This window comes from Pseudotabrizicola sp. L79 (assembly GCF_036553525.1).
Taxonomy (GTDB): domain Bacteria; phylum Pseudomonadota; class Alphaproteobacteria; order Rhodobacterales; family Rhodobacteraceae; genus Pseudotabrizicola.
This window is the reverse complement of record NZ_JAZHDA010000040.1, coordinates 230,687-279,469: the sequence shown is the minus strand read 5'-3', so window position 1 is coordinate 279,469 and position 48,783 is coordinate 230,687. Positions and strand designations below refer to the sequence as shown.

Here is a 48,783-nt window from a genome sequence, read left to right as displayed (position 1 = left end):
GATCCAACCAATCCCGCCGCCGCCTCACCGTCCAGTCCAACTTCCGTCAGCCCGTCCGCTTCGGTGAGGCGGTGTTTACGTCCCACCACAAAAACCCGCAAGAGAAAAAAACACCTCACGTCGCATTTTTTTCATAAAGCCCGAAAATCGATCAATTTCCGGGGCTTGGCGCAAGATTGGGCATGGTCCGCCCCGCATTGCGGCAACAATCTTACGCCGACTGGCGGCCGGTTTTGCCCGTCGCGCCGCGCCGCCCTGTGCCAATCGCCCGCATCAGCAAAAGTGACCCTACGGCAGCAAGGTAGAGCAGGGGCTCGGGCGGCCATCCCTTGACCAGAATCACGAAATGCAACGCCCCCGCCACGGCCGCCACATAGGTCAGGCGGTGCAATTTGCGCCATTTTGCGCCCCCCATCCGCCGAATGGCGGAATCGGTCGAGGTGACGGCAAGGGGAATCATCGCCAACAGCCCGATCATCCCCAGAATGATATAGGGGCGCTTGGCCAGATCGGCCCAGGTCTCGCTCCAGCGCAGGTCCATATCCAGCCAAAGCCAGGTCAGGAAATGCAGAGCTATATAAAGGAAGGCCGTCACCCCCAGCGCGCGGCGGAACTTGATCAGGTTCAGCCCCAGGCGCCGCAGGGGGCTGATGCACAGCGACGCGATCAGGAATTGCAGCCCCCACAGGCCCAGCGCATGTTCAATCGCCTTGACCGGATCAGCCCCCAGCCGGGCCGTGACAGCCGACCAGATCAGCCAGACCAGCGGCACCAGCCCCGCGGCCCAGACGATGCCCGTGGGCAGCCGCCGCGCAAAAGCGTTGATCGCCTGCATCAAAAGTCTTTCGCCAGATCTTGCCCGGCATAAAGCTGGACCACCTGATCGGCATAGCCATTGAACATCTGCGTATCCACGCGCCCGGCAAACAGCCCGCCGCCCACGCGGCGCTCGCTGGCCTGGCTCCAGCGCGGGTGATCGACGGTCGGGTTCACATTGCTATAGAACCCGTATTCCCGCGCGTTCTGCATGTTCCATGTGGTTTGCGGCTGCTCGGCCGTCAGGCTGATACGCACGATCGACTTGATCGACTTGAACCCGTATTTCCACGGCACCACCAACCGGATCGGTGCGCCGTTCTGGTTGGGCATCGCCTCGCCATACAGCCCCGTCGCCAGAATCGTCAGCGGATGCATCGCCTCATCCAGCCGCAGCCCCTCACGATAGGGCCAGTCAAGGATCGCTGACCGTTGCCCCGGCATTTCTTCGGGGCGCACCAGCGTTTCAAAGGCCACATAGCGCGCCCCCGATTGCACCCCGACACGGGCCAGCAGATGCGACAGCTCAAAACCGATCCAAGGGATCACCATCGACCAGGCCTCGACACAGCGAAAGCGGTAGATCCGCTCTTCCAGCGGCGCCCCGGCCAGCAGATCGGCCAGATCATAACTGCCGGGCTTGTCCACCAGCCCGTCAATCTGCACCGACCACGGGTCTGTCGTCAGTTGCCCGGCATTGCGGGCCGGATCAGCCTTATCCAGACCGAACTCGTAAAAGTTGTTATAGCTGGTGATGTCTTCCAAACTGTTCGGCGCCTCATCGGTGGATAGCGCGCTTTTGGCGGCCTGAATGCTGGCCAGCGCCGGGCCACCCAAGGTCGGGGCCGCGATCAGCGCGCCTGCCCCCGCCAACAGTTTGCGCCGGCTCATCCACTGCGCCTTTGGCGTAACGTCTGACCAGGTCAGGTCGGTCTTGAACGGCATGGGCTGTGTCCTTCTCTGTCGCTTTACCCGGAAAGATGCGGGAAACCGCGCAAAAGGCAAAGCAATCTGCCTCACGTCTGCGGCAAAACCCTGAAACATCGCCGCCGCGACGAAAACACATCTATGAATCGGAATGTTCCGGGGCCATCCTGACCGGCAGGAGGATATCATGACCCACACCAACCTGCTTTCCCGCGCCCTTTCCGGCTGCACCCTGTTGGCCTGCCTTGCCGCAGCCCCCGGCTTTGCCGAAACCCCGCCCGTCACCTATACGGTCGAAGACAGTTTCGACAATGTCGCCTTTGCCATCGAAAGCGCCATCGTCGGGGCCGGTCTGGTGATCGACCATGTCAGCCATACGGGCGAAATGCTGGAACGCACCCGCGCCGATGTCGGCTCGGACAAGGTGCTGTTTGGTCAGGCCGATGTGTTCAGCTTTTGCTCGGCCTCGGTCAGCCGTCAGGTGATGGAGGCCGATCTGGCGAATATCCAGCATTGCCCCTATGGCATCTTTGTCTATGACACACCCGACGCCCCCGGCACGGTCACCGTCGGCCACCGCCAGTATGACGGAACCATGGGCCCGGTGAACGACCTGCTGACCAGCATCGTCAAAGACGCTTTGGGCACCGAATAGCCCCACATATCATCACATCCGCTGACAAGGATGTGATTGGAAATGCCCGCGCGCGCCGGCTTAGGGCGCGTGCGGCCCACGACAACCCCCAATCACAGAAAGGTTGCGTTGATCCAAACGCTGCTCTGGTCGCTATACCCTTTCGCCAATTCTGGCAGAGATCTGACTTGGGAGTTTCACCAATGATCCGCAGAACCTTTATCGCCCTGACCGCAACCGCCGCCATGGCGTTCTCGGCCCCCGCCTTTGCTGGCGGCCACGCGAAAGACATCGTTGACACCGCCGTTGGCGCAGGCAGCTTCAACACGCTCGTCGCCGCCGTCACCGCAGCCGGTCTGGTTGACACGCTGAAAGGCGAAGGCCCGTTCACCGTCTTCGCCCCCACTGACGAAGCCTTTGCCAAACTGCCGGCCGGCACCGTGGAAGAGCTGCTCAAGCCCGAGAACAAAGACCAGCTGACCGCGATCCTGACCTACCACGTCGTTCCCGGCAAGGTCATGTCAACCGACCTGACCGAAGGCATGATGGCCGCCACCGTGCAGGGCGCCGAAGTCACCATCACCCTTGACGGTGGCGCCAAGGTCAACGGCGCTGCCGTAACCACCGCCGACATCGAGGCCACCAACGGCGTGATCCATGTGATCGACACCGTCATCATGCCGCCGATGTAATCCATCCGGCATCAGACGCAAGGGGCGGGCGCAAGCCTGCCCCTTTTGCATTTCGTCCCCACCGCGCGCTCTGGCGCGGCGTGATCCTCAATCGCGAAAACACCGGCCGGGTCATCCGGTTTTACGGCGAAGACGCCAAATTCCTCGGCCTCGTCGATGACATCTGCGACATGGTCGAACTTAGGCTGGGCAGAGGGGCCTAGGCGCGCGCCCCCGCCCGCGTCTCTGCCAGAGACATGAAAAAGGGCGGGGTTTCCCCCGCCCTCTGGCCTCTCTCGCGGCCCCCGGTTCGGGGGCGTCAGTGAACCACCGCAACCTGCGGCTTTTCGCGCCGGCTCGGCACCACCCGGTCCCCGATCCGCAGCCCGTCCGGCCCCGCTGAAACATGGATCACCGCCCCGTCCAGCACCTCGCCCGCCAGCAGCATTTCAGACAGCGGATCTTGCAACTGCCGCTGAATGACCCGCTTCAAAGGCCGCGCCCCGAACACCGGATCATACCCTTCATCGGCCAGCCAGGCCTTCGCCTCCTCCGTCAGCTCCAGCGAGATCTTGCGCGCCGCCAGCCGCTTTTCAAGTCGCCGCAGCTGAATCTCGACGATCCCCGACATATTGGCCCGGCTCAGCCGATCAAAGATCACCTGCTCATCCAGACGGTTCAGGAATTCAGGCCGGAAATGCGCCCGCACCGCCTCCTCAACCTCCCGCTTCGCCGCCGCCACATCTGCCCCGTCGGGCAATTCGGACAGACTGCGCGCGCCAAGGTTCGAGGTCAGGATGATCAGCGTCTGCTTGAAATCAACCACACGCCCCTGCCCATCGGTCAGGCGGCCATCATCCAGCACCTGCAACAGCACGTTGAACACATCCGGATGCGCCTTCTCGACCTCGTCGAACAGCACCACCTGATACGGCCTGCGCCGCACCGCCTCGGTCAATACCCCACCCTCGTCATAGCCGACATAGCCGGGGGGGGCCCCGATCAGCCGCGCCACCGAGTGTTTCTCCATGAATTCCGACATATCGATGCGCACCATCGCATTGTCATCGTCAAACAGATACTCGGCCAAGGCCTTGGTCAGCTCGGTCTTGCCCACACCAGTCGGGCCAAGGAACAGGAACGAGCCAAGCGGGCGGTTTTCATCCGACAGCCCGGCCCGCGACCGCCGCACGGCGCGGCTCACGGCCTCGACCGCCGCCCGCTGACCGACAACGCGCTTGCCCAGCTCGTCTTCCATCTTCAGCAGCTTTTCCTTCTCGCCTTCCAGCATCTTGCTGGTCGGAATTCCGGTCCACCGCTCGACCACCTCGGCAATCTGCTCGGGCCGCACGGCCTCGGACACCAGGGCTTCGCCTTCGCGCGCCTCGGCCTCGGCCAGCTTCTTTTCCAGCGCCGGGATCTGGCCGTATTGCAACTCGCCCGCGCGGCCAAAATTGCCCTCGCGCTTGGCCTGCTCCAACTCGGCGCGGAACTTGTCCAGCTGCTCTTTCAGATCGCGCGCAGCTTCCAGACTGTCCCGCTCGGCCTGCCACTTGGCCGTCATCTCGGCCGAGCGTTGTTGCAGATCAGCCAGTTCCTTCTCGATCTTCTCAAGACGATCCTTGCTGGCGGCATCGTCTTCCTTCTTCAACGCCTCTTGCTCGATCTGCATTTGCAAGATCTGCCGGTCCAGCTGGTCCAGCTCCTCGGGCTTGCTGTCCACTTCCATCCGCAACCGGCTGGCAGCCTCGTCCATCAGGTCAATCGCCTTGTCCGGCAAGAACCGGTCGGTGATATAGCGGTGCGACAGCATCGCCGCCGCCACCAGGGCCGAGTCGGAAATCCGCACCCCGTGGTGCAGTTCATACTTTTCCTTGATGCCGCGCAGAATGCTGATCGTGTCCTCAACCGTCGGCTCTTCCACCATCACCGGCTGGAACCGCCGCGCCAAAGCCGCGTCTTTCTCTACATATTTGCGGTATTCATCCAGCGTGGTTGCCCCCACGCAGTGCAATTCGCCCCGCGCCAAGGCCGGCTTGATCAGATTGGCCGCATCCATCGCGCCATCCGACTTGCCCGCCCCGACCAGGGTATGCATCTCGTCGATGAACAGAATGATCTCGCCCTCGGCCGCCGTCACCTCGGACAGAACCGCTTTCAGACGTTCTTCAAATTCACCGCGATACTTCGCCCCGGCAATCAGCGCCCCCATATCCAGCGCCAAGAGCTTCTTGTCGCGCAACGATTCCGGCACGTCGCCATTTACGATCCGCAGGGCAAGGCCCTCGGCAATCGCGGTTTTACCCACGCCTGGCTCGCCAATCAGCACCGGGTTGTTCTTGGTCCGGCGGCTCAGCACCTGCATGGCGCGGCGAATTTCCTCGTCGCGGCCGATGATCGGGTCAATCTTGCCTTCTTCCGCCGCCTCGGTCAGATCGCGCGCATATTTCTTCAGCGCGTCATAGCCCTGCTCGGCACTGGCCGTATCGGCCGTGCGTCCCTTGCGAATGTCATTGATCGCCGAATTCAGCGCTTGGGGTTTGACTGCACCCGCCTCCAGCGCCTGCTTGGCAGCTCCCGGCACCATAGCCAAGGCCATCAAGATCCGCTCGACCGGCACAAAGCTGTCGCCCGCCTTTTTGGCCAACTTTTCCGCCTCGTCCAGCACCTTGACCAGCGACGGGTCGGTATAGGGCTGGGCATCGCCCGACACCTTGGGCAACTTCTTCAGCGCCAGCTCCACCGCCTCTTGCACCCGGCCCGGCTCGCCCCCGGCGCGGCGGATCAGGTTCGCGGCCATCCCCTGATCGTCATCCATGATGGCCTTCAGCAAATGCTCGGCCGCCAGCTTCTGGTGGCTTTCGCGCATTGCAATCGTCTGCGCGGCCTGAAGGAACCCGCGCGACCGTTCCGTGAATTTCTCCAAATTCATCGGTAATCTCCTTTTTTCCAAGCACCGCCCGCCAACGCCCTTACAAGGCACGCCAGCTCTGGCCTTGTCCTGAATGTGGGGGGTGCGCCGCCCTGATGCAAGATTGCCACAAGGCGATCAGGCTGATTCTTTCGCCCGGCAGGGCTTTTTGTCCGGCAAGCCCTTTTTCCCGGCCTGCCCCCGGCTTGCCCGCGTTACAGACAAATTCTTGCCCATCCGCGATCACCTTCTCGGCAAGTTCGGGCCACATGCCCCGCACATGCCCCGGTTCCGGTTGCACAAGCGCGCCCCACAGGCCAATGGTCAGTGAAAACCGGGCCGCAGAGCAGGCGGACCCAAGTGCCGGAAAGGGCCCCTATGCAAGATTTGCTGCAACCGCTGATTCACAAGGCGGCCGTGCATGACATTGCCGTGCACGTCGCCCGCACCGGCCTGTCGATTGGCGACGAGGCTGAATTGCATCTGCTGCCTGACGGGCGTGTTGGCGTCTTTGCCCTGCTGCACCGCCGCCTGTTTGGCCTGATTCCCCGCCGCGTCAGCCTGCTTTTGGGCAATCTCGGGCCACAGGCGCGCGAATTGCTGGAACGCGCCGTGGAAAGCGATGATCCTTTGCGCGTCCGCATCGTGGGCCTGACCCCGGAACATCTGGTCAGCGAAGGCGGCCAGCCCGAAATTCACATTTCAGTCTGGGGCAACCCCCGCCACATCACCCCCCTGCGCCCCCTGCCCCAGGCGCCGCCACCTGCGTAACCCCTTTCGCCCGGTCAAAAGACCGTCGGGCGGGGCAAAGGCCCGCTGCCGTCAGATCACCCCCTCCGGCAGGTCATAGCGCACAAAGGCAAAGGCGCTGCCATCCGGCGCCCAATTCGGCACATTCATCGTGCCTTGGCCGCCGATCATCTCCAGCAAAACCTCACGGTTCTGCCCATCCGGACCTGCCCGGCCAATCGCCACCGGCACATCGGCCGGGTGGCCTTGGGTGCCGGGCGGATAGGCCAGCCAGATCAAGTGCCGCCCACAGGGCGAGGGATGTGGAAACCAGTTCACCGCCTGATCGGAAAACAGCCGCTGCTGACCACAGCCATCGGCCCCCATCACCCAGATCTGGGCATGGCCCTGCCGGTCGCAATTGTAATAGATCCGCGCCCCATCCGCCGCATAATCAGGCCCGTCATGGTGACACCCGCCCAGGGTCAGCCGCCGTTCCTCGCCCCCTGCCAGCGTCAGCGCGCAAAGATCGACATCCCGACCACCACCGCGCACCGCCGCATAGACCATCGTCTTTCCATCCGGCGACCAGCCATGCCACCAACTGTGCGCAGCGGGCGAGATCAGCCGCGGCACACCCCCCGCCGCAGGCACCAGATAGATCTCGGCCCCAAGCCCGCGATGATGCGACGACACCGCATAGCTTTGGCCATCGGGCGCAATTCCGTGGTCGTTGTTCACGCGCGTCAGCCCCGCCAGATCCACCGGCACCAAGGCGGGCGCGTCCAGCGGCACGCGAAACAGCGCGCCCCCGCCGTTCACCAGCAGATACCGCCCACAGGGCGACCAGTTCGGCGCTTCGATCCGCTGCTCGGCCGTCAGGATCACGCGCGCCGCCCCCCGGCCCATCTCCCACAGGCAAAGCGCCGATTTCACTCCTTTGCCTTGGGCGTCAACAGCCGCTTGGGCCGCAACGCCTCGGCCGCCTTGAACAGGCCAAAGCTTTGGTTGACGTAATTCACCACGCCCGAAACCTTGTCGATATAGCTTGACAGTTCCGGCGTTTTCTCGGCCTCGATCACCTGCACCGGGCGACTGGGGTCGGTGCCCTCGAACTGGCAGTAAAACAGCGGCTCGCCCCGGCGCAGGATCAGGTCTTTCTCCGGCTCGTGCCACTCAAACGCCCACATCAGGGGGCGCGGCCAGACATTCAGCGGAAAGCGCCCGCCAAAGATCGTGCCCGGCATCGGGTCTTTGCGGTAATGCATAAAGGCCGAAAGCTGCGTCACATAGCACAGCTCATCGGCAATGAAACAATAGGGCAACAGCAACTGCACCGTGGGGCGGTCGGGGTAACGCCACTCGGATTCCTGCACCAAGGTGATCACCTCGGACAGCTTGTTCGTCCGCACGGCACTGGCCGTGCCGGCCCGGTTCACCAAGACCGCCTTGCCCTTGTCATCGCGCTGAAACCCCAAATGAATGTCATAGGGGCACTTCACCATGAAAAACCGGCTTTCCAACTGCACCACGGCCGGGCAGCGGCTGGCACTTTTGGCATGGGTCTTGTTGGTCTGGCGAAAGCTGACCCGTTCGGGCGCGTCAAACAGCACGGCCCGCTTGTCTTCCATCAAGAACCAACCCACAGTCAGCGGGCCCGACTCCGGCCCATCCAGCGGGCGGTCAAAGGTGACGTTGAATTCCATATCCTGCCTCGGCGATCTGCTTTGATTTGCGCGCGTTTCTGGCAGGGTCGGCCTTTCGCCCCGCGCCGTCAAGAACCGCTGTCACCCCGACACCAGCTTGCGCAGCGCGCGTATCCTTGCCGCATCGGTCTGCCGCGCTACAGGAGGCGCAAAGCCCAAAGCCACCGCAGGCCCCGCCTGTGCCACAGGGCTGGCGCACGAGGCATGGATCTCGGCATATCCCACCCCTGCCAAGGCCCCCACCGTTTCCGGACCCACCCCCGCACCCGGCATAATCACGATCCGCCCCGCGGCCGCTTTCACCAGTTGCGCCAGCAGCCCTGCCCCCTCGGCAGCCGTCGGCGCAAGGCCCGAGGTCAGAATTCGCTGAAACCCCAGATCAATCGCCATCTCCAGCGCCTCAAACGGATCAGGCACCAGATCAAAGCAGCGGTGCAGGGTCAGCCCCAGGCCGGCCGCCTGCCCCACCAACTGGCCCAGTACCTCCCGGTCCAGCCGCCCGTCGGGCAGGCTGGCCCCCAGCACAACCCCCGCCAGCCCGGCCGCCCGCGCGGCCGCGATATCGTGGCTCATCACCGCCACCTCATCGGATGACCAGCAGAAATCGCCCGCCCTTGGCCGGATCATCGCAAAAACCGGCACAGCCGTCTTGGCCGCAAGGACCATCAGTCCTGCCCCCGGCGTCAACCCACCCAAAGCCAACGCCGCGCACAGCTCAATCCGGTCCGCTCCAGCCGCCACTGCCACAGCCAGTCCGGCGGCGTCATCGACACAGACCTCCAGCCGCACGTTCATCCAAAGGCCTCCAGCCCCGCTTCGGCCGCGCCAATCAGGCCCGGCTCGGGCTGGCACAGCGCAGGCACCACCAGCGGGGCCGCACTGGCGCGCAAGATCATCTGGCGCACCCGCCCGTCCAGCGCCGCCAACAGCGCGTGATCATTGGCAAGGCCCCCACCCGCCGGCAGAACGCTGGCCCCCACCACATTCACCACCACAGCCAAAACCGGCGCGATCAGCGCCAACCAGCGATCAACCGTCGCCACTGCCCCCGGCTCCTTGGCACGCCATCCCGCCAGAATCTCCACCGACCCGGCCTCTGGCTGGCCCAAGGCGCGGTGCAACGCCTCTAACCCACGCGCCCCGCAAACCGCATCGACACAGCCGCGCAAGCCGCAGCCACAGGGAAAATCAAAGGGCGGCGGCAAGATCGGGCCATGCCCCCATTCCCCGGCATAGCCGCCCGCGCCCTGCACCAGACGCCCCGCCATCACCAGCCCGCCGCCGACCCCGGTGCCCAGAATGATGCCGAACACCGTGCCATGCCCACGCCCCGCCCCTTGCCGCGCCTCGGCCAGCGCAAAACAATCGGCATCGTTCAGCACGAGGCACGGCAGGCCCAGCGCCTGCTGCACCTCATGGGCCAGCACCCGGCCATCAGCGCAGGGAATATTGGCCACTTTGATCCGCCCGGTTTCCGGGGCCACCACCCCGGCAATCGAAATCGCCACCCCGCGCAGATCATGCCCCTGTGCAAAGCCGCGCAAGGCCGCGACAAAGGCCCCGAAATCGGCCACCGGCGTCGCCACCTCGCCAAGCGCGCGCAGCCCGGCTGTATCGGCCAACCCTGCCTTGATCCGCGACCCGCCAATGTCAAAACACAAGATCACGTCGATCCCCCACCCCAAGGTCCATCCCTCAAGGCTTGACACCCCGCCCCCCGCACCGCAAGAGGCTGAAACCCACCCGCAAAGGAGTATCCCATGGCCGATGACCGCCTGATCGTAGCCCTTGACGTGCCCAATATCGTCACCGGGCTGGACCTTGCCACCCGCATCGGCGATGCCGTCAGCTTTTACAAGATCGGCCTTGGGATGCTGACAGGCGGCGGCCTTGCCCTTGCCAATGAGTTGAAACAGGAACACGGCAAGCGCATCTTTCTGGATATGAAGCTGTTTGACATCGGGGCCACAGTCGAGGCGGCGGTGCGCGGGCTGGTGCAATATGATCTCGACTTTCTGACCGTGCATGGCGACCCCCAAGTGGTGCGCGCCGCAGCCGAAGGGCGCAAAGGCTCGGGCACCAAGATCCTTGCCGTCACCGTGCTGACCTCGCTTGACCGCGCCGACCTGGACGCCAACCTGATCGTGCCCGGCGATATCCACGACATCACGCTGGAACGCGCCGCCCGCGCGCTTGAGGCCGGGGCCGATGGCGTGATCGCCAGCCCGCAAGAGGCCGCCGTGATCCGCGCCCTGCCACAGGCTGCGGGCAAGCTGATCGTCACCCCCGGCGTCCGCCCGATGGGCGCGGCAACGGGTGATCAGAAACGGATCGCCACCCCGCATCAGGCGATTTCCGACGGTGCCGACCATATCGTCGTGGGCCGCCCGATCTGGCAAGACAAAGACCCCGCCGCCGCCGCCCGCCGCGTTCTGGCCGAACTCCCAACCAAATAGGCGCAGGTCGGGCTTCAGCCCGACTCTGCTTCAATCAATCCGTGCAATGGGTTACCGCTTGGTAAATACCAAACGCTAACCCATTGATTTTACGTCAAGGAAACTAGTTATCGTTGATGTCGCGGTCCCAGACCTTGACCTGGCTGGCCCGGATACCCATCCACCGCCGCAGCCCCAACCACGCCCCCAGCGACGCCAGCGCAAAAACCAGCAGCAACAGCGGCAAACTGCCGCCCAGCAGCCCCACGCCCAGCCCGATGCCCACAATCAGCGCCCCGATGGCAAAGCCCAGAAAGATATAGCCGGGCACGATGACTTCGAGCACGCCCAGCGCAAAGCCTGCAACGATCCAGACCCACCAGACCGCCCACATCAGCCGCGCCCTTTCAGCATCTTGAAGGCATCGGCAAAAGCATCAAGTGCCTGTGCAGGAACAAGGATGGTCTGTTTGCCCGTGCCCGCCGCCACCTTGGACAGCGCATCAACCTGCGCCAGCGCCAGTTGATACTGCGCCGCCTCTAGGCCGGATTCCTTGATTGCCACCGCAATGGCACTGGTTGCATAGGCCTCGGCATCCGCGGTGATTTTCTTGCCTTTGGCCTCTTGCTCGGCGGCATAAAGCGCGGCATCCGCCGCCAGTTCCACCGCGCGCCGCTTGCCCTCGGCCTCGGTCACTTGCGCGCGCCGTGCGCGTTCGGCATTCAGCTGTTGCAGCATCGCGGCCCGGGTCTGTTCATCCAGATTCACATCCAGAATCTCGGCCCGCGTCACCTCTACCCCCCAGTCATCGACCATCGCTGTCACCTGCTCGCGCACCCTCTCGATCAACTGGCTGCGGTTGGACTGCACCTGATCCAGTTCAATCTTGCCGATCTCAGACCGCACGATCCCCGCAACGGTGGTGGCAATCGCCGCATCCACATCGCGGATGCGATAGACCGTCTTTTCCGGTTCGGTGATGCGGTAGAACACGCTGGTTTCAACCTTGACCAGCACGTTATCGGCCGTGATCGCATCCTGGCTGGCGGTGGGAAGCTGACGTTCCAGGATCGAGATTTTATGCGCCACACGATCAAGGAAAGGCACGACAAAGTTGATGCCCGGCCCCAGCACCGACCGCAGCCTGCCAAACCGTTCGACCACATGCTTTTCCGACTGCGGCACGATCCGCACCCCCAGAAAGATGCACAGGATGATGAAAAAGGCGATGGCCAGAAACACCGCATTGCCGCCAATCAACTGGTCGAGGGTCATGCCAAAAAATCCCTTGGGCTAATCCATGTTTTGCCCAAGATGGTCGGTTCTGGGCAACAGCGCAAGGCATCGAACAATCTTGCGCCCAAACTGCGCAAACCAAAGAACCCTGCGCGCGATTCGGGGATACGGGGGAGTTTCTTTCACGATTTGGCGGATTGCGTATGATTTATTGCAAAGCAAATGAAAACCACGGCAGAATTTGCCAAGAAATTCCGGTTTTTCCGATGCATCTATTGCCCCAACCCACTCTGCGCGAAAGGTTCTTCCATGAAGGTTGTCATCCTCGGCTCTGGCGTCATTGGCACCACCACCGCCTATCAACTGGCCAAGCAGGGGCATGAGGTTACGGTGATCGACCGCCAGCCTGCCGCCGCCATGGAAACCAGCTTTGCCAATGCTGGCGAAATCAGCCCCGGCTATTCCGCCCCCTGGGCCGCCCCCGGTATTCCGCTGAAAGCGCTGAAGTGGATGTTCATGGAACATGCGCCCCTGATCATCCAGCCGCGCCCCGACCCGGAAAAAGTCCGCTGGATGGCGCAGATGTTGGGCAATTGCACCACCAAGGCCTATCAGGTGAACAAGGGCCGCATGGTGCGTTTGGCCGAATATTCGCGCGACTGCCTGACCGAGATGCGGCAAGAGGCGGGCATTGCCTTTGACGAGCGTCAACAGGGCACGTTGCAACTGTTCCGCACCCAAAAGCAGGTTGATGGCGCCGCCAAGGATATCGAGGTGCTGCAACAGGGCGGCGTTCCGTTTGAAGTGCTTGATGTGAACGGCTGCCTTGCCGTTGAACCCGGCCTTGCCCATGCCCGCGACAAGATTGCCGGTGGCCTGCGCCTGCCCAAGGACGAAACCGGCGATTGCTTTAAGTTCACCCAAGGGCTGGCGGCCAAGGCCGCTGATCTGGGGGTGGTGTTCCGACATGGCGTGACGATTGACCGGCTGGTTGTCGAGGCTGGGCGCATCACGGGCGTGGCGACCTCGGCCGGTTTGTTCACCGCCGACAGCTTTGTGCTGGCCTTGGGCAGCTATTCGCCGCGGCTTGCAAAATCGCTGGGCATCCGCCTGCCGGTCTATCCGGTCAAGGGGTATTCGATCACCGTGCCGATCGTCGATGCCGACCGCGCCCCGGTGTCAACCATCATGGATGAAACCCACAAGATCGCCATCACCCGGCTGGGCGACCGCATCCGCGTGGGTGGCATGGCCGAAATCGCGGGCTTTGACCTGAGCCTGTCGGAAAAGCGCAAGCGCACGCTGGTGCATTCGGTGGAAGACCTGTTCGGCGGGGCGGGCGACCAGTCGCAGGCCAGCTTCTGGTGCGGTCTGCGCCCGATGACACCCGACGGCACGCCGATCATCGGGCGTTCGCCCATTGCAAACCTGTTCCTGAACACCGGCCACGGCACTTTGGGCTGGACGATGGCGGCCGGATCGGCGCGCGTGCTGGCCGATGTCATGTCGGGCCGCGCGACCGAGATCGAAAGCCGGGATCTGGGCTTTGCCCGCTATCAAAAGCCGGGCCGTCGGGCCAGTGCGGCCCCGGCCGCCGCGCCCGCTGCGGCCTGACCTTGCCGCCGGGGGGTGCAAATCCCCCCGCACCCCGGCTTTGCCAAGCCCGGCTTTCCCAAGGGGGGGTTGGCCTGCTAATCTGGCGCCATCATGCCCAGCCTGTGCCGCGATTGCCTGACCACCTTTGACACAGCCCCGCCGCGCGGGCGCTGCCCGGCCTGTCGCAGCCCGCGTCTGCTGTCGCACCCTGAACTGTTCGATCTGTCGATCGCCCATATGGATTGCGACGCCTTTTACGCCAGTGTCGAAAAGCGCGACGATCCCAGCCTTGCGGCCAAGCCCGTCATCGTGGGCGGCGGGCAGCGCGGCGTTGTGTCAACCTGCTGTTATATCGCACGGATCAAGGGTGTGCGGTCGGCCATGCCGATGTTTCAGGCGCTGAAGCTGTGCCCCGATGCCGTGGTGATCAAGCCGCGGATGCAGGCCTATGTGCAGGTCAGCCGCCAGATCCGCGCGATGATGGAGGAGCTGACCCCCGCCATCGAACCCCTGTCGCTGGACGAGGCCTTTCTGGACCTGACCGGCACCGCCCGGCTGCATGGCGCACCACCCGCAGTGATGCTGGCCCGGCTGACCAAGCGGATGGAGGATGAGTTGGGCCTGTCAGGCTCGGTCGGGTTGTCGCATAACAAGTTTCTGGCCAAGATCGCCTCGGATCTGGATAAGCCGCGCGGTTTTTCGGTGATCGGGCAGGCCGAGACAGCGGCCTTTCTGGCGCAAAAGCCGGTGCGCATCATCTGGGGGGTGGGCACGGCCACCCAAACCGCGTTGGAACAGGCGGGCATCCGCAGCATTGCCGATCTTTTGCGCTGGGATCACAGCGATCTGACGGCGCGCTTTGGCCAGATGGGCGACCGGCTGTGGCACCTTGCGCGCGGGCAGGACAGCCGGCGTGTCACGCGGGATGAAAAGGTAAAGTCGATTTCAAAGGAAACCACCTTTGGCGAGGATACGTCAGACCCTGATCTGTTGCAGGGGCATCTATGGCGGCTGGCCGAACAGGTGGCCGACCGGGCCAAGGCCCGGCATCTGGCCGGGCGCACCGTGACGCTGAAGCTTAAGACCAGCGGCTTTCAGCAGATAACCCGCCGCCATGCCCTGCCTGACCCGACACAAATGGCCGACCGCATCTTTCGCATGGCGCAAGAGTTGTTCACGCAGGCGGGCCATGCCGGGCCGTTCCGCCTGATCGGGGTCGGTATTTCAGACCTGACCCCCGAAGATCAGGCTGACCGCGCACCCGACCTGCTGGACCCCGATGCCGCCAAACGTGCCGCCGCAGAGCGCGCCACCGATGCCATTCGCGCCCGCTTTGGCGACAAGGCCATCATCAAGGGCCGCGCCCTGCGCTAAGCCCGGCTTCCCTGCCCGCCTTACCGGAAACAGGGCAAAGCCAAAGCCTTGCCCTGCTTTCACACCGTCAGCGTGCCAGAATCGCCGCAACCACACGATCGGCCGCATCTTCGGCCGACAGTTCAACCGTGTTGACCACCATTTCAGGACTTTCCGGGGCCTCATAGGGGCTGTCGATGCCGGTAAAGTTTTTCAACTGCCCCGAGCGTGCCTTTTTATACAGGCCCTTCACATCTCGGCTTTCGGCCACTTCCAGCGGCGTATCCACATAGACCTCAAGGAACTCACCCTCGGCCATCAATTCGCGCACCATCCGGCGTTCCGACCGGAAGGGCGAGATAAAGGCCGTCAGCACGATCAGACCCGCGTCAGTCATCAGCCTGGCCACTTCGCCCACGCGACGGATGTTTTCCACCCGGTCGGCATCGGTAAAGCCAAGATCGCGGTTCAGCCCGTGGCGCACGTTGTCGCCATCCAGCAAGAACGTGTGCTTGCCCATGGCATGCAGCTTTTTCTCGACCAGATTGGCGATGGTCGATTTGCCCGACCCAGACAGGCCGGTGAACCAGACCACCGCAGGCTTTTGGGTTTTCAGCGCGGCATGGGCCTCGCGGTTCACATCAACGGCCTGCCAATGGATGTTCTGGCTGCGCCGCAGGGCAAAGTGAATCATCCCCGCCGCCACCGTGGCATTGGTCATCCGGTCAATCAGGATGAACCCGCCCAGATCAGGGTTTACCGAATAGGACTCAAACGGAATCGGTCGGTCGGTCGAGATATTGACCACCCCGATCGCATTCAGCGCCAGCGTGCGCGAGGCCGTATGTTCCAGCGTGTTGACGTTCACCTCGTATTTCGGCTCGGTCACCGTGGCCGTCACCGTTTGCGTTCCGATCTTCAAAAGATAGGGCCGCCCCGGCAGCATCTCGGCCTCGGCCATCCAGACCAGCGTCGCCTCGAACTGATCCGCGACTTCGCACGGCTCATCTGCTGCCACGATCACATCGCCGCGCGAACAATCCACCTCGTCGGCAAAGGTCAGCGTGATCGACTGGCCGGCAACCGCCACGTCCAGATCGCCGTTATAGGTGACGATCGACTTGACCGTGGTTGTCCGCCCCGAGGGCAGCACCCGGATCGCATCGCCAGGCCGCACCACACCCGACCCGATCTGCCCGGCAAAGCCCCGGAAATCAAGGTTAGGCCGGTTGACCCATTGCACCGGCATGCGGAACGCCCCGTCCTGCATCCGCGAGGTGTTGATCTCGGCCTCTTCCAGATGCGCCAACAGCGACGGCCCCTGATACCAGGGCATTGCGGCACTGCGCGTCACGATATTGTCGCCCTTCAGCCCCGAAATCGGAATCGGCAAAAAGCTGTCCATCCCGATCTGCTTGGCAAAGTGGCTGTAGTCCTTGACGATCTCATAGAACCGCTCGGCGGAATAGCCGACCAGATCCATCTTGTTCACCGCCAGCACGATGTTGCGGATGCCCAGCAGGTTGACCAGATAGCTGTGGCGCCGTGTCTGCGTCAGCACGCCTTGGCGCGCATCAATCAGAATCACCGCCAGATCGGCGGTCGAGGCGCCTGTCACCATGTTGCGGGTGTATTGTTCATGCCCCGGCGTATCGGCGACAATGAACTTACGCTTGTCGGTGGCGAAAAAGCGATAGGCCACGTCGATGGTGATGCCTTGCTCACGCTCGGCGGCCAGTCCATCGACCAGCAGCGCAAAGTCGATCTCGCCGCCCTGGGTGCCAACCGATTTCGAGTCTTTTTCAAGGCTAGCAAGCTGATCTTCGAAGATCATCTTCGAATCATACAGCAGGCGGCCAATCAGCGTCGATTTGCCGTCATCCACCGACCCGCAGGTGATAAAGCGCAGCATCGTCTTGTGCTGGTGCTTGTGCAGATAGGCCTCGATATCTTCGGCGATCAGTTGGTCGGCAATGTAAACGGGGTCTTTGTCTTGGGCGGTCATCAGAAATACCCCTCTTGCTTTTTCTTCTCCATGCTGGCGGCCTGATCGTGGTCGATCGCGCGGCCCTGACGTTCCGATGTGGTCGTCAGCAGCATTTCCTGAATCACTTCCGGCAGGGTCTTGGCCTCTGATTCCACGGCCCCCGACAACGGATAACAGCCCAAGGTGCGGAAACGCACCGACCGCATCACCGGCACTTCGCCATCTGCCAGCGGGAAACGTTCATCATCGACCATCAGGATCAGGCCATTACGCTCGACCGTCGGGCGCGGCGCACTGAAATACAGCGGCACGATGTCGATGTTTTCCAGATGGATATATTGCCAGATGTCCAGCTCGGTCCAGTTCGACAACGGGAAAACCCGAATGCTCTCGGTCTTGGACTTGCGGGTGTTATACAGCTTCCACAGCTCGGGGCGCTGGTTCTTTGGGTCCCAGCGATAATTGGCCGAGCGGAAAGAAAAAACACGCTCTTTCGCGCGGCTTTTCTCTTCATCCCGACGCGCGCCACCAAAGGCCACGTCAAAATTATGGGCGGTCAGCGCCTGTTTCAGACCTTCGGTTTTCCACATATCGGTATGCAGGCTGCCGTGGTCAAACGGGTTGATGCCCTGGGCCTTGGCCTCGGGGTTCTGATGCACGATCAGCTTCATGCCGGCCTCATCGGCGGCGCGCTGGCGCATTTCATACATCGCCTTGAACTTCCACGTCGTATCAACATGCAACAGCGGAAAGGGCGGCGGCGCAGGGTAAAACGCCTTTTTGGCCAAGTGCAGCATGCAGGCCGAATCTTTGCCAATGGAATACAACATCACCGGGTTTTCGGCATTGGCCACCACTTCGCGCATGATGTGGATGCTCTCTGCCTCAAGCCGCTGAAGATGGGTCAAATCAATTTGAGGGGTCATCTGTTCTGTTCTGGTCATTTTTTCGATGCTCTTTGTCGGTGAACCGATCCCTACGCGAAATTGCAGATTTTGCACAGCGATCCAATGGCAGAAGGCCAATCCGGGCAAAAGAAGGTGCTTTTTCCACCCGGATCGCGTTAAAAAAAGCACCCTTCTGCGCGCAATTCAGCCGTCAGAAAGGTTTTCAGCCAGACAGTGCCACGGCGGGAAAGCCGTCCTTTGCCCGCGCGGCCCAGGGTTGGGTTGCCCGGCTATTCCGCCGCCAGGGCCTGCCCGGGGCGGCCCACAGCGCAGATATCGCCGATCACATCGGCCAGGATTGCCTGAAAGGTGGCAAAACCGGGCAGTTTTTCGATCGTCGCTTCGTTCATATACAGGCTGCGGTCGATCTCGACCTGAACGGCATGAAACCCGCGCGACGGGCGGCCATAGGTCTGGGTGATAAAGGCCCCGGCAAAGGGCGTGTTGCGGCTGACCCGCAACCCGGCCCGCACAAAGGCGGCTTCGATCTGGTCCATCACATCGGGCGAAACCGTGGCCCCAAACCGGTCGCCCAGCACCACATCGGGGCGCGGCATGCCGGGGCGCGTGTGGCTTTCCAGCGCCTCATGCGGCATCGAATGGAAATCGACCAGCACAGCCATGCCGAATTCGCGATGCGATTCACCCAGCAAGCGGTCAAGCCTTGCGTGATAGGGCCGCCAGAACCGGGCGATGCGCGCCTCGGCCTCATCGCGCGACAGCTTGCCCCGATAGATCGAGCGCCCCCCAGCCACAACGCGGGGAATCACCCCAAGGCCCGAGGCTATGCGCGGGTTATGCCCGTTGCGCCCCACCCCCTCAACCACCGCGGGGTCCAACTCATCGCAGCCGCGATTCAGGTCGATATAGGCGCGCGGCGCCCGCGCCAGCATCAACGGCGCCCCCAGTTGCGGCGCCACCGACACCAGTTCATCAACAAAGGCATCTTCCGAAGACCGGATCACCCGCCGATCCAGAACCGAGGCGCGCAGAAAATCTGCCGGATAATCGCGCCCACTGTGCGGCGAGGCCACCACAACAGGCGTCGTCCGACGCGCGGGAAGGGTCAGGATATAGGCCTCGTTCTGCATGGCACCTCCGCAATGGCTTGGTTATAGCGGGCTTTCCCGATTTGCCAAAACCTTCCTTCGCGGCAGGGCTGCATCTGGTTTTGCGCCAAAACCCCTGCGATACCCCCTTGCAGGCCCCGGCGACTCTGGCTATAGACCCCCGCACACCGGCGCTGGCTGGCATCGCCTGATCTTTTCGGGCAGGCCAATCAGCTTTGGGCAAAGTGGGCGGTTAGCTCAGCGGTAGAGCACTACGTTGACATCGTAGTGGCCACTGGTTCGATCCCAGTACCGCCCACCATTTCACCGCCCCCAGTCGGGGGCATCTGTTTTTAACTGGCGCCCGGTGCGCCGCGACAAGAGGAGACGACCATGAAGGTTGCAAACTCGCTCCGTTCGCTGAAAACGCGTCACCGCGATTGCCAGGTCGTGCGCCGTAAAGGCCGCGTCTATGTGATCAACAAGACGCAAAAGCGTTACAAGGCCCGTCAGGGTTGAACTGAACCCGACGAAAGCCTTCCGTTCAATAGAACGAGGGACGTGAAAGGGCCGCAGCGGGCAACCGCGCGGCCCTTTTCCTTTTCGGACGTGCCGTGCCCGCTTTCGACGTCTCACCTTGTTGCACAGGCCAGCCATGCACCCAAACCCCGCCTTTCGCCAAAACCCCGCCGATCAGAACCTTGCGCTTGCGCGCCAGGTCGGCTTTGGGGTTCTGACAATCAATGGACCCGATGGCCCGTTGGCCTCCCATATCCCCTTTCACCTGTCACCCGATGGCATGTCGGCAGATCTGCATCTGGCCCGGTCCAATCCGATCGCCCGCGCCGCAGGTGCGAATCCCGCCCTGTTGGCCGTTCAGGGGCCGCAACATTACATAAGCCCCGATTGGTATGGCCCGCATGATCAGGTGCCCGATCAGGTGCCGACATGGAATTACATCGCCGTCCACCTGCGCGGCACGCTGCACCCCTTGCCGGGCGATGACCTTGAACCACATCTTGACGCACTGACCGCCGAGCACGAACAGCGCCTCTTGCCCAAGACACCGTGGACCAAGGCCAAAATGACACCCGAAGCCATGCCAAGGATGATGCGTATGATCCTGCCGTTCCGGCTGCGCATCACCGATGTGCAAGGCACATGGAAACTGAACCAGAACAAGGCGCCCGACATCCGCGCCCGCGCCGCGGCGGCCCTGTCGGCACAAACCGGGCTGCCGCAAGCCCACCAGATTGCCAAGCTGATGCACCGTGATCTTGGGTAACGCCATTCCCCTGCGCGCCGCTACGCCGGATGACATCGCCGCGATCGAGTCTCTGCTGGCGCGGTGCTATCCGGTGCTGATGGCGGCGGCCTATCCGCCTTCGGTGCTTGATCCTGCCCTTCCCGCCATGCTGCGCGCCAATCCGGCTTTGGTCGGTTCCGGCCTGTTCTGGCTGTATCACGAGGATGCCAAGATTCTTGGTTGCGGTGGGATCAGCCTGACCACCCCCGGCAGCCAGACCACCACTCCGGGCCTTGCCCATATCCGCCACTTCGCCGTCGATCCGAACCATCAGGGCCGGGGCATCGGAACGTCTCTCTTTCGTCAGGCCTCCCGCACTGCGGCCACCCTTGGGGCCAACCGGCTGCAAGCCCTCTCCAGCCTGAACGCCGAAGCCTTTTACGCGGCCATGGGGCTTGTGCGGATCGCCACGCGCGCCATTGCGATGGGCCCCGGCCCCGCCTTTCCGGTCATTGTGATGGAAGCCGATCTTCCCATCGCCTGACCGGTGGCCCGCCATCCCGTGCCATGGCGGCCTGCAAAACATTGATTCCACGGCTTTTCCATCAGGCGCTGCGCCCACGGCCGCAACTGATGCAACGGGGCCTTCCCCCCGCAGTTTGATTGGACAGCCCCCTTTTCGCCGCCTAAGCTGTGCCCGCCCCAGCTTTGAGGTTGCGATGCCCCTGCCCCTTGCCCCGCTTGTTCCGCTTGCCCTTCGCCTGGGCGTCGTTGCCGCTGTCGGCTATGCCGCCAAACGTGCGCTGGCGGCCCGCACCTGGCCCGGCCGCACCGATCAGCGCGCCGAAGAAGCACTGGACGATCTGGCAGAAGGCGTTACAAGCCACAGTCCAAAAGACGCGCCCGGCCAGCACAATGCCGGCCTGCGCCTGCGCCGCACGCTGCGCTTTCGTGGCAAAAGTTATGATCTCGACGCCGGGCTGATCGCCCGGTTCCGCCTGAAGGAAACCGAATGAAACTGTTCCACTCGCCCACCTCGCCCTATGTCCGCAAGGTTCTGGTCCTGATCGCCGAGGCGGGCATCGACGGAATTGAGTTGGTCGCCGCCTCGGGCACCCCCGTTGCCCCCGACAGCGGCGTGATCGAGCGCAACCCCCTGGGCAAGATCCCCGCCCTGTGCCGCGACGACGGCCCCACGCTGTATGACAGCCGGGTGATCTGCCAGTTTCTCGACAGCGAAGCCGGCAACCGCTTTTACCCCTCCGGCGCGCGGCGCTGGGATACGCTGACGGTCGAGGCCACCGCAGACGGGATTCTCGATGCGGCCGTGCTGATGGTCTACGAATCGCGCATCCGCCCCGAGGACAAGCGCTTTGCCCCGTGGGTCGAGGGCCAATGGTCCAAGATCGACCGCGCCCTTGATGTGCTGGAAACGCGCTGGATCGACCATCTGAACGGCCCGCTTGACATGGGCCAGATCGCCACGGGCTGCGCGCTGGGCTATGTCGATTTCCGGTTGAACAGCCGCGACTGGCGCAAGACACGGCCCCGGCTGGCCGCATGGTTCGCCGCTTTTGCCGCGCGGCCCTCGATGCAGGCCACCATTCCACCCGCGTGATGCGCGCTGGCCGCGGGTTTCGCGGCCCGGCCACCCCCGCCTAAGCCGCGGCTGGCCATCGGGAATCGCGGCATTTTCGCCCATTGCCTTGCCGCAGCGACAATTCCGCGACAATCTGGCACAGAACAGGCCCTTCAATCCTTGATGCGCCCGTTTGTCCGCTGGACGTAGGCCCCTAGCTTGTCTAAAAGCCGCCCGATAGGGTTATGGGCAACCATGGCCCCAACTGTCTTATGGGTCGTGTTTGATGCGGCCTCGAAAGGGAGAATATCTCGTGTCCCACGCTGAAGAGAACGCAGGCACCCGCAGGGATTTCCTGTATTACGCCACCGCCGGGGCCGGGGCGATTGCCACCGGTGCTGCCGTCTGGCCGCTCGTCAACCAAATGAACCCCTCGGCCGATGTTCAGGCCCTGTCGTCGATTTTTGTCGATGTTTCGGGCGTTGAAGTTGGCACCCAGTTGACGGTGAAATGGTTGGGCAAGCCGGTCTTTATCCGCCGCCGCAGCCCCGAAGAGATTGAGGCGGGCCGTGCCGTCACGCTGGATGATCTGTCGATCGACCGGTCGGCCGAAAACGCCAACAAGCCGGGCGCCGATGCCTTGGATGCCAACCGCACGCTGGACGAAGCCGGCGAATGGCTGGTGATGATGGGCGTCTGCACCCACCTTGGATGCGTGCCGCTGGGCGATGGCGCCGGTGAATTCGGCGGCTGGTTCTGCCCCTGCCACGGCTCGCACTACGACACCGCTGGCCGCATCCGCAAAGGGCCCGCACCGCGCAACCTGGACATCCCGGTTGCCGCTTTCGAAGATGAAACCACCATCAAGCTTGGCTGAGGTATAAAACATGGCCGGAATTCCGCACGACCATTACGAGCCCAAGTCGGGCATGGAGAAGTGGCTGCACAGCCGCCTGCCGATCGTGGGCCTGATGTATGACACATTGATGATCCCCACGCCCAAGAACCTGAACTGGATGTGGATCTGGGGTATCGTCCTGACGTTCTGCCTTGTCTTGCAGATCGTCACCGGCATCATCCTTGTGATGCACTACACCCCGCATGTCGATCTGGCCTTTGCCTCGGTCGAACACATCATGCGCAACGTGAACGGCGGTTACATGATCCGCTATATCCACGCCAACGGCGCTTCGCTGTTCTTCGTGGCCGTTTACCTGCACATCTTCCGCGGCCTCTACTACGGGTCATACAAGGCCCCGCGTGAGGTGACCTGGCTGATCGGCATGATCATCTATCTGATGATGATGGGCACGGCCTTCATGGGCTATGTTCTGCCCTGGGGTCAGATGTCGTTCTGGGGCGCCACGGTGATCACCGGCCTGTTCGGCGCCATTCCCGGCATCGGGCCGTCGATCCAGACCTGGCTGTTGGGCGGCCCCGCCGTTGACAACGCCACGCTGAACCGCTTCCTGTCGCTGCACTATCTGCTGCCCTTCGTGATCGCGGCCCTGGTCGCCGTTCACATCTGGGCCTTCCACACCACCGGCAACAACAACCCCACGGGTGTTGACGTGCGCCGTGGCAGCAAGGAAGAAGCGGCGAAAGACACCGTTCCGTTCTGGCCCTACTACGTCATCAAAGACGTCTATGCTCTGGCCATCATCCTGGCGATCTTCTTTGCCATTGTCGGCTTTATGCCCAACTATCTGGGCCACCCCGACAACTACATCGAGGCGAACCCGCTGGCCACGCCCGCGCACATCGTGCCCGAATGGTACTTCCTGCCGTTCTACGCCATCCTGCGCGCCTTTACGGCGGATGTCTGGGTCGTGATCGCGGCCAACTGGCTGACCTTCGGCATCGTCGATGCCAAGTTCTTCGGCGTGCTGGCCATGTTCGGCGCCATCGCTGTCATGGCGCTGGCCCCCTGGCTTGACACATCGTCGGTGCGGTCGGGCCGCTATCGCCCGATGTTCAAATGGTGGTTTGTCCTGCTCTGCATCGACTTCATGGTGCTGATGTGGGTTGGCGCCATGCCGGCAGAAGAGCCCTATGCCACGATCTCGCTGATCGCCTCGGCCTATTGGTTCGCCTATTTCCTTGTCATCCTGCCGCTGCTGGGTGTGATCGAAAAGCCGCTGCCGCAACCCGCGACCATCGAAGAAGACTTCAATGCCCACTACGCCAAGCCGACCGCACCTTCGGGTGTGGCCCAACCGGCCGAGTGAGAAAGGAACTGACGCAAAATGATCAGGAAAATCACACTCTCTGCCACGGCTGCCCTCGCCCTTTCGGGCGGGGTGGCACTGGCCGCCGGTGGTCATTCCGAACTGACCGATCTGGCCTTCGCGCATGAAGGCCCCTTCGGCAAGTTTGACCAGATGCAGCTTCAGCGCGGCCTTCAGGTTTACACCGAGGTCTGCGCCGCCTGCCACGGGCTGAAATTCGTGCCGATCCGCACCCTTGCGGATGAAGGCGGGCCAGCCCTGCCCGAAGATCAGGTCCGCGCCTATGCCGCGTCGCTGTCGGAAATCACCGACAAGGACACCGGCGAGGATCGTCCCCGTGTGCCGACCGACCACTTCCCGGTCTCGGGTCTGGAAAATGCCCCTGACTTGTCGCTGATGGCAAAGTCGCGGGCAGGGTTCCACGGCCCCTATGGTTCGGGCCTCAGCCAGCTGTTCAACGGTATGGGCGGGCCCGAGTATATCTACTCGATCCTCACCCATTACGAGGAAAACCCCGAATGCGCGCCGGACGGGATTGATGGTTACTACTATAACACCGCCTTCCCGAACGGTGGCGTGCCCGATAGCTGCAAGGATGAGCACGGCATCTCGACCGTTCCTGGCAGCTGGATCGCCATGCCCGAGCCGCTGTCGGACGATCTGGTGACATATGCCGACGGCCACCCGGCCACCATGGAAAACATGTCCGAAGACGTGTCGGCCTTCCTGCTCTGGGCCGCCGAGCCCAAGCTGATGGCCCGGAAAGAGGCTGGCTTCAAAGCGGTGATCTTCCTGATCATCCTTTCGACGCTGCTGTATCTGACCAACAAAAAGCTGTGGGCCGGGATCAAGGGCAAAAAGCTGGCCTGATCGCCCCGCACAAGCATAAAGAAACCCCGCCAACAGGCGGGGTTTTTTCATGGGCCGTCATCCGCCCAGATAGGCCTGCAAAGCGGGCGGCGGGTTCTCAAACAGCGCCGCCGTGGCGCGCGGCGGTTGGGCCACGCCATCGGCCACCAGAATGGTCTGATCGGCAAAGGCCAAGGCGTCCTTTGGGTCATGTGTCACCATCAGCACCGTTGCCCCGGCCTCGCCCGCCACCTCTTGCACCAGCGCCAGCATCTCGGCCTTTAACGCCGGCCCCAGCGCAGCAAAGGGTTCATCCAACAGCAGCAGGGGCCGCGCCCGCAGCAAGGCCCGCGCCAAGGCCGCCCGCCCCATCTGCCCCCCAGACAGGGCACCCGGCCTGCGCGCGCCCGTCCCGGCCAGCCCAACGCGGCCCAGCGCCGCGTCAACCTGCGCCTGCTGCTGCGCCGACAGCCGCAAATCCGGCCGCAGGCCCAGCCCAAGGTTCTGCGCCACCGTCAGATGCGGAAACAGGTTCTGATCCTGAAACAGAACGCTCAGCGGCCGCGCCCCTGGCAGCACCCGCGCCAGATCTTGCCCCGACCACAGCACCCGCCCCTGCACCGGCACCAAAAAGCCGGCAATCACCGACAGCAGGGTCGATTTGCCCGCCCCCGATGGCCCGATGATCGCCACCCGCGCCCCTGCGGGCACCTGCCAATCGGCGGTCAGGCGAAAGCCATCCTGTTCGATCACCACCCGGTCAAGATGCAGCATGTCGCCTCCCCAAGGCATCAAAGGCCCAGAACAGCGCAAAGCTGACCAGCACCAACACCAGCGCCGCCCCCATCGCCTGATCCATCCGATAGGCCCCCATCAAGCGTTGCACCACCAGCGGCAGGGTCGCTTCCCGATCACCCGCAAACAAGGCGATCACCCCCAGATCGCCCATCGAGAACGCCATGGAAATGCCGGCACCAAAGCCCAAGGGCCGCGCCAGACGCGGCAGCACCAGCCAGCGCAGCCGCGCCCAGCCCCGCAGGCCCAGCGACTCGGCCAAGCGCCCATAATCGGCCAGCATCGCCACCGCCTGCGGCAGCAACAGCCGATAGACAAACGGCAGCGTCAGAACCGCATTCACCAGAATCGTCACCGGCAGCGCCGCGCGTGACGGGATCATCAAAGGCTGCACCAGCAGAAACAACCCCACCCCCAGCACAAGGCCCGATGTCGCCAGCGGCAAAACCGCCACCAGATCCATCACCGCCGCCCCGCGCCCCCGCGCAGCCACCGTCAGCGCCAGGGCCAAGGCCGCCGCAACCGTGACGAGTGTTGACATCAGCGCCACCGAAACCGACCGGCCCAGCGCTGCCCAGACCGTCTCGGGCAGCAGCAGCAATCCGGGCATGCCGCGCATCACCACCGCCCCCAGCGGCACCAACAGAAAGGCCGCCGCCAATCCGATCACCAGCATATCGCCCCAGCACCGCCAGCCCCCCGGGCCCGGAATCATCGCCAGCCGCCCCATCCCCGCTCCAAAGGCCGACGGCGTGGCCCAGCGCCAGCCAAGCCCCGCCGCCAGCAGGCACAGTCCAAACTGCACGGCCGCCAGCACCCCCGCACGGCCCAGATCAAAGTCGAATTTCACCGCCTGATAAATCGCCAGCTCTACCGTCGTGGCCCCCGGCCCCCCGCCCAAAGTCAGCGCCACGGCGAAACTGGTCAGGCAGATCACAAAGATCACCACCAGCGCCCCCGGCACGATCGCCATCAGCATCGGGCGCTCGATATGCCAGAACATCTCGCGCGGGCCAAAGCCAAGCGACTGCGCCAGACGAAACCGCTCGGCCGGGATGGCCTGCCACCCCTGCACCAGCATCCGCACCGCCAAGGGCAGGTTCAGGAACACATGCGCCAGCACCACACCATGCGCGCCATACAGCGAAAAGGCGGGCAGACCCAACGCCGCCAGCAGGTCATTCAGCACCCCCGACCGGCCAAAGACGGCGACCAGACCCAGCACCGCCACGATCACCGGCAGAATAAAGGGCGCGCCCATCAGCGCGATCAGCAGCCCCCGCCCCCAGAACCGCCGCCGCACCAGCGCCCGCGCCACGGGCACCGCCAGACCGCAGGACAGCGCCGCCGACAGCAGCGCCTGTTGCACGGTGAAAACCACCGCCTCCCAATCGCCGGGGCCAAAGCCCGGCCACCCCCCGGCGCGCAGAAATACCGCGCCAAGGGGCAACAGGGTCAGCGCCGCAACACAGGCCGCGACGCCAATCCCGATCATTGCGCCAGCGCCGCGCGCCATTCCTCGATCACCGCCTCGCGCTGCGCCTCGGCCTCATCCTCGGTCAGGAACAGCACCTTTTCCGGCAGTGGCAGCGCCGCCCAGCCCTCGGGCCACTGATCCTTTGGCAGCGCCGATGGCAGCGACCAGTTCGCCGCCGGGATCATCGTCTGAAACTCTGCCGACAGCACCCAGCCCATGAACTGATCCGCCAGCGCCGGCTGATCCGTGCCCGCAATCTTGCCCACCGTTTCGGCCATGAAATAATGCCCCTCGGGGAAGATCGCGGCCTTCTTGGTCAGGTCATTTTCGGCAAACATGTGATAGGCGGGCGAGGTGGTATAGCTCAGCACCATATCCGCCTCACCATCGGTGAACAGGCCATAGCTTTCCGACCAATCCTTGGTCACGGTCAGAATATGCGGCGCCAGATCGGCCCAGAAGGCCCCGGCCTGATCGCCATAAACCGACTTGACCCACAGCACCAAGGCCAATCCCGAAATCGAGGTGCGCGGGTCTTGAATGACCACTTTCATATCATCGGGCAGGTTGCGCATGTCGTCAAAACTGGCAGGCGGTGCCGCCATCCGCGTCTCATCATAGATGAACGCCGTATGGCCCCAGTTGAACGGAATGAACGTCTCATCCGGCCAGGCCACCGGCAGCGTCAGTGCCGCCAGATCCTGCCCATGCGGCGCAAACAGGCCCGTCGCCCGCGCCCGCGCCAGCACATCGGTGGTCAGGCCGATCACCACATCGGCTTCGGTCCGCTCGCCCTCCAGCAACAGGCGCGGCAACAGATCGCCCGTCGAAAATTGCAGATCACAGGCGCAGATCGCCTCAAAGCCCTTCTCGATGGCCGGGCCCGGCCCCCATTCGCTGGTGAAATAATCGCCCGCATAGACAGTCAGCACAGGTTGCTCCGCCATGGCCGGAAGGGCCATCAGGGAAACACCAGCCGCAAGGATCGAAGTTTTCATGTCTTCCTCCAGTTGCGACGGAACAGGTCGGGCATAGGAGGTCATCCACGGCACCTTCCCTCCGCCGGTATGATCCGGTTCAGGTTCAACGGGTCCGCTTTCGCATCTCAGCCTGCTGCCGCAGGCACCCCGAGGTAGCGCGAAAGATAACGCCCCCCGCAGCAGGGGCAAGGGCCAATCGTGCGCCCCCGCCACCGGCCAAAAAACCGCCAAAGGCATCCAAACCCGGCGCTGCGACGTATCTTTCAGGTAAGCCAATGCCAAACCCTGCAAGGATGACCCAATGAACACCCTGAAAACACTGCGCGCCCTTTCCCTGATTGCCCCCCTTGGCATCGCCGGAATGGCACAGGCCGACATCGCCATCCGCTTTGACGAAGGTGCGCCGAAAGACCGCTTTACCCTGACAAACACGGGGGCCTGCGCCATCACCGATACTGCGCTGACGCTGGATCTGGGCAGCGCGCAGGGCAAGCTGATCTTTGATGTCACAGCCCAAGGCGCGGGCGTGCAGGTGTTCCAGCCCTTTGAACTGACCGCAGGCGGCAGCGCCCTGACCACCACCCCGCAGGTGACAGACGGTCAATCCACCCTTCGGCTTGAAATCGGCACCCTGCCCGCCCAGGCCGCCATCGCCTTTACCATTGATGTCGATGACACCTTGGGCCAGCGCGAAATCACCGTCGCAGGGGCCGAGATTGCAGGCGCCACCGTCACCCTGACCCAAGGCGACACCACCACAACCGCGCGCTTTTCGGCAGATGCCACCGCCACCCTGCCGCAACCCGATTGCCCGGTCTGACACGGTTTCAGACTATTTTCTTCACAGTCTTGAACGCCCGCCACCGATGCCCACTTACCGCGGTGGTCCGGGCCCCTCTGGCAACGCTCGTTGCGATGTCGGACCAAACGAATATCCCGTAATCCCTTGACTGTCGGAGACCAGATTGGACTGGATCTATGTGCTGGGCGGCCTGATCGCCCTGTTCTTTGGGGGCGAGGCCCTTGTGCGCGGCGCGGTGGGCATCGCCCGCAGGTTGGCGATCCCGCCGCTGCTGATCGGCCTGACGGTTGTCGGCTTTGGCACCTCGACCCCTGAACTGCTGGTGTCGGTCGATGCAGCCCTTGGCGGCGTGCCCGATATTGCCATCGGCAATATCGTCGGGTCGAACATCGGCAACATCCTTTTGATCGTGGGCCTGTCGGCACTGGTCTGGCCGATCCGCGTCATGGGCGGCACCCTGCGGCGCGACACCACCGTGATGATGGCCGCCGCAGTGGCCCTGTTGCCCCTGTTCTGGATGGGCGAAATCAGCCGCCTGTCAGGGGCCCTGCTGTTTGCTGCACTGATGGGCTATCTGATCTGGGCCTATCGTCACCCCGGCCCCGAGGCGGACGAAGAAGACACCAGCCCGCTGCTGCCCCTGTGGCAAACCGCGCTCTGGGTGGCCTTTGGCCTTGGCGCGCTGATGCTGGGGGCACGCTTTCTGGTGGACGGGGCGGTGAACATCGCCCGCGGCATGGGCGTGTCCGAGGCATTCATCGGCCTGACCATCGTCGCCATCGGCACATCCCTGCCCGAACTGGCCACCTCGCTGATCGCCGCCCTGCGCAAACAATCGGAAATCGCCATCGGCAATATCGTCGGGTCCAACATCTTCAACGTGCTGGGCATTCTGGGTGTCACGGCCATGGTGTCGCCCATCCCGGTCGCCGACCGCTTTTTCAGCTTTGACCTGCCGGTGATGATCGCCATGTCAGCCGTGCTGACCGCGCTGTTGCTGCTGCGGCCTCAAATTGGCCGGATCAGCGGGCTGGCGCTGCTGGTGGCCTATGCGGCCTATGTCTGGGCGGCGCAGGGCTAAGCCCCCACGCCCCCCCTCAGCCACCGCCCTGTTCCAGCAGGGCGGCAAGGCCCTCGCGATAGCTGGGATAGTGCAGCCGCACCCCCAGCTCCTCCTTGATGCGCCTGTTCCGCACCCGCTTGCTTTCCGAATAAAAGCTGCGGGCCATCGGTGTCATCTCGGCCGTGGCGAAATCCTCGGCCGGGGGGGCGGGCAGGCCCAACAGATGCGCGGCATGCGCCAGCACATCTTCGGGCGGGGCCGGATCATCGTCGCAGACGTTATAGGCCGCGCCGGGGTTGGGGCGGGCGATGCTGGCCGCCAGCACCTGCGCAATGTCATCGACATGAATGCGCGAAAACACCTGCCCCGGCTTGATGATCCGCCGCGCCGTGCCGTCCTTGACCTTGGCAAAAGGCCCGCGACCGGGGCCATAAATCCCCGCCAGCCGAAAGATATGCACCGGCAGCCCCGTCGCCTGCCACTGCGTCTCGGCCAGCACGCGCTGATCGCCGCGGCGGCTGCTGGGCGTCAGCGGTGTGGCCTCATCCACCCAGGCCCCCTGATGGTCGCCATACACCCCGGTGGTCGAAAGATACCCCACCCACTGCGGCCGCGCCGCCCTGATCTGGTCCCCCGCCGCCGCCAGAAACGGGTCACCCGCATCATCCGGCGCAGCAGACACCAGCACATGCGTGGCCACCGCCAGCGCAGGCGCAAGATCACCCGGCCACATCAGCGGCTCGGCCCCTTCGGCCCGCACCGCCCCGGCCTTGGCCGCATCGCGCACCGTGCCAATCACGCGCCACCCCTGCGGCAGCAAAAGCCGCGCCAAGGCCCGCGCCGTATATCCATGTCCAAGCGAAAGAAGTGTGTTCATCCCCCAACTATCCGCTGCGCCGCGGCAAGCTGCAAGATGCTTGATCGCCCCACACCGTCACCCACACCGTCACCCCACGTCATAAAGCCGTCACTTGCACAGGCCCCCCGCTTGCGGCTTATATGCCAGATCATTGGATGAGACATGACATGCAAGACGGACCCGCCGCCTATCTGACCCCCGATACCCCACCGGCCGAGGCCTTTACCGACCCCGCCGCCGCCGTCACCCGGCTGGAAGAACTGTATGCAAGCGCCACGGCCTTTCTGGCGCATCATTTTTCGGCCTGCGTCACCAAGGGCCGCCCCCCGTCACGCATCCGGGCCACCTATCCCGAAATCCGCCTGACCGTGGCCAGCCACACCAAGACCGACACCCGCCTGTCCTTTGGCCATGTCGCAGCCCCCGGCACCTATACCACCACGATCACCCGGCCCGATCTGTTTCGCCATTACCTGATTCAGCAACTGGGCCTGTTGATCCAGAACCACGGCCAGCCCATCGTCATCGGCCCCTCTGACACGCCGATCCCAGTGCATTTCGCCGTTGCCGGCAACCCCGAGGTTTCGGTGCCGCAAGAGGGTGTGCTCGACTTTTCGCTGCGCGATGTGTTTGACGTGCCCGATCTTGCCACCACCAATGATGATATCGTCAATGGCACCCGCACGGTGAACCCCGATGGCTCGATGCCCCTGGCCCCCTTTACCGCCCAGCGCGTCGATTACTCGCTGGCCCGGCTGACCCATTACACAGCCACCGATCCCAGCCATTTCCAGAACCACGTCCTGTTCACCAACTACCAGTTCTATGTTGATGAATTCGAATCTTATGCCCGCCAGATGCTGGCCGATCCGTCCAGCGGCTATACGGCCTTTGTCGCCACGGGCAACCAGATCATCACCACCGCCGATGGCCTGCTGACGCCCGTCACCAAGATGCCCCAGATGCCGACCTATCACCTGAAACGGGCCGATGGGCAGGGCATCACGCTGGTGAATATCGGTGTCGGCCCGTCCAACGCCAAAACCGCCACCGATCACATCGCTGTCCTGCGCCCCCATGCCTGGATGATGGTCGGCCATTGTGCGGGCCTGCGCAACACACAGGCCCTTGGCGATTTCGTTCTGGCCCATGCCTATCTGCGCGAAGACCACGTTCTGGATGATGATCTGCCGGTCTGGGTGCCCATCCCGGCACTGGCCGAGATTCAGATCGCCCTGCAAGATGCCGTGGCCGAAGTCACCCAACTGCAAGGCTATGAGCTGAAACGCATCATGCGCACCGGCACCGTCGCCACGATCGACAACCGCAACTGGGAACTGCGCGACCAGTCCGGCCCGGTCAAGCGCCTGTCGCAATCGCGCGCCATCGCACTCGATATGGAAAGCGCAACCGTCGCCGCCAACGGCTTTCGCTTCCGCGTGCCTTACGGCACACTTTTGTGCGTGTCGGACAAACCCCTGCACGGAGAGTTGAAGCTGCCCGGCATGGCCAGCGACTTTTACAAAACCCAGGTCGCCCGCCACCTGCTGATCGGCATCAACGCGATGGAGCGCCTGCGCCAGATGCCCATCGAACGCATCCACAGCCGCAAGTTGCGCAGTTTTGAGGAAACCGCCTTCCTCTAACCCCGCCAAAACCGGCGAAAAACGCCGCTTTCACAAGGTTTGCTCTTGATCTGGGGCGCAAAACCTTGTGTAGCGGGTTGGTCGCCTAGCAAGGCCGAAAGATGCCATGCGCCCAAATCGAAAACCGGGCGCACCAAACCGAAGGAAAAAGAGCATGATGAAACCGATGACCAAGACCCAGCTTGTCGCCGCCATCGCCGAAGCCATGGGCGCTGACAAGAAAGTTGCTGGCGCCGCACTTGACGCGATCACCGAAGTGGTCACCCGCGAAGTTGCCGCGGGCGGCGCTGTCACCCTGCCGGGTCTGGGCAAGGTTGCCTGCAAGGCCCGCCCCGAGCGTCAGGTGCGCAATCCGGCCACCGGCGAAACCATGACCAAGCCTGCCGACAAGCAGGTGAAATTCGCCATCGCCAAGGCGCTGAAAGACAGCGTCAACGCCTGATCGTCAGATCACCGCAATCCAAGGCCGCCCCCTTCGGGCGGCCTTTTCAATCCCGGAGCATGCCATGGACCTTCGCGCCATCCTGATGGGCCTTGCCTTCGCGCTGATGTGGTCCTCGGCCTTTGCCACTGCCCGGATCATCGTGGCCGATGCCCCGCCCCTGATGGCGCTGGCCGCCCGCTTTGCCCTGACGGGCCTGATCGCCGTGATCGCCGCCCGGATCATGGGCCAAAGCTGGCGCCTGCCCGGCGGCTGGCATGGCCCGCAGGCCCGCGCCGTTCTGGTGTTCGGCCTGTGCCAGAACGCCCTCTACCTCGGCCTCAACTTCGTCGCCATGCAATGGATCGAAGGCTCGCTTGCCGCCATCATCGCCTCGTCGATGCCGCTGATCGTGGCGGGGCTTGGCTGGGCCTTCATGGGCCAGCGCACCACGGCGCGCGGCCTGCTGGGGCTTGTCATCGGCATGGCCGGGGTGATGCTGATCATGGGCACCCGCCTGTCGGGCGGGGCCGATGCCTTGGGCATTGCGCTGTGCGTGCTGGGCGCGCTGGCGCTGGCCGTTGCCACGCTGACGGTGCGCGGGGCCAGCGGGGCGGGAAACCTGCTGATGATCGTCGGGCTGCAAATGCTGGTCGGCGCCGCGATCCTTGCCCTTGTCTCCGCCATAACCGAGGTGCCGCATCTCACCCTTTCCGCCCGTTGGATGGCGGCTTTCCTGTATCAGTGCTTTGTGCCGGGTCTGGCGGCCACGCTGATCTGGTTCTCGCTGGTGCGCCGCATCGGGGCCGTGCGCGCCGCCACCTTCCATTTCCTGAACCCCGCCTTCGGCGTCGCCATCGCCGCCCTGCTGCTGGGCGAAACGATCAACCCCACCGATCTGATCGGCGTCGCCATCGCCATGGCCGGCATCTTGCTGGTGCAGATGGAACGGGCGCGGGGGTGAACTAGATCCAGCCAAATCTTCAAGATAAGCTTTAAGTTGAAACCTTGAAAGGCAGCCACAAGCCCGCCCGAGTATTTTTAGCGATGTATCAATACGATACCGTATTGATCATAAAATGAAATATCGACTAGGGTATTTCGCCATTGAAAGGAGATTATATGAAATTCAAATCATCAGCAGCCGCGTTCTTGCTCGTGTCGGCATGTGTCCCTGCAACCCCAATCGTTAGTGATTACAATGGCGCGAGTGTGAAAATTCAAATTTCACAGCTTGCGAACCAAGACGAAGCAAAAGCCTCGGCACTTTCAGAAGCGCAGCGCATCTGCGCGCGCACGGGAAAACGCGCAGAACCCGCATCCACCCGCACGGTGGCCGACTATACGAGCGAACTTCTCTTCCTTTGCCTGTGAGTCCTTGACGACATAGAGCTTGTTATCACAATAAGCCCCCCGTCTGCACGGGGGGTGTATCGCAGGTGCATCAAGGGTGACTCGGCGGCGGCCCTGGAATTTGGCTCAGCCAATCTTGCCGCGAACACCGCCAGTTTGCCCGCGATCCAGCAGCAGATGGTCCAGCACCACGCAGGCCATCATCGCCTCACCCACCGGAACCGCCCTGATCCCCACGCAGGGGTCGTGGCGGCCCTTGGTGATCAGATCCACCTCGTTCCCCTTGGTGTTCACTGTCTGGCGCGGGGTCAGGATGCTGCTGGTCGGCTTGACCGCAAAGCGGCACACCACCGGCTGACCCGTTGAAATTCCACCCAAAATTCCGCCCGCATGGTTCGACAGATACTCTGGCCCATCGGCCCCCATGCGGATCTCATCGGCATTTTCCACGCCCGTCAGCATCGCCGCATCGAACCCGTCGCCAATTTCAACACCCTTGACCGCGTTGATCGTCATCATCGCAGCCGCCAGATCGCTGTCCAGCTTGGCATAGATCGGCGCGCCAAGGCCCGCCGGCACACCAGTCGCCACCACCTCGATCACCCCGCCCACCGAATTGTGGTTCAGCCGGATGTCATCCAGATATTGTGCCCATTCCTCGGCTGCCACAGCATCTGGGCACCAAAACGGGTTCTGCTCAATCTGGCTGGCATCGAACCGTGCCCGATCAATCCCCTTTGTCCCGATCCGCACCATATAGCCGCTGATCGCCAGGCCCGGCACCAGCGCGCGCAACACCGCCCGCGCCACACCGCCCGCAGCCACCCGCGCCGCGGTTTCCCGCGCGCTCGATCGCCCGCCGCCCCGATAATCGCGCACCCCGTATTTCTGGTGATAGGTGATATCGGCATGACCGGGCCGGAACGATTGGGCAATATCGCCGTAATCCTTTGATCTTTGGTCCGTATTCTCGATCATCAACTGAATCGACGTGCCCGTCGTCACGCCTTGAAACACCCCCGAAAGGATGCGAACCTCATCGGGTTCCTTGCGCTGGGTGGTGAATTTCGACGTGCCCGGCTTGCGCCGATCCAGCCAGGGCTGAAGATCCGCCTCACTCAGCGCAATGCCGGGGGGGCAGCCATCGACCGTGCAGCCAATCGCAGGCCCATGGCTCTCGCCCCAGGTGGTGACACGAAACATATGGCCAAAGGTGTTAAAGCTCATCGCATTCTCCCGCTTCGCCTGCCCGTTTAGGGCATGTGCGCCAAGGAATGAAGGGATTTCCTGCGCCCCAGACCTGCATTAGGGTCGCGCCCATGACCCAAGACCTGAAATCCCGCCTGCAAACCCGCGCCCTGACCGAAGGCTTTGCCGCAATGCGCATCACCACACCCGATGCCATTCCGCAGGCGGCGGCGCGGCTGGCCGAATTTGTCGCGCAGGGCAAGCACGGCCAGATGGGCTGGATGGCCGAGCGGATGGAATGGCGCGGCAACCCTGCCGCCCTCTGGCCACAGGCGCGGTCTGTCATCATGCTGGCCGAACCCTATACGCCCGATGCCAACCCCCTGCCTTTGCTGCAAGAAACCGACCGGGGGGTGATCTCGGTCTATGCGCAAGGCAAGGATTACCATGATCTGGTCAAACGCCGCCTGAAACGTCTGGGCCGCTGGCTGATCGACCAATCCCCCAAGGCCGACCCTGCCGAAATCAAGGTATTCGTCGATACCGCCCCGGTGATGGAAAAGCCGCTGGCACAGGCAGCGGGCCTTGGCTGGCAGGGCAAACACACCAACCTGTTGTCGCGCGATCTGGGCAACTGGTTCTTTCTGGGGGCGATTTTCACCACGCTTGACCTGCCCCCCGACCCGCCCGAGATCAGCCATTGCGGCACCTGCACCGCTTGCCTTGATATCTGCCCCACGCGCGCTTTTCCCGCGCCTTATCAACTGGATGCGCGGCGCTGCATTTCCTATCTGACGATCGAACACAAAGGCCCGGTGGACCCTGATCTGCGCGCGCTGATGGGCAACCGGATCTATGGCTGCGATGATTGTCTGGCGATCTGCCCGTGGAACAAGTTCGCGCAGGCCGCCCATGACATCGGCTATGATCCCAAACACGGCGCACCACCGCTGGCCGAACTGGCGGCGCTGGATGATGCCGCCTTCCGCAGCTGCTTTGCCGGCAGCCCGATCAAGCGCATCGGGCGGGATCGCTTTGTGCGTAACGTGCTGTATGCCATCGGCAATTCCGGCAATCCGGCCCTTGCCCCAGCGGCCCGGGCACTGACCACAGACGCCGATGAAACCGTGGCCGAGGCCGCCCGCTGGGCGCTTAGCCGCCTGCGCGCAACCGGTCGCGCAGCGCCGTGATCTGATCACGCAGCGCCAGCAGATCAGGCAGGCTCATCCCGGTTTTCTCGACAATACATGCGGTGATCGGCTCGGCCCGCTGCTGCAAGGCGCGGCCAGCCTCGGTCAAGACGATCCGCACCTGCCGCTCATCCCGGTCATCGCGCCGCCTGTTTACCAATCCTTGGCTTTCCAGACGCTTTAATAGCGGCGTCAGCGTGTTTGATTCCAACTGCACCTGCCGCCCGATTTCGCCCACGGTCTGCCCATCTTGCGCCCACAGCGCCATCAGCACCAGATACTGCGGATAGGTCAGGCCCAGATCATCCAGCAGCGGCTTATAGGCCTGCTGCATCGCATGCGCCGCCGAATACAGCGCAAAACAGATCATGTCGGGCGGCGTCAGGGTCATGCGCCGCAAATTAAATCGCGCACGATAAAATCGCAAGGGCTTGACTCTGGCCCCTTTGATGGGCATTTAATATCGCACACGATTTAATCGCACACGAAAGGCAGCACCATGACCGTCGATCCCAAATACTGGACCGAAGCCCAAGCCACCGGAGGCGGCCGCAACGGCCTTGCCAAACTGATGGATGGCAAGCTGACCGTCACCATGACCAGCCCCAAGGAACTGGGCGGTTCCGGCGCAGGCCATAACCCCGAAGAGCTGTTCGCCATCGGCTATGCGGCCTGCTATCTGGGCGCCATGCGCTTTGCCGCCAGCAGCGAAAAGCTGGGCACGGTGCCGGATGATGCCACGGTGAACGCCCATGTCGGCATCGGCCCACGCAGCGATGGCGGCTTTGGCCTTCAGGTCAAACTGATCGTGACATTGCCGGGCCTTGAACGGGGTGTGGCGGAAAAAATCGTGGAACGCGGCCATTTCATCTGCCCCTATTCCAACGCCACACAGGGCAACATTCAGATCACCACCGAACTGGTCTAAGGCCAGATTCCGCCAACCCACCGCCCCGGTTCCTGCCGGGGCGTTTGGTGTTTTGGCGGTTTTACGCTAGACTGGCGATCCACACAGACAGGAGGCTTTGATGCAACAGATCAGCGAAGGCCGTCACAAGGCCGACAAGCGCAGCCCCAGCACAGGCAGCCGCACCGCGCAATTCCTGCGCATCGCACGCAACCCGCGCGAAACCTTTCACGCCCATCACAGCGCGCCAAAGGCAAGCCGCCTTGTGCAGTTCCTGCGCATCGCACGCGGCAAGACCGCCTGAATGCAAAAGGGCGCCCAACCGGGCGCCCTGCTCTTGCAGGCGTCGCCCGTTCAGGCGCGCACCAGCTTTTCATATTCGCTGGAAACCTTTTTCGTCAGCTCACCGACTTCAAAGGTATAATCCCCGATCTGCCCCACCGGGGTCACCTCGGCGGCGGTGCCGGTCAGCCAGCACTGCTGGAATCCTTCCAGATCCTCGGGCTTGATCCGCACCTCATGCACCTTGACGCCCCAGCTTTGCAGCATGCCGATCACGGTCTGACGGGTGATGCCGTTCAGAATGGCATCGGGAATCGGGGTGTAAACCTCTCCGTCCTTGACGAAGAAGATATTCGCGCCGGTCGCTTCGGCCACATATCCGCGATAGTCGAACATCATCGCATCCGAGCATCCCTTGGCCTCGGCCGCATGTTTCGACATGGTGCAGATCATATACAAACCAGCCGCCTTGGCCGCATGCGGAATGGTCAGCGGGTCGGGCCGGCGCCACTTGGCAATGTCCAGCTTGGCCCCCTTCAGCTTGGCATCGCCATAGTAATTCCCCCATGACCAGCAGGCCACCGCCATCTGGATCGGGTTCTTTTTCGACGCAACGCCCATATCCTCACCCGCCCCACGCCAGGCCAGGGCCCGCACATAGGCATCGGTCAGATTGTTGGCCTTCAGCACCGCCTCTTTCGCGGCCTCGATTTCGGCCACCGAATAGGGCAGCGGCATATCCAGCAATTCACCCGATTTCCGCAGCCGTTCCGAATGCTCGACCGACTTGAAGATCTTGCCGTTATAGCACCGCTCCCCCTCAAAAACAGACGAGGCATAATGCAGGGCATGGGTCAGGATATGCACCTTGGCCGAGCGCCATTCCACCAATTCGCCATCCATCCAGATGAACCCGTCCCGATCGTCATATCCGGCCATCACGCCCTCCCGAATTTCGCAAAGTTGCGCTGCATTGGTCCATATCGGACATAATCTTGCGCAAAACCCTTGGTGGGCTAACAGTTGATACTTGGAAAGTCAACAAGGCTGACGTAACTTCGCCCGCAAAGGGAGAGACCCATGGCAGACCCAACCCCCAGCGGCGAAAGCCTGCTGTTTCTGACGGATGAGCAGTTGCGCAAGGGCATCGAGGCGATGTTCTTTGCCTATCGCGGCTTTACCGCCGATCCCGATCGCATTCTGGAAGGCATGGATTACGGCCGCGCCCATCACCGCGCGATTCACTTCATTCACCGCAGCCCCGGCACCACCGTGTCGAACCTTCTCAGCATTTTGGGTGTAACAAAACAGTCGCTTAATCGCGTATTGCGAACGCTGGTCGAGGATGGGCTGGTGGATGCCCGCGTGGGCCGCAAGGATAAGCGCGAGCGGAATCTGTATCTGACGGCAAAGGGGCAAGAGCTGGAACGCGAACTTTCCGATGCACAACGGGCGCGCATGCGCGCGGCCTATCGCGCCGCGGGCCCACAAGCGGTTGCAGGCTTTCGCACCGTGCTTGAGGCGATGATGGAACCAGACCTGCGCAAGCAGTATCAGGGCCTGAAGGAGAACAGCGTATGACCCAACCCGAAGCGCATCTTCTGGTCGTTGATGATGACGAACGCATTCGCGGCCTGTTGCAGAAATTCCTGATCCGCAACGGCTTTCTGGTGTCGGTCGCCCGCGATGGCGCACAGGCCCGGCGGCTGCTGTCAGGGCTGGAATTCGACATGATCGTGATGGATGTGATGATGCCCGGCGATGACGGCATCACCCTGACGCGCGAGTTGCGCAAAAAGATGCAGACGCCGATCCTGCTGCTGACCGCCAAGGGCGAAACCCAAAGCCGGATCGACGGGTTTGAGGCCGGGGCCGACGATTATCTGGCCAAACCGTTCGAGCCGAAAGAGTTGCTGCTGCGCATCAACGCCATTCTGCGCCGCGTGCCGCAGATGCGCGTCGATAGCCCGCCCAAGGTGCTGCATCTGGGATCCGTGCGCTATGATATCGACCGGGGCGAATTGTGGCGCGGCCCCGATCCGGTGCGCATGACAGCCACCGAAGCCGCCTTGATGCGGATCTTTTCAGCCCAACCCGGCAGCCCGGTCAGCCGCGAAAAGCTGGTGGGCGATCTGGGCCGCGACGATGCCGCGCAGGAACGCGCCGTTGATGTGCAGATCACCCGCCTGCGCCGCAAGATCGAGGATGATCCGAAACAGCCGCGCTATCTGCAAACTGTGCGGGGCGAAGGCTATATGCTGCAACCCGATTGATCCGCAGCCACCCACCGGGGGCCAGCCCCCGGACCCCCGGGATATTTAAGAACAGATGAAGGCGGCAGGGATGATCGTTTACACCCATGCGGACTGTCTGGACCACATCACCCCGCCCGGCCACCCCGAGCAGGTCGAGCGGTTGCGCGCCGTGGAGCGCGGGCTGGCAGGGCTGAGGGTCGAGCGCCGGGATTGCCCTTTGGGCCTTGAGGCTGACATTCTGCGCTGCCATCCGGTGGCCTATCTCAACCGTATCCGCGCCGCTGTTCCGGCGCAGGGTTGGGCGCAGGTGGATGGCGACACCTTTTTATCCCCCGGTTCGCTGACGGCCGCCTTGCGCGGAGTGGGGGGCATTTGTGCAGCCGTCGATCATGTGATGACAGCGGGGGGCCGCGCCTTTGTGGCCGCCCGCCCCCCCGGCCACCATGCCGAACGCGAAACTGCCATGGGCTTTTGCCTGTTCGGCACCGTGGCCATCGGTGCAATGCGCGCGTTGGATATACATGGGCTGACCCGTGTGGCGGTGCTGGATTTCGACGTGCACCATGGCAACGGCACCCGAGATCTGCTGTGGGATGAACCGCGCGTTCGTTTTGTCTCATCCCATCAGATGCCGCTTTACCCCGGCTCGGGCCATGCCAGCGAACGTGGCGCGCAGGGGCAGATCACCAACCTGCCGCTGCGGGCCGGATCGGGCGGGGCCGAGATGCGGGCCGCATGGCAGCCCGTGCTGGATGATCTGCGCCGATGGCAGCCCGAACTGGTGCTGATCAGCGCGGGCTTTGACGCGCATCGCGATGATCCCCTGGCCGGCCTGGCCTGGCCCACCCGTGATTTCGCATGGATCACCCGCGCGATTTGCGATCTGGCCGATGAAACCTGTGGTGGGCGTGTGGTCTCCAGCCTTGAGGGGGGCTATGATCTGGAGGCCTTGGCCGATAGTGTGGCCGCGCATGTGACAGAACTGAGCAGGGCCAATGACTGACAAACCGATTCCCGAGATGAGCTTTGAAGAGGCCATGGCCGCGCTGGAACAGGTCGTGGGCCAGTTGGAACGCGGCGATGTGGCACTCGAGGCCTCGATCGCCCTGTATGAGCGAGGCGCCGCCCTCAAGGCCCATTGCGCCGACAAGCTGAAGGCCGCCGAGGCCAAGGTCGAGATGATCCGCGCCCAGGAAGGCCGCGCCACTGGCACCACCCCGGCGGAGGGGATGTGAGCCTTCCCGAGGCGCTTGGCCGGGCAGCCGCCCTTGTGCAGGGCCGGCTTGATGCGGCGCTGCACCCCCATGCCGACGAACCCGTTGTGCACGCCATGCGCTATGCCGTGGCCGGGGGCAAACGTCTGCGCGGCTTTCTGGTGCTGGAAAGTGCCGCCCTGTTTGGCGTGACACCAGACCGTGCGGTCAGCGCGGCGGCGGCGGTCGAGTCGCTGCATGCCTACAGCCTTGTGCATGACGACATGCCCTGCATGGATGACGATGATCTGCGCCGCGGTCAGCCCACGGTGCATATGAAGTGGGATGAGGCAACGGCCGTGCTGGCGGGCGACGCCTTGCAGACACTGGCGTTCGAGCTGTTGACCGACCCTGCCTTGGGCACGGGAGATACCCGCATCGCCTTGGTGCGCGGGCTGGCACTGGCCTCGGGGGCGCAGGGCATGGTGCTGGGGCAGGCCCTGGATATTGCAGCCGAAACCGCCGCGGCCCCCTTGACGCTGGACCAGATCACCCGGCTGCAAGCGGGCAAGACGGGCGCGCTGATCCGCTGGTCCGCCGAGGCAGGGGCGGTGATTGCGGGCGCTGATCCCGCACCGCTGCGCGCCTATGCCACCGCGCTTGGCCTTGCCTTTCAAATCGCGGACGACATCCTTGATGTCACCGGCGATGCCACCAAGGCGGGCAAGCGGCTGCAAAAAGACGCAGCGGCGGGCAAGGCCACCTTTGTCTCGCTGTTGGGGCTTGAAGCCGCACAGGCGCGGGCCAAATCGCTGGTGGATGAGGCGGAAAGCCACCTTGCGCCCTATGGCCCAAGGGCACAAACCTTGATCGATGCCGCGCGCTTCGTTATTGCGCGCGAAAGCTGACGCCCCGAAAGGCACGCCATGACCCATCGCCCCGTCACCCCCACGCTTGACCGTGTTCGCGTGCCCGCCGATATGAAGGGCCTGTCAGACCGCGATCTGCACATGCTGGCCGACGAGTTGCGGGCCGAAACCATTTCCGCCGTTTCCGTGACGGGGGGGCATCTGGGGGCGGGGCTTGGCGTCGTCGAACTGACCGTTGCCATTCATGCCGTCTTCGACACCCCGCGTGACAAGCTGATCTGGGATGTGGGCCACCAGTGCTATCCGCACAAAATTCTGACCGGGCGGCGTGACCGCATCCGCACCCTGCGCACCGAAGGCGGCTTGTCTGGCTTTACCAAGCGCAGCGAATCCCCCTTTGATCCGTTCGGCGCGGCCCATAGCTCAACCTCGATCAGCGCGGCGCTGGGCTTTGCCGCCGCCCGCGATCTGGGCGGCGATCCGGGCGATGCCATTGCCGTGATCGGCGATGGGTCGATGTCAGCCGGCATGGCGTTTGAGGCGATGAACAACGCAGGCCATCTGAACAAGCGCCTGTTCGTCATTCTGAACGACAATGAAATGTCGATTGCCCCGCCAGTGGGGGCCCTGTCATCCTATCTGACCAAGCTTTACGCCGATGGCCCCTTTGACGAATTGAAGGCCGTGGCCAAGGGGGCTGCCAGCCTGTTGCCACCACCGCTGCGCGAAGGGGCGCTGCGGGCCAAGGAGATGCTGAAAGGCATGGCCGTTGGGGGCACCCTGTTTGAACAACTGGGCTTCAGCTACATAGGCCCGATTGATGGCCATGACCTTGATCAGCTTTTGCACGTCTTGCGCGCCGCCAAACAGCGCGCCACCGGGCCCATGCTGATTCATGTCATCACCAAAAAGGGCAAGGGCTATGCCCCGGCCGAGGCCGCGCGCGACAAGGGCCATGCTACGGGCAAGTTCGATGTGCTGACAGGCCAGCAGGCCAAGGCCATTTCCAACGCGCCCAGCTATACCAAGGTCTTTGCCCAAAGCCTGATCCAAGAGGCCGAGGCCGATGACAAGATCGTGGCCATCACCGCCGCCATGCCCGATGGCACCGGGCTGAACCTGTTTGCCGAGCGGTTTCCCAAGCGTTGCTTTGACGTGGGCATTGCCGAACAACATGCCGTCACCTTTGCCGCCGGTCTGGCGGCTGGCGGGATGAAGCCGTTTTGCGCGCTTTATTCCACCTTCCTGCAACGCGGTTACGATCAGGTCGTGCATGATGTGGCGATCCAGCGCCTGCCGGTGCGCTTTGCCATCGACCGCGCCGGCCTTGTCGGTGCCGACGGGGCCACCCATGCCGGCAGCTTTGACGTGGCCTTTCTGGCCAACCTGCCCGGCATGGTGGTGATGGCCGCCGCGGATGAGGCCGAGTTGAAGCACATGGTCGCCACGGCCGCCGCATGGAGCGATGGCCCCATCGCGTTCCGCTTTCCGCGTGGCGACGGCGTCGGGGTCGAAATGCCCACCCGCGGCAAAGTGCTGGACATTGGCAAGGGCCGCATCCTGGCCCAGGGCACCCAAGTCGCCCTCTTGTCCTTTGGCACCCGTCTGGCCGAGGTGTCCAAGGCCGCCGAAGCCCTTGCCGCCAAAGGCATCAGCGCCACCGTGGCCGATGCCCGCTTTGCCAAGCCGCTGGACCGTGACCTGATCCTGAACCTTGCGCGCAACCATCAGGCGCTGATCACCATCGAGGAAGGGGCGATTGGCGGCTTTGGCAGCCATGTGGCCCAGCTTTTGGCCGATGAGGCCATCTTTGACCGCGGGCTGAAATTCCGCAGCATGGTGCTGCCCGATATCTTCATCGATCAGGCCAGCCCCGAGGCGATGTATCGCATCGCCGGAATGGATGCCCCGCAGATCGAGGCAAAGGTGCTGGAAACGCTGGGCATTGCCAGCCTGTCAAAACGGGCCTGACGGGAACCAAACACCAGATCTGGACATTTCCCCTTCGCGCCGCGACAACCGGCGTGAAGGAATGCCCCGATGACCCTGCCCCCGCTTGCCAAGATCAGCCTTGCCCTGTGTATCGGGGCTTTGGGCGGTGTCAGCTTTTACCTGATCGGCCTGCCGCTGCCCTGGATGCTGGGGGCCCTGTTTGCCAGCATGGCCGCCGCCATCCTTGGCGCCCCCGTGCTGCCACCCAATCGCATCCGCCCCGCCACCGTCGCCGTGATCGGCGTCATGCTGGGCGCGCGCTTTACCCCCGATTTCATCGCCATGGCCGGGGCCTGGGGCACATCTCTGGGCCTGTTGGCGCTGTATATGCTCTGCGTCTCGGCGGTCACCGTGCCCTATTACCGCTTTGCCGCCAAGACTGACTGGCAAACCGCCTATCTGGCCGGTATGCCCGCAGGTCTGACCGAAATGGTGGAACTGGGCGAAGAAAAGGGCGCCGATGTCCGTGCCATCATCCTTGCCCATACCTTGCGCATCGTGATCACCGTGGCGCTGATCGCCATCTGGTTCCGCCTGATCGAGGGGCGCAACGTCGGCGCCATGCCCAATTTCGGCACCGCCCCGCTGACCCTGCCCGATGCCCTGCTGTTGCTTGCCAGTGCCGTGATCGGCGCCTGGGCCGGGCGCAAACTGCATTTCCCGGCCCCCGCCTTCATGGGGCCACTGGCGTTGTCCGCCCTGCTGCATGCCACCGAAATCACCGCCAGCGCGCCGCCTGTGCCGGTGGTGATCGCCGCACAGATCATCCTTGGCACCGTTCTGGGCTGCCGCTTTATCGGGGTGCGCCCCATGGTGCTGGCCCGCGCGGCATGGCTCAGCCTTTGGGCCACCATCGCCACGCTGCTGATCGCGCTTGGGTTTGCCGTGCTGATCCATGCCGTGATCGGCGTCACCACCGATCAGGTCATTCTGGCCCTCGCCCCCGGCGGGCTGACAGAAATGGGCCTGATCGCCCTTGCCATCAATGCCGACGTGGCCTTTGTAGCCTTGCACCATGTGGTGCGTATCCTGATCGTGATCCTGCTGGCCAAGCCCTTGTTCACGCTGCTGCCGAAAGGCTGATCAGAAATCCAGATCCGCGTAATGGGCGGGCGGCGGAAAGCCTGGCACCTGATCGGCCAGCAAGGTGCGGAAACTGGGGCGCGACTTGATCTTGGCATACCAGTCCTTGACCACCGCGCTGCGATTCCAATCAACATCGCTGATGTAATCCAGGCACGACAGATGCGCCGCTGCCGTGAAATCGGCCAAAGACATCTGATCCCCCGCCAGCCAGCGGCGCTGATCCAAAAGCCAGGCCATGTAATCCAGATGAAACTTGATGCTGGCCGCGCCCGATTTCACATTCTTGCTGTCCGGGTAACCCAGCTTCATCACCTTCTTGTTCACCCGCTCATACAGCAGTTTCGACGTCACCTCGTCATGGAACTTGTCGTCAAACCACGAACAGATGCGCCGCACTTCATAGCGAAAATCGGGGTCGCGCGGCATCAGCGCCGGGTTGGGAAATGTCTCGTCCAGATATTCACAGATCGCCTGGCTTTCGCTCAGCGTCCGGCTGTCCATCTTCAGGATCGGCACTTTGCCCGCGGGATTGCGGCGCAGAAAGTCGGGTGTCGGCTCCCAATAGCGCTCTTCAACCAGCTCCACCTCCAGCCGCTTTTCGGCCAGCGTCAGCCGAACCTTGCGGCAAAAGGGGGACAGCGGGAAGTGATACAGGCGGATCATGCGCAAAAAGCTCTCGTCAGGCCGCTCATCTGATACCCCCCTCCGCCAGCAGGATCAATGCGCTTTGCGCCAAGGCCCGGTTTCACGGCGGGCTTAGTCCTCAAAGCAATCGGCGCGGCCATCGACGGCAATGGTTTCGGCCCCCGAGATGATAGACCGCGTGCGGCTGCGCACGAAATCCGACGGGGCCGAGGCACTGCGCCCCTTGGGGTCTGGCAAGATCGCGGCCAGCCGCGCCGCCTGCAACGCGCTCAGATCGCGGGCCTCAACACCAAAATAATGCCGCGCCGCCGCCTGCACCCCAAACACGCCCTCATCAAACTCGGCAACATTCAGATAAACCTCAAGAATCCGCCGCTTTGACCAGATCAGCTCGACCGCCGGGGTCAGCGCCGCCTCCATCGCCTTGCGCAACCATGACCGGCCCTGCCACAAAAACACGTTCTTGGTCACCTGCTGCGACAGGGTCGAGGCGCCCCGATTGCCGCCCTCGGCCACGGCCTGCCGGATCGCGCGCATGTCAAACCCCCAGTGCAGGCAGAAATTCGCATCTTCCGCCGCCACGACCGACCGCGCCATCACCGGGGCAATCTCCTCCCAGTCGGCCCATTCCCGCTCAATACTGCCCAAACGCACCGATTCCTGCACTTGGTAGATATTCGCGGGGGGGTTGAAAAAGGAAAACAGCAAAACCAGAAAGGCGAAAAACCCCACCACAGCCAGCACGCCCCGCAGCGCCCAAAACGCCAGCCGCCGCCGCAACGGGCGGTTTGGGGCCCGCTCGGGGGCCTTTTTGCGGGCCGTCGATTTTGCGTGTTTCGCCATGCCTTCTTAGGCCAGAGGCAAAGCGCGGGGTCAAGCCGCCCCCACAGCAAAAGGCCCCCACAAGGGGGGCCTTCGCAGCTTACTCGGCGGGAACCTTCTCAGGCTCGATCGACAGCGGCGCCGCCAGATGGGGCAGCATCTCTTTCGGGCAAACCTGCAAGAAGTTCACCCGCTCGGCCTCCCAATTGGCCAGGATCGCTTCGGCCTTGCGGCTGCCGGTCTCGCGGGCATGGGCCTCGATCAGGCCCTTCAACTGGCCCTCCCAATGCGGATGGCTGACAGCGCAGGTCACCAGGCTTTCGGGGTTGACGAAATCCTCGGCCACGCCGGTCGGGTCATACAGATAGGCCATACCCCCCGTCATCCCCGCGCCAAAGTTTGCGCCAATCCGGCCAAGGATCACAGCAACGCCCCCGGTCATGTATTCGCACCCGTTCGAGCCACAGCCCTCAACCACCACCTTGGCCCCCGAGTTGCGCACCGCAAACCGCTCGCCCGCGCGGCCATAGGCGAACAGATAACCATCCGTCGCCCCATACAGCACGGTGTTGCCGATGATGGTGTTTTCGCTTGGGTCCAGCGGCGACGACAGCGGCGGGCGCACCACGATCAGGCCACCCGACAGGCCCTTGCCAACATAATCGTTGGCATCGCCCTGCACTTCCAGCTTCAGCCCCTTGACGGCAAATGCCCCCAGCGACTGACCGCAAGACCCGGCCAGTTTCACCGTCAGATGGTCAGGCTGCAACGTATTGCGCATGCCGAACTTCTTGACGATATGGCTGGCCGCCCGCGTGCCGATGGTGCGGTGCGTGTTGCGCACGGCATAAGACAACTGCATCTTCTCGCCATCTTCAAAGAATCGGTGGCCATCCTTGATGATCTCGGCATCCAGTGTATCGGGCACCGCATTGCGCGGCTTGCTGCGATCATAGGTGATCTTCTGCGCCCCATCGACGGTGATCAGCAGCGGGTTCAGATCCAGATCATCCAGATTGGCGGCCCCACGGCTGACCTGGGTCAGCAGATCGGCGCGACCGATGATCTCATCCATCGAGCGCACACCAAGGCTGGCCAGCAACTCGCGCACTTCTTGCGCATAAAAGGTGATCAGGTTCACCACCTTGTCTGCCGTGCCGGTGAACTTGGCCCGCAGCGCCGGGTCTTGGGTGCACACGCCCACCGGGCAGGTGTTCGACTGACACTGACGCACCATGATGCAGCCCATGGCAATCAGCGCCGCTGTGCCGATGCCATATTCCTCGGCCCCCATCATCGCGGCCATCACGATGTCACGGCCAGTGCGCAACCCACCATCCGTGCGCAGCGTCACCCGGTCACGCAGGTTGTTCATCGCCAGAACCTGATGCGCCTCGGTCAGGCCCATTTCCCACGGCAGGCCGGCATATTTGATGCTGGTGCCAGGGCTGGCCCCGGTGCCACCGTTATGGCCCGAAATCAGGATGATATCGGCCTTGGCCTTGGCCACACCGGCGGCAATCGTGCCCACACCCGACGATGACACCAGCTTGACCGTCACCTTGCAGCGCGGGTTGATCTGTTTCAGATCGTAGATCAGCTGTGCAAGGTCTTCGATCGAATAGATGTCATGGTGCGGCGGCGGCGAAATCAGCGTCACGCCCTTGGTCGAATGCCGCAGCCGTGCGATCAGATCCGTCACCTTCATGCCGGGCAACTGGCCACCTTCGCCGGGCTTGGCCCCTTGCGCCACCTTGATCTCAAGCTCTTCGCAATGGTTCAGATATTCGGCCGTTACGCCGAACCGGCCCGAGGCCACCTGCTTGATCTTGGCGCTTGGGTTGTCGCCATTCGGCTCTGGCGTGAAATGCGCCGGGTCTTCGCCACCTTCACCGCTGTCAGACTTGGCGCCGATGCGGTTCATCGCCACATTCAACAGCTTGTGCGCCTCGGGCGACAGCGCCCCCAGCGACATGCCCGGCGTCACAAAGCGTTTGCGAATGCTGGTGATCGATTCCACTTCCTCGATCGGCACCGGCTTGCCCAGGGGCTTGATGTC

The 48,783-nt window shown here is 63.3% G+C and carries 53 protein-coding genes, 1 tRNA gene and 1 riboswitch (1 of these 55 running past the window's edge); of the genes, 32 read left to right on the top strand and 22 right to left on the bottom strand.

Going from position 1 to position 48,783, the window contains the following annotated elements; genetic code table 11:
• Window positions 1-211: 211 nt before the first annotated feature.
• Complete coding sequence (gene msrQ / locus V3C85_RS02675; RefSeq protein WP_331793525.1) at window positions 212-835, bottom strand: protein-methionine-sulfoxide reductase heme-binding subunit MsrQ; 624 nt, start codon at window positions 833-835, stop codon at window positions 212-214.
• Window positions 835-1,761, bottom strand: coding sequence for a protein-methionine-sulfoxide reductase catalytic subunit MsrP (msrP, locus tag V3C85_RS02670; RefSeq protein ID WP_331793524.1), 927 nt, complete (start codon window positions 1,759-1,761; stop codon window positions 835-837). Before msrP ends, msrQ begins: the two co-directional genes overlap by 1 nt.
• 169 nt (window positions 1,762-1,930) lie before the next feature.
• Here msrP and V3C85_RS02665 point away from each other — a divergent pair, with 169 nt between their 5' ends.
• The 3 genes from V3C85_RS02665 (at window position 1,931) to V3C85_RS02655 (ending at window position 3,272) form a co-directional block, all read left to right on the top strand.
• Window positions 1,931-2,398 carry a DUF302 domain-containing protein gene (locus tag V3C85_RS02665; RefSeq protein ID WP_331793523.1) on the top strand — a complete coding sequence of 156 codons (468 nt, stop codon included), beginning with the start codon at window positions 1,931-1,933 and terminating at the stop codon, window positions 2,396-2,398.
• A 182-nt stretch (window positions 2,399-2,580) separates the two neighbouring features.
• On the top strand, window positions 2,581-3,069 hold the full coding sequence (locus V3C85_RS02660) for a fasciclin domain-containing protein (protein WP_331793522.1): 489 nt from the start codon (window positions 2,581-2,583) through the stop codon (window positions 3,067-3,069).
• An 80-nt stretch (window positions 3,070-3,149) separates the two neighbouring features.
• Entirely contained in the window at window positions 3,150-3,272 is a 123-nt protein-coding gene (locus V3C85_RS02655; protein WP_331793521.1) for a hypothetical protein, read from the top strand.
• 95 nt (window positions 3,273-3,367) lie between these two features.
• On the opposite strand, the gene clpB is transcribed toward V3C85_RS02655, so the two are convergent.
• A complete protein-coding gene (gene clpB / locus V3C85_RS02650; protein WP_331793520.1) occupies window positions 3,368-5,980 on the bottom strand; it encodes an ATP-dependent chaperone ClpB in 2,613 nt (870 codons plus the stop codon).
• 357 nt (window positions 5,981-6,337) lie between these two features.
• Between clpB and V3C85_RS02645 the strand changes: the two genes are divergently transcribed.
• Window positions 6,338-6,730 carry a hypothetical protein gene (locus V3C85_RS02645; RefSeq protein ID WP_331793519.1) on the top strand — a complete coding sequence of 131 codons (393 nt, stop codon included), beginning with the start codon at window positions 6,338-6,340 and terminating at the stop codon, window positions 6,728-6,730.
• A 51-nt stretch (window positions 6,731-6,781) separates the two neighbouring features.
• Here the strand turns inward: V3C85_RS02645 and V3C85_RS02640 are convergent, their stop codons facing one another.
• The 4 genes from V3C85_RS02640 to V3C85_RS02625 all read right to left on the bottom strand — a co-directional run bounded on the left by V3C85_RS02640 (window position 6,782) and on the right by V3C85_RS02625 (window position 10,103).
• A complete protein-coding gene (locus V3C85_RS02640; protein WP_331793518.1) occupies window positions 6,782-7,624 on the bottom strand; it encodes a TolB family protein in 843 nt (280 codons plus the stop codon).
• Window positions 7,621-8,394 (bottom strand): hypothetical protein, encoded by a 774-nt coding sequence (locus V3C85_RS02635; protein ID WP_331793517.1) that lies wholly within the window; start codon window positions 8,392-8,394, stop codon window positions 7,621-7,623. The genes V3C85_RS02640 and V3C85_RS02635 overlap by 4 nt, the downstream gene beginning before the upstream one ends.
• A gap of 81 nt (window positions 8,395-8,475) precedes the next feature.
• On the bottom strand, window positions 8,476-9,189 hold the full coding sequence (locus V3C85_RS02630) for a copper homeostasis protein CutC (RefSeq protein ID WP_331793516.1): 714 nt from the start codon (window positions 9,187-9,189) through the stop codon (window positions 8,476-8,478).
• Window positions 9,186-10,103, bottom strand: a complete 918-nt coding sequence (locus V3C85_RS02625; protein WP_331793515.1) for an ROK family protein — start codon at window positions 10,101-10,103, stop codon at window positions 9,186-9,188. Before V3C85_RS02625 ends, V3C85_RS02630 begins: the two co-directional genes overlap by 4 nt.
• A 51-nt stretch (window positions 10,104-10,154) precedes the next feature.
• Here V3C85_RS02625 and pyrF point away from each other — a divergent pair, with 51 nt between their 5' ends.
• Window positions 10,155-10,850 (top strand): orotidine-5'-phosphate decarboxylase, encoded by a 696-nt coding sequence (pyrF, locus tag V3C85_RS02620; protein ID WP_331793514.1) that lies wholly within the window; start codon window positions 10,155-10,157, stop codon window positions 10,848-10,850.
• A 103-nt stretch (window positions 10,851-10,953) separates the two neighbouring features.
• On the opposite strand, the gene V3C85_RS02615 is transcribed toward pyrF, so the two are convergent.
• Window positions 10,954-11,226, bottom strand: coding sequence for an NfeD family protein (locus V3C85_RS02615; protein WP_331793542.1), 273 nt, complete (start codon window positions 11,224-11,226; stop codon window positions 10,954-10,956).
• Window positions 11,223-12,104: an SPFH domain-containing protein gene (locus V3C85_RS02610; RefSeq protein WP_331793513.1), complete on the bottom strand. Its 882-nt coding sequence runs from the start codon at window positions 12,102-12,104 to the stop codon at window positions 11,223-11,225. The genes V3C85_RS02615 and V3C85_RS02610 overlap by 4 nt, the downstream gene beginning before the upstream one ends.
• Window positions 12,105-12,374: 270 nt before the next feature.
• On the opposite strand from V3C85_RS02610, the gene V3C85_RS02605 reads away from it, so the two are divergent.
• Complete coding sequence (locus tag V3C85_RS02605) at window positions 12,375-13,679, top strand: D-amino acid dehydrogenase (RefSeq protein WP_331793512.1); 1,305 nt, start codon at window positions 12,375-12,377, stop codon at window positions 13,677-13,679.
• A gap of 93 nt (window positions 13,680-13,772) precedes the next feature.
• On the top strand, window positions 13,773-15,035 hold the full coding sequence (locus V3C85_RS02600; protein ID WP_331793511.1) for a DNA polymerase IV: 1,263 nt from the start codon (window positions 13,773-13,775) through the stop codon (window positions 15,033-15,035).
• Window positions 15,036-15,102: 67 nt separating this feature from the next.
• Here V3C85_RS02600 and cysN read toward each other — a convergent pair whose 3' ends face one another.
• From cysN to V3C85_RS02585, 3 genes are all read right to left on the bottom strand, one after another.
• The gene (cysN, locus tag V3C85_RS02595; protein WP_331793510.1) at window positions 15,103-17,019 is read right to left on the bottom strand and encodes a sulfate adenylyltransferase subunit CysN; all 1,917 of its coding nucleotides are present in this window, start codon (window positions 17,017-17,019) and stop codon (window positions 15,103-15,105) included.
• Window positions 17,019-17,945: a sulfate adenylyltransferase subunit CysD gene (gene cysD, locus V3C85_RS02590; RefSeq protein WP_445941967.1), complete on the bottom strand. Its 927-nt coding sequence runs from the start codon at window positions 17,943-17,945 to the stop codon at window positions 17,019-17,021. The genes cysN and cysD overlap by 1 nt, the downstream gene beginning before the upstream one ends.
• Before the next feature lie 233 nt (window positions 17,946-18,178).
• Complete coding sequence (locus tag V3C85_RS02585) at window positions 18,179-19,039, bottom strand: N-formylglutamate amidohydrolase (RefSeq protein ID WP_331793508.1); 861 nt, start codon at window positions 19,037-19,039, stop codon at window positions 18,179-18,181.
• A gap of 205 nt (window positions 19,040-19,244) precedes the next feature.
• Here V3C85_RS02585 and V3C85_RS02580 point away from each other — a divergent pair.
• From V3C85_RS02580 to V3C85_RS02540, 9 genes are all read left to right on the top strand, one after another.
• Window positions 19,245-19,319, top strand: a tRNA-Val gene (locus V3C85_RS02580).
• A gap of 71 nt (window positions 19,320-19,390) precedes the next feature.
• Window positions 19,391-19,516, top strand: a complete 126-nt coding sequence (ykgO, locus tag V3C85_RS02575; protein WP_023666132.1) for a type B 50S ribosomal protein L36 — start codon at window positions 19,391-19,393, stop codon at window positions 19,514-19,516.
• Between the two features lie 136 nt (window positions 19,517-19,652).
• Window positions 19,653-20,282: an FMN-binding negative transcriptional regulator gene (locus V3C85_RS02570; RefSeq protein ID WP_331793507.1), complete on the top strand. Its 630-nt coding sequence runs from the start codon at window positions 19,653-19,655 to the stop codon at window positions 20,280-20,282.
• Entirely contained in the window at window positions 20,269-20,787 is a 519-nt protein-coding gene (locus tag V3C85_RS02565) for a GNAT family N-acetyltransferase (RefSeq protein ID WP_331793506.1), read from the top strand. Before V3C85_RS02570 ends, V3C85_RS02565 begins: the two co-directional genes overlap by 14 nt.
• A gap of 175 nt (window positions 20,788-20,962) precedes the next feature.
• Entirely contained in the window at window positions 20,963-21,259 is a 297-nt protein-coding gene (locus V3C85_RS02560) for a hypothetical protein (protein ID WP_331793505.1), read from the top strand.
• The gene (locus tag V3C85_RS02555; protein ID WP_331793504.1) at window positions 21,256-21,861 is read left to right on the top strand and encodes a glutathione S-transferase; all 606 of its coding nucleotides are present in this window, start codon (window positions 21,256-21,258) and stop codon (window positions 21,859-21,861) included. Before V3C85_RS02560 ends, V3C85_RS02555 begins: the two co-directional genes overlap by 4 nt.
• 274 nt (window positions 21,862-22,135) lie before the next feature.
• Window positions 22,136-22,699, top strand: coding sequence for a ubiquinol-cytochrome c reductase iron-sulfur subunit (gene petA / locus V3C85_RS02550; RefSeq protein WP_331793503.1), 564 nt, complete (start codon window positions 22,136-22,138; stop codon window positions 22,697-22,699).
• A gap of 10 nt (window positions 22,700-22,709) precedes the next feature.
• Window positions 22,710-24,050, top strand: a complete 1,341-nt coding sequence (gene petB / locus V3C85_RS02545; protein WP_331793502.1) for a cytochrome b — start codon at window positions 22,710-22,712, stop codon at window positions 24,048-24,050.
• A gap of 18 nt (window positions 24,051-24,068) precedes the next feature.
• On the top strand, window positions 24,069-24,920 hold the full coding sequence (locus tag V3C85_RS02540; RefSeq protein ID WP_331793501.1) for a cytochrome c1: 852 nt from the start codon (window positions 24,069-24,071) through the stop codon (window positions 24,918-24,920).
• Window positions 24,921-24,977: 57 nt separating this feature from the next.
• Here V3C85_RS02540 and V3C85_RS02535 read toward each other — a convergent pair whose 3' ends face one another.
• From V3C85_RS02535 to V3C85_RS02525, 3 genes are read right to left on the bottom strand one after another with little or no spacing between them, the layout of a single operon-like run.
• Window positions 24,978-25,673, bottom strand: a complete 696-nt coding sequence (locus tag V3C85_RS02535) for a thiamine ABC transporter ATP-binding protein (RefSeq protein ID WP_331793500.1) — start codon at window positions 25,671-25,673, stop codon at window positions 24,978-24,980.
• Window positions 25,660-27,210, bottom strand: a complete 1,551-nt coding sequence (locus V3C85_RS02530; RefSeq protein ID WP_331793499.1) for a thiamine/thiamine pyrophosphate ABC transporter permease ThiP — start codon at window positions 27,208-27,210, stop codon at window positions 25,660-25,662. Before V3C85_RS02530 ends, V3C85_RS02535 begins: the two co-directional genes overlap by 14 nt.
• Window positions 27,186-28,169 carry a thiamine ABC transporter substrate-binding protein gene (locus V3C85_RS02525; protein ID WP_331793541.1) on the bottom strand — a complete coding sequence of 328 codons (984 nt, stop codon included), beginning with the start codon at window positions 28,167-28,169 and terminating at the stop codon, window positions 27,186-27,188. Before V3C85_RS02525 ends, V3C85_RS02530 begins: the two co-directional genes overlap by 25 nt.
• Window positions 28,170-28,208: 39 nt before the next feature.
• A riboswitch (TPP riboswitch) is annotated at window positions 28,209-28,311 on the bottom strand.
• A gap of 141 nt (window positions 28,312-28,452) precedes the next feature.
• On the opposite strand from V3C85_RS02525, the gene V3C85_RS02520 reads away from it, so the two are divergent.
• A complete protein-coding gene (locus V3C85_RS02520; protein WP_331793498.1) occupies window positions 28,453-28,971 on the top strand; it encodes an aggregation factor core in 519 nt (172 codons plus the stop codon).
• Window positions 28,972-29,116: 145 nt separating this feature from the next.
• Window positions 29,117-30,034, top strand: coding sequence for a calcium/sodium antiporter (locus V3C85_RS02515; protein ID WP_331793497.1), 918 nt, complete (start codon window positions 29,117-29,119; stop codon window positions 30,032-30,034).
• 16 nt (window positions 30,035-30,050) lie between these two features.
• Here the strand turns inward: V3C85_RS02515 and V3C85_RS02510 are convergent, their stop codons facing one another.
• Window positions 30,051-30,893 (bottom strand): SDR family oxidoreductase, encoded by an 843-nt coding sequence (locus V3C85_RS02510; protein WP_331793496.1) that lies wholly within the window; start codon window positions 30,891-30,893, stop codon window positions 30,051-30,053.
• A 149-nt stretch (window positions 30,894-31,042) separates the two neighbouring features.
• On the opposite strand from V3C85_RS02510, the gene V3C85_RS02505 reads away from it, so the two are divergent.
• The 4 genes from V3C85_RS02505 to V3C85_RS02490 all read left to right on the top strand — a co-directional run bounded on the left by V3C85_RS02505 (window position 31,043) and on the right by V3C85_RS02490 (window position 34,316).
• Window positions 31,043-32,521, top strand: a complete 1,479-nt coding sequence (locus V3C85_RS02505) for an AMP nucleosidase (protein WP_331793495.1) — start codon at window positions 31,043-31,045, stop codon at window positions 32,519-32,521.
• A 154-nt stretch (window positions 32,522-32,675) separates the two neighbouring features.
• The gene (locus V3C85_RS02500; protein WP_331793494.1) at window positions 32,676-32,963 is read left to right on the top strand and encodes an HU family DNA-binding protein; all 288 of its coding nucleotides are present in this window, start codon (window positions 32,676-32,678) and stop codon (window positions 32,961-32,963) included.
• 64 nt (window positions 32,964-33,027) lie between these two features.
• The gene (locus V3C85_RS02495; RefSeq protein ID WP_331793493.1) at window positions 33,028-33,906 is read left to right on the top strand and encodes a DMT family transporter; all 879 of its coding nucleotides are present in this window, start codon (window positions 33,028-33,030) and stop codon (window positions 33,904-33,906) included.
• A 158-nt stretch (window positions 33,907-34,064) separates the two neighbouring features.
• Window positions 34,065-34,316, top strand: coding sequence for a hypothetical protein (locus V3C85_RS02490; RefSeq protein ID WP_331793492.1), 252 nt, complete (start codon window positions 34,065-34,067; stop codon window positions 34,314-34,316).
• 105 nt (window positions 34,317-34,421) lie between these two features.
• Here the strand turns inward: V3C85_RS02490 and aroC are convergent, their stop codons facing one another.
• Window positions 34,422-35,522, bottom strand: coding sequence for a chorismate synthase (gene aroC / locus V3C85_RS02485; protein WP_331793491.1), 1,101 nt, complete (start codon window positions 35,520-35,522; stop codon window positions 34,422-34,424).
• A gap of 92 nt (window positions 35,523-35,614) precedes the next feature.
• Between aroC and queG the strand changes: the two genes are divergently transcribed.
• The gene (gene queG, locus V3C85_RS02480; RefSeq protein WP_331793490.1) at window positions 35,615-36,673 is read left to right on the top strand and encodes a tRNA epoxyqueuosine(34) reductase QueG; all 1,059 of its coding nucleotides are present in this window, start codon (window positions 35,615-35,617) and stop codon (window positions 36,671-36,673) included.
• On the opposite strand, the gene V3C85_RS02475 is transcribed toward queG, so the two are convergent.
• On the bottom strand, window positions 36,636-37,064 hold the full coding sequence (locus V3C85_RS02475; protein ID WP_331793489.1) for a MarR family winged helix-turn-helix transcriptional regulator: 429 nt from the start codon (window positions 37,062-37,064) through the stop codon (window positions 36,636-36,638). The genes queG and V3C85_RS02475 overlap by 38 nt on opposite strands.
• Before the next feature lie 108 nt (window positions 37,065-37,172).
• Here V3C85_RS02475 and V3C85_RS02470 point away from each other — a divergent pair, with 108 nt between their 5' ends.
• Window positions 37,173-37,601 (top strand): organic hydroperoxide resistance protein, encoded by a 429-nt coding sequence (locus V3C85_RS02470; protein ID WP_331793488.1) that lies wholly within the window; start codon window positions 37,173-37,175, stop codon window positions 37,599-37,601.
• 100 nt (window positions 37,602-37,701) lie between these two features.
• Window positions 37,702-37,884 (top strand): hypothetical protein, encoded by a 183-nt coding sequence (locus V3C85_RS02465; RefSeq protein ID WP_331793487.1) that lies wholly within the window; start codon window positions 37,702-37,704, stop codon window positions 37,882-37,884.
• A 50-nt stretch (window positions 37,885-37,934) separates the two neighbouring features.
• On the opposite strand, the gene V3C85_RS02460 is transcribed toward V3C85_RS02465, so the two are convergent.
• Entirely contained in the window at window positions 37,935-38,801 is an 867-nt protein-coding gene (locus tag V3C85_RS02460; protein WP_331793486.1) for a branched-chain amino acid aminotransferase, read from the bottom strand.
• A 141-nt stretch (window positions 38,802-38,942) separates the two neighbouring features.
• On the opposite strand from V3C85_RS02460, the gene V3C85_RS02455 reads away from it, so the two are divergent.
• The 7 genes from V3C85_RS02455 (at window position 38,943) to V3C85_RS02425 (ending at window position 45,254) form a co-directional block, all read left to right on the top strand.
• The gene (locus V3C85_RS02455) at window positions 38,943-39,443 is read left to right on the top strand and encodes a MarR family winged helix-turn-helix transcriptional regulator (RefSeq protein ID WP_331793485.1); all 501 of its coding nucleotides are present in this window, start codon (window positions 38,943-38,945) and stop codon (window positions 39,441-39,443) included.
• Complete coding sequence (locus V3C85_RS02450) at window positions 39,440-40,135, top strand: response regulator transcription factor (RefSeq protein ID WP_331793484.1); 696 nt, start codon at window positions 39,440-39,442, stop codon at window positions 40,133-40,135. The genes V3C85_RS02455 and V3C85_RS02450 overlap by 4 nt, the downstream gene beginning before the upstream one ends.
• Before the next feature lie 70 nt (window positions 40,136-40,205).
• Window positions 40,206-41,120, top strand: coding sequence for a histone deacetylase family protein (locus V3C85_RS02445; protein ID WP_331793483.1), 915 nt, complete (start codon window positions 40,206-40,208; stop codon window positions 41,118-41,120).
• Window positions 41,113-41,352, top strand: coding sequence for an exodeoxyribonuclease VII small subunit (locus tag V3C85_RS02440; protein ID WP_331793482.1), 240 nt, complete (start codon window positions 41,113-41,115; stop codon window positions 41,350-41,352). Before V3C85_RS02445 ends, V3C85_RS02440 begins: the two co-directional genes overlap by 8 nt.
• Window positions 41,349-42,218: a polyprenyl synthetase family protein gene (locus V3C85_RS02435; RefSeq protein WP_331793481.1), complete on the top strand. Its 870-nt coding sequence runs from the start codon at window positions 41,349-41,351 to the stop codon at window positions 42,216-42,218. The genes V3C85_RS02440 and V3C85_RS02435 overlap by 4 nt, the downstream gene beginning before the upstream one ends.
• Before the next feature lie 18 nt (window positions 42,219-42,236).
• Window positions 42,237-44,150: a 1-deoxy-D-xylulose-5-phosphate synthase gene (dxs, locus tag V3C85_RS02430; RefSeq protein WP_331793480.1), complete on the top strand. Its 1,914-nt coding sequence runs from the start codon at window positions 42,237-42,239 to the stop codon at window positions 44,148-44,150.
• Between the two features lie 69 nt (window positions 44,151-44,219).
• Entirely contained in the window at window positions 44,220-45,254 is a 1,035-nt protein-coding gene (locus V3C85_RS02425; protein ID WP_331793479.1) for an AbrB family transcriptional regulator, read from the top strand.
• Here the strand turns inward: V3C85_RS02425 and fzlA are convergent, their stop codons facing one another.
• The 3 genes from fzlA to gltB all read right to left on the bottom strand — a co-directional run.
• Entirely contained in the window at window positions 45,255-45,920 is a 666-nt protein-coding gene (gene fzlA / locus V3C85_RS02420; RefSeq protein WP_331793478.1) for an FtsZ-binding protein FzlA, read from the bottom strand.
• Between the two features lie 93 nt (window positions 45,921-46,013).
• Entirely contained in the window at window positions 46,014-46,745 is a 732-nt protein-coding gene (gene mtgA / locus V3C85_RS02415; protein WP_331793477.1) for a monofunctional biosynthetic peptidoglycan transglycosylase, read from the bottom strand.
• 79 nt (window positions 46,746-46,824) lie between these two features.
• Window positions 46,825-48,783, bottom strand: the 3' portion of a protein-coding gene (gene gltB / locus V3C85_RS02410; RefSeq protein WP_331793476.1) for a glutamate synthase large subunit. The gene runs 2,580 nt beyond the window's last position; 1,959 of the gene's 4,539 nt are visible here — the last part of the coding sequence; the start codon falls outside the window, past its right edge; its stop codon occupies window positions 46,825-46,827.

What these genes read in the sequence shown, in the direction of transcription:
- msrQ (WP_331793525.1), bottom strand. Translation starts at nt 835, where the DNA reads ATGCAGGCGATCAACGCTTTTGCGCGGCGGCTGCCCACGGGCATCGTC.
- msrP (WP_331793524.1), bottom strand. Translation starts at nt 1,761, where the DNA reads ATGCCGTTCAAGACCGACCTGACCTGGTCAGACGTTACGCCAAAGGCG.
- V3C85_RS02665 (WP_331793523.1), top strand. Translation starts at nt 1,931, where the DNA reads ATGACCCACACCAACCTGCTTTCCCGCGCCCTTTCCGGCTGCACCCTG.
- V3C85_RS02660 (WP_331793522.1), top strand. Translation starts at nt 2,581, where the DNA reads ATGATCCGCAGAACCTTTATCGCCCTGACCGCAACCGCCGCCATGGCG.
- clpB (WP_331793520.1), bottom strand. Translation starts at nt 5,980, where the DNA reads ATGAATTTGGAGAAATTCACGGAACGGTCGCGCGGGTTCCTTCAGGCC.
- V3C85_RS02645 (WP_331793519.1), top strand. Translation starts at nt 6,338, where the DNA reads ATGCAAGATTTGCTGCAACCGCTGATTCACAAGGCGGCCGTGCATGAC.
- V3C85_RS02635 (WP_331793517.1), bottom strand. Translation starts at nt 8,394, where the DNA reads ATGGAATTCAACGTCACCTTTGACCGCCCGCTGGATGGGCCGGAGTCG.
- V3C85_RS02630 (WP_331793516.1), bottom strand. Translation starts at nt 9,189, where the DNA reads ATGAACGTGCGGCTGGAGGTCTGTGTCGATGACGCCGCCGGACTGGCT.
- pyrF (WP_331793514.1), top strand. Translation starts at nt 10,155, where the DNA reads ATGGCCGATGACCGCCTGATCGTAGCCCTTGACGTGCCCAATATCGTC.
- V3C85_RS02610 (WP_331793513.1), bottom strand. Translation starts at nt 12,104, where the DNA reads ATGACCCTCGACCAGTTGATTGGCGGCAATGCGGTGTTTCTGGCCATC.
- V3C85_RS02605 (WP_331793512.1), top strand. Translation starts at nt 12,375, where the DNA reads ATGAAGGTTGTCATCCTCGGCTCTGGCGTCATTGGCACCACCACCGCC.
- V3C85_RS02600 (WP_331793511.1), top strand. Translation starts at nt 13,773, where the DNA reads ATGCCCAGCCTGTGCCGCGATTGCCTGACCACCTTTGACACAGCCCCG.
- cysN (WP_331793510.1), bottom strand. Translation starts at nt 17,019, where the DNA reads ATGACCGCCCAAGACAAAGACCCCGTTTACATTGCCGACCAACTGATC.
- cysD (WP_445941967.1), bottom strand. Translation starts at nt 17,945, where the DNA reads ATGACCAGAACAGAACAGATGACCCCTCAAATTGATTTGACCCATCTT.
- V3C85_RS02585 (WP_331793508.1), bottom strand. Translation starts at nt 19,039, where the DNA reads ATGCAGAACGAGGCCTATATCCTGACCCTTCCCGCGCGTCGGACGACG.
- ykgO (WP_023666132.1), top strand. Translation starts at nt 19,391, where the DNA reads ATGAAGGTTGCAAACTCGCTCCGTTCGCTGAAAACGCGTCACCGCGAT.
- V3C85_RS02570 (WP_331793507.1), top strand. Translation starts at nt 19,653, where the DNA reads ATGCACCCAAACCCCGCCTTTCGCCAAAACCCCGCCGATCAGAACCTT.
- V3C85_RS02560 (WP_331793505.1), top strand. Translation starts at nt 20,963, where the DNA reads ATGCCCCTGCCCCTTGCCCCGCTTGTTCCGCTTGCCCTTCGCCTGGGC.
- V3C85_RS02555 (WP_331793504.1), top strand. Translation starts at nt 21,256, where the DNA reads ATGAAACTGTTCCACTCGCCCACCTCGCCCTATGTCCGCAAGGTTCTG.
- petB (WP_331793502.1), top strand. Translation starts at nt 22,710, where the DNA reads ATGGCCGGAATTCCGCACGACCATTACGAGCCCAAGTCGGGCATGGAG.
- V3C85_RS02540 (WP_331793501.1), top strand. Translation starts at nt 24,069, where the DNA reads ATGATCAGGAAAATCACACTCTCTGCCACGGCTGCCCTCGCCCTTTCG.
- V3C85_RS02535 (WP_331793500.1), bottom strand. Translation starts at nt 25,673, where the DNA reads ATGCTGCATCTTGACCGGGTGGTGATCGAACAGGATGGCTTTCGCCTG.
- V3C85_RS02530 (WP_331793499.1), bottom strand. Translation starts at nt 27,210, where the DNA reads ATGGCGCGCGGCGCTGGCGCAATGATCGGGATTGGCGTCGCGGCCTGT.
- V3C85_RS02525 (WP_331793541.1), bottom strand. Translation starts at nt 28,169, where the DNA reads ATGAAAACTTCGATCCTTGCGGCTGGTGTTTCCCTGATGGCCCTTCCG.
- V3C85_RS02520 (WP_331793498.1), top strand. Translation starts at nt 28,453, where the DNA reads ATGAACACCCTGAAAACACTGCGCGCCCTTTCCCTGATTGCCCCCCTT.
- V3C85_RS02510 (WP_331793496.1), bottom strand. Translation starts at nt 30,893, where the DNA reads ATGAACACACTTCTTTCGCTTGGACATGGATATACGGCGCGGGCCTTG.
- V3C85_RS02505 (WP_331793495.1), top strand. Translation starts at nt 31,043, where the DNA reads ATGCAAGACGGACCCGCCGCCTATCTGACCCCCGATACCCCACCGGCC.
- V3C85_RS02500 (WP_331793494.1), top strand. Translation starts at nt 32,676, where the DNA reads ATGATGAAACCGATGACCAAGACCCAGCTTGTCGCCGCCATCGCCGAA.
- V3C85_RS02495 (WP_331793493.1), top strand. Translation starts at nt 33,028, where the DNA reads ATGGACCTTCGCGCCATCCTGATGGGCCTTGCCTTCGCGCTGATGTGG.
- V3C85_RS02490 (WP_331793492.1), top strand. Translation starts at nt 34,065, where the DNA reads ATGAAATTCAAATCATCAGCAGCCGCGTTCTTGCTCGTGTCGGCATGT.
- aroC (WP_331793491.1), bottom strand. Translation starts at nt 35,522, where the DNA reads ATGAGCTTTAACACCTTTGGCCATATGTTTCGTGTCACCACCTGGGGC.
- queG (WP_331793490.1), top strand. Translation starts at nt 35,615, where the DNA reads ATGACCCAAGACCTGAAATCCCGCCTGCAAACCCGCGCCCTGACCGAA.
- V3C85_RS02475 (WP_331793489.1), bottom strand. Translation starts at nt 37,064, where the DNA reads ATGACCCTGACGCCGCCCGACATGATCTGTTTTGCGCTGTATTCGGCG.
- V3C85_RS02470 (WP_331793488.1), top strand. Translation starts at nt 37,173, where the DNA reads ATGACCGTCGATCCCAAATACTGGACCGAAGCCCAAGCCACCGGAGGC.
- V3C85_RS02465 (WP_331793487.1), top strand. Translation starts at nt 37,702, where the DNA reads ATGCAACAGATCAGCGAAGGCCGTCACAAGGCCGACAAGCGCAGCCCC.
- V3C85_RS02460 (WP_331793486.1), bottom strand. Translation starts at nt 38,801, where the DNA reads ATGGCCGGATATGACGATCGGGACGGGTTCATCTGGATGGATGGCGAA.
- V3C85_RS02455 (WP_331793485.1), top strand. Translation starts at nt 38,943, where the DNA reads ATGGCAGACCCAACCCCCAGCGGCGAAAGCCTGCTGTTTCTGACGGAT.
- V3C85_RS02450 (WP_331793484.1), top strand. Translation starts at nt 39,440, where the DNA reads ATGACCCAACCCGAAGCGCATCTTCTGGTCGTTGATGATGACGAACGC.
- V3C85_RS02445 (WP_331793483.1), top strand. Translation starts at nt 40,206, where the DNA reads ATGATCGTTTACACCCATGCGGACTGTCTGGACCACATCACCCCGCCC.
- V3C85_RS02440 (WP_331793482.1), top strand. Translation starts at nt 41,113, where the DNA reads ATGACTGACAAACCGATTCCCGAGATGAGCTTTGAAGAGGCCATGGCC.
- dxs (WP_331793480.1), top strand. Translation starts at nt 42,237, where the DNA reads ATGACCCATCGCCCCGTCACCCCCACGCTTGACCGTGTTCGCGTGCCC.
- V3C85_RS02425 (WP_331793479.1), top strand. Translation starts at nt 44,220, where the DNA reads ATGACCCTGCCCCCGCTTGCCAAGATCAGCCTTGCCCTGTGTATCGGG.
- fzlA (WP_331793478.1), bottom strand. Translation starts at nt 45,920, where the DNA reads ATGATCCGCCTGTATCACTTCCCGCTGTCCCCCTTTTGCCGCAAGGTT.
- mtgA (WP_331793477.1), bottom strand. Translation starts at nt 46,745, where the DNA reads ATGGCGAAACACGCAAAATCGACGGCCCGCAAAAAGGCCCCCGAGCGG.